The following is a 47,558-nucleotide window of genomic DNA, read 5'->3' as shown; positions in this document are numbered from 1 at the left end:
CACCCGGTTACATTCCGAACCCGGAAGTTAAGCCTGCCAGCGCCGATGGTACTGCACCGGGGACGGTGTGGGAGAGTAGGACACCGCCGGACAATCTTTTGAATACGGAAGGGCCATCCTTGTTGGGTGGCCCTTCCGCATTTCCCGGGGAGTTTCTCCTCGGGGTCCTGCTGGTGGGGTGTGGTGGGTGGTGTGTTGCCCCGGCCGGGTGTGGCCGGGGTTTTCGCATGTTCAGGGGCCGACGCCACAGGGGTGCGTGGTTCCGGGAGTGTGTGGACCCCGGGAGTGCGTGAATCCGAGAAGCGCGTGGACGGGCGGCGGGGTGCGTTCCGGGGCGTGCGTGAGGGTGTCCGCGGGGAGTGGTGACGGCGTTCCCGGGGTGCGACTGCACGCCACGCGGGGACTGGCGGAGGCCGGCGCCATAGCTGGCTGACGGGGGGCGGGGGGCCGCCCAGGGGTGGGGCGGGAGCTGGCACAGGGGAGGAACGGAGCGGGCGGGAGGGAGGACCGCAGCGAAGGCCCAGCGGAGCGGGCTTCGCGAGGACCGGACCTTCCGACCGGCGCAGTGACGTCCCAACCCAAACCACGTCCCACCCCAAACGACATCCCCGTTCCACCTCAAACGCCGTTCCACCTCAAACGCCGTCCCAACCCAAGTGACGTCTCAACCCGACCGACGCCCCAACTCACCCGACCAAAACACCCCATCACGAGACCCACAGGCTGTCTCCAGCGGCGCCGGCGAGATGCCGGAACCGACGGTCGAGGGCACGCCCGAGGTCGACAGGCAGAGGGCGACCTTCCTACGCCCGGAGCCCTTGTCCCGCCGCCCCCCATCGGGACAGCTGAGGACTCTGTCGGCCTTTCTACCTCCACGCAGACGCCGTGAGCCGACGCGCCGTGCCGAGCCCTGAAATTCAGGGGCGGGGGCCATCGACCGGCCGACTGTACGCACGAGAGAATCGGCGGGTGCTCCTGGAGAGATCACGGCTGTGGGTTCGCCGCTCCCGGCCTGAGGGTGCGTGGGTGACTGTCGCCTACCGTTCTAGGCCGCGGTGTCCGTACGGTGGCCGACGACGCCCTGTACCGTCTGCTGGCGGAGAACTGGCATCGGCCACCAGCATGTTGCGTCGCCGGTGTCTCTCATCAGCCGCGAGGTCGGAGATGCGGTTCGGCGTCACCGGCTCCACAACCCTCGTCGGCATCTTCGTGCTCCCCTCGTGGAGCCTGAGCAGGATGCGGGCCGGTTCCGCTTCGAAAACCGTGGGACGGACGAAATGGTGCTCGATATCGGTTCCGCGGGAGGCGCTGCGAGGAAAGAGTTTCCCCTGGCCGGTCCCCCAATTGCGGTCGCTGCCGTTCGCGGACTGGCGCGTGGAGAGCGATGATCAATGTCGTCCCGCCACTGTCGAAAATGTTTTCGAAACGCGAATTCGGGACTGTCTCACGCGCAATCTGATCTTCATTGGCGCCGCCCTGATTCGCGCCTCTCCGGGGCGGCGTACCGGGCTCTACCAGCAAGATCGTATTTCGGGAACCACGCATCGGCGGCGTCCGTTGTGATCTACTGAAGGCGTGCCGTCGTTCGAGGTGACTGTGAGAAATGTTTGCGAAGGGTTCCATGGGGTAGACGGGTTCGCGAGTTACCCTGGAAGGGCTGACGGAATTGACGATGAAGACACACATGCCCGGCCTCCACATTATCCAGCCAACAACACTTAAACGGCCGGGCGTGTCGGCGGGGGTTTGCTGAATCGTCGATTACGGTCCCGCATGTCGGGACGAGCCCGGAAAAGGACAAGCCGGAAAAGGACGAACCGATGGGGGCTGTGCGCAAGGTGGCGAGCTACCTTGGCCTGGGTGGGGCAGAGCAGTACGACGACGAGACCTATGCCGAGGACGAGTACGAGGACGACTGGATGCCGGCGGCCGAGCGGGCCGCCAAGCGCTGGCAGCCCAACACCGACCCGGCCCGTATTGTCATGGTCCGCCCGCAGAAGTATGACGACGCCCTGACGATCGGCCGGCACTTCCGCGAGGGCCATACGGTGGTCATGGACGTGGCGAGCATGTCGACGGCGGAGGCCACGCGGATGGTGGACTTCGCCGCGGGCTTGGCCTACGGCTGTGAGGGACGTATCGAGCGGATCGCGGACAAGGTCTTTTTGATCACTCCGGCGACGGTGGAGGTCTCCACCGCCTGAACAGGCCGGTGCGAGTTCGAGTCCTGTGCCCGCCGCCCACTCGGTCGGCGGGCACGGTCGTCCGCGGAGCCGGCGCAGGCAATCGGCTGGCCCGCCAGGCAGTCAGCCGGCCCGCTAGGCAGTCAGCCGGCCCGCTAGGCAATCGGCTGGCCCGCTAGGCAATCGGCTGGCCCGCTAGGCAATCGGCTGGCCCCAGCGCCAGGCGTCGCCCTCCCGCGCGGTCTGCGGCCAGCCAGGCGTCGGCCTCCCACGAGATCCGCGCCCAGCACACGAGATCCGGGGCCAAGCCAGGCGCCGACCGTCCGTCCTGCGCGGTCTGCAGACGCACCGGCTCAGGCGTCCCTACGCCGCCCGTGGGCCCCGGCGCAGGAGTGTGGACACCTCGGCCAGGTCGCGGGCGGCTGCGGAGGCGCGCTCCTCCGACTCCCTGGCGTACTCGTGCAGGGCCCAGACGGCCTTGTCGGCGAGGTCGGCGAGCTTGCCCGCCCGTGTCTGGACGTACCGCACGTCGGAGTGCTCCCGGACGCGGTGCCGCCACAGCAGGTGCCCGCCCACGGCGGCGACCAACAGGCCGACGAGGGCGAGTGGCGGTGAGATCACGAACCCGGCGACGAGGACGACGACGGCGAGGACCAGGAGGACGTATCCGGGCCAGGGCCGGGTGCGCCTCGGCACGCACTCGGTGACGAGCCGCTGTTCGGCCGCCGCCATCGACTCCTGGTCGGGGCCCTCGGGCCTGAGTTTGATCGGATAGCCGAGGATCGGCACGTCCAGGGTGTCGGGCGGGGGCTCGTTCACCGTCTCGACGAGGGATTCCGCCGCCGCCCTGATCGCCGGCGCCGCCACATGCAGGGCGAGCGCGGCCATGTGGGGATCGGCGTCGGGACCCAGGTCCTGCAGCAGATGCCCGGTGAGCGAGCTCAGCGGCCCTTCCTGGCCACCGTGGCCTGCCAGGGAGCGGAGCACGGCCAGCGGCTCGTCCTCGGCCCAAACCGTGCCGCGTACGACCTTGGTGACCTCGCCGGCCTGCCGTGTGGAGGTGATCTCGGTGCAGCGTTCGAGCAGACGGCGCAGGGTCGCCGACGCCTGAAGTGACCGCTCGATCTCGGTGACCTTCGCCAGTTCCGGGAACGCCTCCAGAGAGGCGGGCACAGACGTCTCCGGCAGACCGGGCACGAGGGCCTTCAGCCATCGGTCGTCGGTGGCCGGCACGTCCACCGCGTCGAGCTTGCGCAGTACGAAGATCTTGCCGACCGGCCCGTACGCCCCACGGGCGGCGGCGAGCCACAGCGCCCGCTGGCCGGGAGTCACGGGACGGTCCTCGGACAGGTCGCCGAAGGCGGTGCCCAGCCAGGAGGCGTGGATCCGGTCGCCGTGGCCGCAGACGGCGAGGGCCAGACAGAGGAACAAGGCGGTGCGCCGCTCGTCCAACTCGTTGGCCAGGGCCAGCGGCTCCAGGGCGTCCTTGCCGGACATGATGAGGACGAGGGCCTTGACGGCGGGCCCCAGCCAGTAGCCCGGCACGTCGGTGATCCCCGGCGGCAGGTCGGGCGCGGTTCCGTCCGCCGCCAGGCTGACGATCAGCGCCTCGGCGTAGCGGTGCAGCTCCGTGGCCTCGGCCAGGTTTCCAGGGTCCGGACTCGTGGTCAGGTCCATGCTCACGCGGAACGCTCCCCGAGGGGTCGGCTGGCACTCCCTTGACCGCGCCAGACTAGACGCTTGGTGCGACAGTCATGGACGAGGCGCGCCGTGGACAGGCCTGACCCGCGGAAACAGGAAGGCCGGGCCGCCCTGCATCGGGGAGCGGCGGCAGGGGCGGCCAGCCGTGCTCGCGCGGGGAGGCCATCCCCGGCCTGGCAGACGCCATCCCCGGCTTCGCAGACGCCATCCCCGGCCTCGGAGACGGCGCCTGCGGTTTCGGAGGCGCCGGGAAGACCTTCCCCCGTGTCCGCCGAAGCGGAATCCGGCACCCCGCTCACATCCGCTCGGGGACTTCGATGCCGAGCAGGTCGAGCCCGCGCAGCAGCACACGCAGGGTGAGCGCCGACAGAGCCAGACGCGACTGCCGTACGGACTCCTCCTCGGCCTTGAGGACCGGGCAGCTCTCGTAGAACGAGGTGAACGCCTGGGCCAGGTCGAACAGGTAGTTGCACAGCCGGTGCGGCTCGGACAGCTGGGCGACGGCGGCGACGACCGAGCCGAAGCCGAGCAGCTGCAGCGCGAGCGCCCTCTCGGCCGGATGGCCCAGCGTGATCGGGCCGGTGACCGACTCCGGCTCGATCCCGCCGTTGCGGAAGATCGACCGGATGCGGGCGGTGGCGTACTGGAGGTACGGCCCGGTGTTGCCGGTGAGGGCGAGCATGCGGTCGAAGTCGAACACGTACTCGCTGTCGTGGCTGACCGACAGGTCCGCGTACTTGACGGCGCCCATGCCGACCTGGCGCGCGATCTGCCGGCGGGCCTCCGGGTCGTACCCGCGGTCGGCGATGACGGCCTCGGCCCGGACGACCCCCTCGTCCAGCAGCTCGGTGAGCTTGATCGAGGCGCCGCTGCGGGTCTTGAACATCTTGCCGTCGCTGCCGAGCACGCTGCCGATCTGGACGTGCTCCGCCTTGACGTCGTCGTGCAGCCAGCCGGCCATTCGCGCCGCGGCGAAGACCATCTGGAAGTGGAGCGACTGGGTGGCGCCCACGACGTACAGGATGCGGTCGGCCTTCAGGTCGCGCACGCGGTAGCGGATCGCGGCGAGGTCGGTCGTGGCGTAGCCGTATCCGCCGTCGCTCTTGCGCACGATGAGCGGCAGCGGCTGGTCGTCCCGGCCCTTGAAGCCGGGCGGGAACACGCACAGCGCGCCCTCGCTGATCTCGGCCACGCCCGTGCGTTCCAGCTCGTCGCAGACGTCGGGGAGCATGGGGTTGTACATGCTCTCGCCGGCGATGTCGTCGTCGGTCAGCGTGACACCGAGCGTCCGGTAGACCTTGGTGAAGTAGCGGTTGCTGTAGTCGATGAACTCGCGCCACAGACGCAGGGTCTCCGGGTCGCCGCCCTGCAGCAGCGGCACCCTGCGGCGGGACCGCTGCTGGAACTCGGGGTCGTTGTCGAACTTGTGCCGCGCCGCCTGGTAGAAGGCGTTGCCGTCGCCGGCCGCCAGCATGCCGAGCGCCTCCTCCTCGCCGATGTCGAGGAGGTGCTCGATGAGCATGCCGAACTGCGTGCCCCAGTCACCGAGGTGGTTCTGCCGGATCACCTGGTTGCCCAGGTGCTCGTGGGTGCGCGCGAGGGTGTCGCCGACGATCGTGGTGCGCAGGTGGCCGACGTGCATCTCCTTGGCGGCGTTCGGCGCGGAGTAGTCGACGATCACGGTCTGCGGGGCCGGCTGCGGCACGCCGAGGCGCTCGTCGCGCAGCCGCTGCGCGGCCTGCTCGGCGATCCAGCCGTCGCGCAGCGTCAGGTTGAGGAACCCGGGCCCGCTGACCTCCACGCTCACGTCGGCCGTGTCGAGGTGGTCGGCGATGGCCTGGGCGACCTCCCGCGGGGCACGTCGGAGCCGCTTGGCCAGGCTGAGTGCGACGTTCGCCTGGTAGTCGGCGAACTGGGAGGGCCTGATCAGCGGGTCTTCGGTGGCGTGCTCCGGACCGAAGGCGGAACCCAGCGCCTGCTGGACCCGCTCGGTGAGCACGAGCTGCGGGTCGGTCATGCACCAAGCTTATCGGCGTGCGCCTTCGGCCCGCCGTTCCATATTCGGTGGTCACCAGCGGCGGTGCGACTTGTTGGTGGAGGCGATCCGCTCACCGATCCTGGCCACGATGCCCTGGGCCGACAGGCGGGCCGCGAGCTCGCAGGCGGCGGCCACGCCGCGCGCCCGCGACGAGCCGTGTGCGATCACCACGGTGCCGTTGAGGCCGAGCAGTACGGCCCCGCCGTGCGCCTCGGGATCGAGTCGGCCGGCCAGCTCCCGGAGCCGGGCGCGCTGCAGCATCCCGCCGAGCCTGGCCACCCGGCTCCCCGCGATCGTCTCCCTGAACTGCTCGAAGGCGTAGCGTACGGTGCCCTCGACGGTCTTGAGCGCCACGTTGCCGGTGAACCCGTCGGTGACGACCACGTCGACCTTCCGTATGAGCAGGTCGTGCCCCTCGACGTTGCCGGTGAAGTCGATGCCGGGTGTGGCGGCGAGCAGTTCGTGAGCCCGTTTGGCGAGCTTGTTGCCCTTCTCCACCTCGGCGCCGATCGTGAGCAGACCGACGCGGGGACGCCGCATGCCGAGCGCCGTCTCGGCGTACGCCACGCCGAGGTGGGCGAACTGCACCAGCATCTCCGGCTTGGCGTCGGCCGTGGCGCCCGCGTCGAGCAGCACGGTCGGCTGGGGCAGGGTCGGCAGGCCGACCGCGATCGCGGGGCGTACGACTCCCTGCTGGGCCCGCAGCCGCAGCCGGCCGGTGGCGACGACGCCCGCCGTCGATCCCGCGGACACGACCGCGCAGGCGTCGCCGCGCCGTACGAGATGGCAGGCGATGGCGATGCTGGAACGGGGCCTTCTCAGGCTCGCCAGCGCGCCCTCGTCCATCGCCAGCGCCTCCTCGGCGCGCACGATGGGGATCTCGGTGACCGCGTCGTGCCGGGCCAGCTCCTGGTAGAGCAGGCGGGGATGACCGACGAGCACGACGGGCACGCCGCGCTCCCGCACGGCCTGTACGGCTCCCGCGACGATCTCCTCGGGCGCGTTGTCGCCGCCCATGGCGTCGAGGGCCACGGGCAGCGCACGGCCGGCGGGCTGCATGGCCGCATCGTAGGCCGTCAGCGAGGGGTCCCGCGGTAGACCACGATCTTGCCGAAGCGCGCGTTGCCGGTCACGCGGATCAGCGGGCCGTCGCCGTCGCCGTCCCCGCCGGTCACCGAGCGTTTCGAGAAGACCGCGCTGCCCTCGTCGACCACCCTGGCGTTGGCCGGCACGGTGACGATGAGCTTGCCGCAGAAGGAGTTCAGCTCCAGCGTCACCTCACGGCCGGGCAGGACCGCGTCGCTGAGATCCACGATCAGCGCGCCGAAGACCGAGCTGAGCTCGGTGTGCCGCCCGGCGACCCAGCGCCCGCGCCGTATGATCTTGCTGAACACGGCGGAGACCCGGTGCCGCTCCGTGGAGAGCGTGGCCGGCGCGTGAGGCGCCTCGGGCAGGTCCTTGATCAGGGGCGCGAGGTCGCCGATGGTCACAGCGCTGTAGGCGGCGTCGAGCCTGTCGGCGTGTTCGACGCTCGTCAGGCGGCCGGTGGCCAGCGCCTCGCCGAGGACGGCCGCGATCCGGTCGCGGTCGGCGTCCGAAGCGCGCTGTGCGGGATCGTCGCCCGCGTACGGTGTGAGGGAGGTCACCTCGCCAGCGTAGCTCTTATCGAGATATGTCGCGATAGGGCGGGTTCATGGCCGGCCCCGCTCCGGCCGTGTCGCGACGTCCGTCGGCGCGTCGCTAAAAGTGAGCGGAAAGATCTGCCGCGACGCCTGGGCCCGTGTTTACCGTCACTTTCTCCAGAGGCGGGATTGGGGTGACCGCGAAGTGGTCGTCCGGTGCTCGATATACCGACTTTCCCGGCGGGCTGCCCGACGGGCATCCCCTGGTCAGCAGGGCTTTCCACCGTGATCGGCAGTGATAGAAATGCCGACGTCTTTGTCGGCGTGCTCGCCGACGCACGGGGGTTCTTGGGTTCGTCATTCCCACTCTCGTGAAAAGGAATATGAACCGGGGGCAAGTCAATGAAACGAGTGGTTAGGACAGCCGTCGTCGCCGTCACGATCGGCATCGCCGGCATGCTGGCCGCGCCCGCGCAGGCCGACGTGTGCGCTCAGAAGTGCACCGAGCACCGGGTCGCGACGCTGGCGAGGCTTCTGGCCGATCTGCAGGGCACGGCCGTCGCCGGGGCGACGGGCGGCGTCGTCGCGCAGGCCGACGCGGCCGCCGAGGTGGCGGTGAACCTGACCGCTGACATCAGGGCCCACCTCGTCGCGGTCGCGAATCTCGCCGGCACCGTGACGGCCAGTCTGTCCGCCGAGGCCAACGCGCAGATCAGCGCGGCCGCCGACATCGCGGCCGACATCGTGGCCGACGCCGCCGTCACCGTCAACGCCAACGTCGTCGCCAGGCTGGAGGCCCACCTGTCGGCCGCCCTGGTCGCGGTCGCGGACGTCAACGCGGCTCTCGTCGCCAAGGCGAACGTCGCCGCGGGCGTCGTCGCCCAGGTCGGCAAGCCGGTCGTCGCCGTCTCCGGCCAGACCGCCGCCGCCGTGGACGCCTCGGCTGCGGCCGTCGCCACCGCGGGCGCCGCGGTCCGCGCCGGGCTCAACGTCACCGCCAGGCTCAACGCGCTGCTCAGCCTCAAGGGCGCCGTCGCGGCGACCGGCGGCAGCGCGGGCGGCCTGCTGGCGCTGGTGCCGTGCGAGACTCCGGCCGACCGCGCCATGAGCAGCACCCAGACGACGGCCGCCGAGGCCGCCGCCCGGGCCGACGCCAACGCCCACGCGGTCACCAGGACCGTCCGGAACACCACGGACGCTCCGGCGCAGGGAGCCGCCGCGACGACGGGGGCGGCGGCCGAGCTCGCCACCTCCGCGTCGGCCACGGCGGACGCCGCCGCGTCGAGCGCGGTCTCGTCCGCCCCGGGCACGGTGGCGGACGTCGCGCCGCCGACCGCGCGCCAGGGTGGATACGGCAGGTGACCCACGCCTAAGGGGGCCTCCGTCGCCGTCGAGCCGGCATGCCGGGCGGCACCGGAGGTCTCCCGCGTACGACAGGACCATCGGAAAGACGTCGATGACGAAAGCGGCCGGCGCCCCCGAGGGGCGCCGGCCGTCCGGCGTCGCGCCAGGGTGCACCCCGCAGAGCGTACGCGCCGGTGCGGCGGGCGCCCGGGCGCACGTGGCAGGCTCAGCCGACCCTCTTAGTTCGGGGAGTTCGGCGAGTCGAAACAGGCGCGCAGGTGGGTGCGCCTGGCGATCTGGGCCTGCAGGCGGGCCATCTGCCAGTGCAGCTCGATGAGCTGCTCGGCGATCAGCCCGACGGGAAGCTCCGAGGGATCTTCGGCGGCCAGATTGTCGATCGCCGTCGCCAGGTCGCTCATCCGCTCCTCCCCTATGTCGAATTTCCGTTCGAATCATAGTGGAACGAGCGGCCCTCGCGCATCAGGTTTCGTACACAGGTGCGATATAGCCGCGGGCGAGGGTGTTGGCGGTGATGTTGAAGCCCACCACGGCCGGCGGCGTGTCGGTGTCCACGCCGAGGGACTCCACGCCCAGGGCGTGCACGGCGAACAGGTAGCGGTGCGGATGGCCGGGTGGCGGCGCCGCTCCGCCGTACTCCTTGGTGCTGAAGTCGTTGCGCGCGTGCTTGGCGCCCTCCGGCAGCCCCTTGAAGTCGGGGCCGTTGCCCGCGCCGGCCGGCAGTTCGGCGGCGGTGGCCGGGATGTCGTACAGCACCCAGTGCCAGAATCCGCTGCCCGTGGGCGCGTCCGGGTCGAAGCAGGTGACGGCGTAGCTCTTGGTGCCCTCGGGGGCGCCCGACCAGCGCAGGTGCGGGGAGACGTTCTGCCCGCTCATGCCCCAGCCGTTGAACACGTGGGCCTCGGGGAGCCGCTCGCCGTCGCGCACGTCGTCGCTCTGAACGGTCAGCGCGGGCACCTCGGGCAGATGGTCGTACGGTATCGGTGGCGGCGTCGGCACGGTCGCCCCTCCGTTTCTCTCAGGCCTTGTTGTACGCCTCCAGGACCTCCTGGGGGTCGCCTTCCATTCTGATCTTTCCCTTGTGCAGCCAGATCACCCGGTTGCACGTCTCCTCGATCACGTCGAGGTTGTGGGCGACCAGGAAGACCGTGCCGGCGGACTCGCGCATCTGCTTGATGCGCTGCTGGCTCTTCTTCTTGAACTCGCGGTCACCGGTGGCGAGGGCCTCGTCGATGAGCAGCACGTCGTGCGTCTTGGCGGAGGAGATGGCGAAGCGCAGCCGGGCGCCCATGCCGGACGAGTACGTCGACATGGGGAACTGGACGAAGTCTCCGATGCCGGAGAAGTCCACGATCTCGTCGTACTTCTCGCGCACCTCGTTCGGCGACATGCCCATCGCGTAGCAGCCGAGGATGATGTTGCGCTCGCCCGTCAGCTCCTTCATGAGGGCCGCGTTGACGCCGAGGAGTGACGGCTGGCCGTTGGTGTAGACGGCGCCCTTGTGCGGGGGGAGGAGGCCGGCGATCGCGCGCAGCAGCGTCGACTTGCCCGAGCCGTTGCGGCCGATGATGCCGATGGCGTCGCCGTGGTGGGCGACGAAGCTCACGCCCTTGACGGCGTGGACCTCCTTCATCTGCGGCCGGCCCTGCCGCCGCAGGATGCGCATCAGCGCGCTGGCCGCGTTGCCCTTCTCGGCGTCGCCGGCCGAGCCGTACACCTTGTAGACGATGTGGAGGTCGTCGACGATGACGGTCGGGGTTCCGACTGTGGAATCGTTGGAGTTCTGCGTCTCGGGGTGCTGCGTCTTCGAGTCTTGGGGCGCCACCTGCGACAGCTCCTTGGTCAGCTCAGCCACGGCCGTACCTCTCCTCGGCCCGCCAGAAGTACCAGAAGCCGACGATCAGTGCGAACACTGCCCAGAATAGACAGGTAACCCACGCCCAGCGCTCGGGGAACCGCTGGTAGATCAGCAGGTCGCGCATGAACTCGATGTAGGCGGCGGCGGGGTTGAACTCCAGCGCCCAGCGGAGGAAGTCCGGCAGGTCCTTGGTGCGGTCGTCGATCTCGTAGAAGACGCCGGAGGCGTACAGCCAGGTGCGGGTGATGAACGGCAGCAGCTGGTTCATGTCCCGCATGAACGCGCCGAGGCGGGCCATGAACATGCCCATGCCGATGTTGAAGACGAGCTGCATGAGCAGCGTGACGGGGATCAGCAGCCAGAGCCAGCTCACCGGCTCTCCGGTGACGAGCACCAGGAGGACGAGCACGGCCATGGAGTAGCCGAGCTGCTGGAGCTCCTGGATCGTGTACGCCAGCGGGAGGGCGGCCCTCGGGAAGTGGAGTGCCCGGATGAGGGACAGGTTCGACGAGATGGACTTCGCCCCGCTGATCACCGTGCGCTGGGTGAAGGTGAATACCATGACCCCGGTGATGAGGAACGCCGGGTAGTTCTCGATCGACTTGCTCTGCCCGAGGATGACGCCGAACATCAGCCAGTACACCGCGGCGTTGAGCAGCGGGGTCAGCACCTGCCAGAGCTGCCCGAGCATCGACTCGGAATACTTGGAGACGTTGCGCGAGGTGGCGTACGTGAGGATGAAGTGCCGCCGGTCCCACAGTTGGCGCAGGTAGGCGGGCATGCTGGGGCGTGCGATGGCGCGTCGTAGTCCGTGACGCTCGGCGAGCGCGGCCAGCGACTCCGGGGCTCGGCCGCCACCCTGGGCCTCCGCGAGCGCGGATTCCGGCTGGCTCATGGCATGGACTCTATTGGATGGAGGTCGGTGGGACGGCTGTCGCACCGAACGTGGCTGCGACTGGTCAAAGGTAGCCCAGGACATCCTGATCCGGGGACCGGGGCGCGGGTGTCGCCCTCACCCTCGGTCAAAGGACTCGCCGCCTGTCGGTATATGTACTCTAAAGGGGAGTTTGATGCCGTGCTGGGCATTTAAGGTTGGGCTCACAGGAATGTGTGTGACGCCCGACTGACGCACGTGTGACCGAACTGCAACGTGCCGGAGACTCCTCTGGTGCGTCCGGTAAGGGATGCTCCGGACGACTGGCAGGACGTCAGCTGGTTTGACGATGCCCGGCAAACCGGGTGCTAACCAGCGCGAACGCCCATCCTTAGAGGGAGGACCAATCCACTATGCGCGTGACTAAGGGCGCGAAGATCGCCACCGGCACCGCGCTGCTTGCGCTCGGCGTCGCCGCGTGCGGCGGGGGCGGCGGTTCCAGTAGCGGCGGCGGGGACAACCCCCGGGCCGCCACGGGGACCGTCTACATCCGTGGTTGTGAGCCGCAGACCGGCTTCGTCCCCGGAAACATCAACGAGACCTGCGGTGGCACGATCAATGAGTTCGTGTACAGCCGCCTCGTCAAGTACAACTCGGACACGGCCGCTCCCGAGCTCGACCAGGCGGAGTCGATCGAGACCACCGACAACAAGGTGTGGACGATCAAGCTCAAGCCCGGTCTGAAGTGGACCGACGGTACGCCGGTCACCGCGAAGAACTACGTCGACGCCTGGAACTACACCGCCTACTCGCCGAACGCCCAGCTCGGCAGCTTCTGGTTCGGTGACATCGTGGGCTTCGACAAGGTCAACACGCAGGACCCCGACGGCCCCGACGGGCCGAAGGAGGCCCCGAAGCCGGAGACCGACAAGCTGGAGGGTCTGGAGGTCGTCGACGACCTCACCTTCAAGGTCACGCTGACCGCGCCCGTCGCCGTGTTCCGCACCAAGCTCGGCTACACGAGCTTCGCGGCGCTTCCCGACGCCTTCTTCAAGGACCCGAAGGGCTTCGCGCAGAAGCCGGTCACCAACGGTCCCTTCAAGTTCGTGCAGTGGGACCACAACTCGCAGATCATCGTCGAGGCGAACCCCGACTACCCCGGGCCGGAGAAGCCCAAGGTCAAGAAGATCGTCTACAAGATGTACAAGGACGACAACGCGGCGTACGCGGACCTGGTCTCCAACAACCTCGACTTCACCGAGCTGATCCCGCCGTCGGCCCTCGCCGGCGACAAGTGGAAGACCGACCTCGGCGACCGCGCGATCGACGGCCAGCAGGGCGTCATCCAGACGATCACCTTCCCGCTGTACGACAAGGAGTTCGGCGGCAACGCGGACTTCCGCAAGGCCGTGTCGTACGCGATCGACCGGAAGACGATCACCGACAAGATCTTCAACAAGGGCCGCGTGCCCATCAACGGCTGGGTCTCCCCGATCGTCGAGGGCTTCAAGGACGGCGCCTGCGGCGACCTGTGCACCTACAACCCCGCCAAGGCCAAGGAGTACCTCGCCAAGGCCAAGTCCGAGGGCTACACCCCGCCGGCCGAGTTCCCGATCTGGTCCAACGCCGACGGCACTCACAAGGAGTGGATCGAGGCCACGGTCAACAGCATCAACCAGGCCTTCGGTCCCGACGCCGGCGTGAAGTTCGTGCACAAGGACATGCCCACCTTCGCCGAGCTGCGTGACACCATCACCCAGCACAAGATCAAGGGCGCGTTCCGCACCGGCTGGCAGATGGACTACCCGCACATCGAGAACTTCCTGAACCCGCTGTACAAGACCGGCGCCTCCTCCAACGACGGTCTCTACAGCAACAAGGAGCTCGACAAGAAGCTCCACGAGGCCGACACCGCCACCGACCCCGCGCAGGCCAACGCCCTCTACCAGGAGGCCGAGGCTATGCTGCAGCAGGACATGCCCGCGATTCCGCTGTGGTCGTACGGACTGCAGGCCGGTACCTCCAAGTGGGTGACCGGCGTGAAGGTCACCCCCTTCGGCGTGCTCGACCCGCTGTCGATCGCGATCAAGGAAGCGTAGGGACAGCTCGTAGGTGAACCCCCCGAGGCCGGTTCCCCACCGGGGCCGGCCTCGTGGGCTGTCCATTCGCGATCTCCCGTGTTGACCCACGGGGGGCGCATGTACGACCTTTAGCGTCAGATCGGAGGTGCGCATGGGCCGATACGCGATCCGGCGCCTGCTGCAACTCGTGCCTGTCGTGCTGGGCACGACCTTCATCATCAACTACATGGTCTGGCAGCTCCCGGGTGATCCGTTCGCCGGGAGATGCGGCCAGCGGCCCTGTCCGGACAGCTATGTCACGGCCATGCGCGAGCAGTTCGGGCTGGACCAGCCCATCCTGGTGCAGTACTGGAGCTTCCTGAAGAACCTGCTCACCGGCAACCTGGGCACCGACTTCAACGGCGTCTCGGTGGCGAGCCAGCTCGGCGACGCCTGGCCGATCACCATCAGGCTCGCGCTGATGGCGGTGCTCTTCGAGGCGATCATCGGAATCGGCGCCGGCGTGCTGTCGGGCCTCAAGCGCGGCGGCTTCACCGACAACGTGGTGACGCTCTCCACGCTGTTCCTCCTCTCGCTGCCGATCTTCGTCACCGCCTACCTGCTCCAGTGGGTGCTCGGCGTGCAGTTGCACGTGATCGAGCCGACCGTGACGGACGCGGCGACGGTTCCCGAGCTGATCGTCCCCGCGCTCGTGCTGGCCAGCCTCAACATGGCGTTCACCGCGCGGCTCACCCGTACGAGCATCGTGGAGAACCTGCGCGCCGACTACGTGCGCACGGCCGTGGCCAAGGGGCTGACCAACCGGCGGGTGGTCGGGATCCATCTGCTGCGCAACTCGCTCATCCCGGTGCTGACGTTCCTCGGCACCGAGGTCGGCTCGCTGATGTCCGGCGCCATCATCACCGAGGGCATCTTCAACATCCACGGCATCGGCGGCCTGCTGTGGCGGGCCATCAACGGCCAGGACTACACGATCGTGGTCCCCGTGGCCACGCTGCTCGTGCTCGTGTACCTGATCTCCAACCTGCTCGTCGACCTCCTCTACGGCGTGCTCGACCCGAGGATCCGCTATGAGTGACCCGACCGCGACGCAAGATCTGATCAAGGGCGCGGACGAGCCGACGGCGAGCCCGGTCGCGGTCCGGGACAGCCAGCGCAGCCTCTGGCGCGACACGTGGGACATCCTGAAGCGGCGCAAGATCTTCTGGGTCTCGCTCGTGATGCTGATCGTGTTCCTCGTGATGGCGGCCTTCCCGTCGCTGTTCACGCACAAGGACCCGGAGTACGCCACGCTCGCCAAGAGCATGGAGCTGCCGAGCTCGGACGCCTGGTTCGGCTACGACCTGCAGGGCCGGGACGTGTGGGCCAGGACCATCTACGGCGCCCGCACCTCGATCATCGTGGGCGTGCTGGCCACGCTGGCCACCGTCCTGCTCGGTGGCCTGACGGGCGTGGTGGCCGCCTACTTCGGGCGCTGGCTGGACGCGATCATCTCCCGTGTCGGTGAGATGTTCCTCGGCCTGCCGTACGTGCTGGGCGCGATCATCATCCTCGGCACCATCGCGCCGGCCCAGTCGAACCCCGGCAAGGCGACGATCATGGCGGTCGTGATCATCGTACTGGCCCTGCTCGGCTGGCCGATCCTGATGCGCATCGCCCGCTCGGCCGTCATCCAGGCCAAGCACCAGGACTACGTGCAGGCCGCCAGGGCGCTCGGAGCCGGACCGGTGCGGATCATCTTCAGGCACCTGCTGCCGAACTCGCTGGCGCCGATCCTCGTGTACGCGACGATCACGATCGGCAGCTTCATCGGCGCCGAGGCCACGCTGTCGCTGCTCGGCATCGGCCTGCGCTCGCCGGTCATCTCCTGGGGCATCGCGATCGCCGACCACAAGGACTACCTCAGGACCGGGCCGCACGCCATGTTCTTCCCGGCCGCGTTCCTGTCCCTGTGCGTGCTGACCTTCGTCATGCTCGGCGAAGCCGTACGCGACGCCCTCGACCCGAAGCTTCGATGAGGAGGCACAGCGAGTGACGGAAGTGCTTTCCGAGCAGGTGGGCAGAGGCTCCCACGGCGGCGCCCTGCTGGAGGTGGACGACCTCCACGTCGAGTTCCGCACCCGCGCGGGTGTGGCCAAGGCCGTCAACGGCGTGACCTACAGTGTGGACGCCGGCGAGACCCTCGCCGTGCTGGGCGAGTCGGGCTCGGGCAAGAGCGTCACCGCCCAGACCATCATGGGCATCCTCGACATGCCCCCGGGAAAGATCACCGGGGGCGAGATCCGCTTCCGGGGCGTCGACCTGCTCAAGCTCCCCGAGGACCAGCGCAGGAAGATCCGCGGAGAGGGCATCTCCATGGTCTTCCAGGACGCGCTGTCCGCGCTGAACCCGGTCTTCCCGGTCGGCTGGCAGATCGCCGAGATGTTCCGCATGCACCGCGGCACGTCGCGGGCGGAGGCCAAGAAGAAGGCCGTCGAGCTGATGGACCGGGTGCGGATCCCGGCCGCCAGGGACCGGGTCAACGACTTCCCGCACCAATTCTCCGGCGGCATGCGGCAGCGCATCATGATCGCCATGGCGATCGCGCTCGATCCGGAGATCCTGATCGCGGACGAGCCGACCACCGCGCTCGACGTGACCGTCCAGGCCCAGATCATGGGCCTGCTCGCGGAGCTGCAGCGCGACAGCAACATGGGCCTGATTCTGATCACCCACGACCTCGGCGTCGTCGCCGACGTCGCGGACAAGATCGCGGTCATGTACGGCGGGCGCATCGTCGAGAACGCCCCGGTGCACGACCTGTACAAGAACCCGGCCCACCCCTACTCGAAGGGGCTGCTGGAGTCGATCCCCCGGGTGGACCACAAGGGCCAGGAGCTCTACGCGATCAAGGGCCTGCCGCCCAACCTGCTGGAGATGCCGACGGGCTGCGCCTTCCACCCGCGGTGCCCGTACCGGCGGGACAACTGCGTGACCGACGTGCCCCCGCTGTACACGATCAGTGGCACCCGCGGCAGCGCCTGCCACTACTGGAGGGAGGTCATCGATGAAGGCGAACACTGAGTCGATCCTCGAAGTCCGTGACCTGGTCAAGCACTTCCCGCTCACTCAGGGCATCGTCGTCAAGCGGCAGATCGGCGCGATCAAGGCCGTGGACGGGGTCTCCTTCGACCTGCACCGCGGTGAGACGCTCGGGATCGTCGGCGAGTCGGGCTGTGGCAAGTCCACCCTGGCCAAGCTGCTGATGGCGCTGGAGCGGCCCACGTCGGGATCCGTGCGCGTCCGCGGCAAGGACATCGCCACGGCCAAGGGCGCCGAGCTCAAGCGGATGCGCCGCAACATCCAGATGGTGATGCAGGACCCCTACACCTCGCTGAACCCGCGGATGACCGTCGGCGACATCGTGGGGGAGCCGTTCGAGATCCATTCGGACGTCGTGCCGAAGGGCGGCCGGCGGCGCCGGGTGCAGGAACTGCTCGAGGTGGTCGGCCTCAACCCCGACCACATCAACCGCTACCCGCACCAGTTCTCCGGCGGCCAGCGTCAACGCATCGGCATCGCCCGCGGTCTGGCGCTCCAGCCTGAGATCATCATCTGCGACGAGCCGGTCTCCGCGCTCGACGTGTCGATCCAGGCCCAGGTCATGAACCTGCTGGAGCGGCTGCAGAACGAGTTCGACCTCGCCTACATCTTCATCGCGCACGACCTGTCGGTGGTCCGCCACATCTCCGACCGGGTCGCGGTGATGTACCTCGGCAAGATCGTTGAGCTGGGCAGCGACGCCGAGATCTACGACAGCCCGACGCACCCGTACACCCAGGCGCTGCTGTCGGCCGTTCCGGTGCCCGACCCCGAGGGCCGGGAGACCCGCCAGCGGATCATCCTGCAGGGCGACCCGCCATCGCCGGCCAACCCGCCCTCGGGCTGCCACTTCCGCACGCGGTGCTGGAAGGCGCAGGACATCTGCGCCGAGCAGACGCCCGCGCTGGAGGCGCGCCCGGGCAGCGACCACCCCAGCGCCTGCCACTTCGCGGAGGCCCGCGACGTGGTGAACGCCCAGTAGGACCCGCGGTCAGCGCCCGGGCGACAGCCGTACGTGCGCGCCTGGGGGCAGACCCAGGCGTTCGGCGGCGTCCCCGGCGTTGATCGCCATCGCGACCAGGCCGGCGGAGTCGGCGAACGCCACCAGGTCGCCGGGCGGCACGGCGGTGAACGTCTCCCGGAACGGCACGGCGACCTGGCGGCGCCCGAGCCACACGACGATGGTGTCGCCGAGCTTTACGCCGAGTTCGGCCAGGTCGGAGGCGGTGATCGACAACTGGACGTTGCCGTGCCTGTCCACCGACATCACCTCGCCCTCGGCCGCGCCGTCCCGCAACCGGCAGGTCGGCGCGGGCAGGGTCACCAGGCGCTGCACCGGCATCGGCGGCCCCACGTCGGCGGCCGCACGCCCGGTGCACAGGTGGGCGGCCACCGGGGCGAACAGATCCCGTCCCGGGAAGGTCGGTGAGACGCTGGCCAGGAACAGGTCCTTGTTCGTTATCTCGTAGGCCGCCTCGGCGCCTCCCGCGGCGCGGACGGCCCACGAGAGGATGCCGTTGTCCGGGCCGAGGAACACCCGTCCCCCCGCCTCCACGGCGACCGCGCGACGGTTCACGCCCACGGCGGGATCGACGACCGCGAGATGGACTCCGGCCGGTAGATAGGGCAGGGTCTGCGCGAGGATGGCCGCGCCGCGCCGTACGTCCCCGGCGGGGACGAGATGACCCACGTCGATGATCCGAGCCTGCGGAGCGATGCCCGCGATCACGCCGTGGCACGCGGCGACGAACCCGTCCTCCAGCCCGTAGTCGGTCAGAAGCGTGATTACAGAGCTCACACCACGTGACATTACGTCCGTCCCGCCCGGCCTGAACACCCCGGGTTCGTCTCGCGGGCTTGGCATTACCATGGGACGGGCTCGCGAGCCGATCGAGGAGGAGCGGATGGACACCGAACCGGCCGGCGGCGACGGGCTCGACCTCTCGGACCGTGACCGCGAGATGCTCGCGTTCGAGCGCCAGTGGTGGCGTTACGCGGGCGCAAAGGAACAGGCGATCAGGGAGGCCTTCGGCATCTCGGCGACCCGGTATTACCAGTTACTCGGGGAGCTGATCGACCGGCCCGAGGCGCTGGAGCACGACCCCATGCTCGTCAAGCGGCTGCGCCGGATGAGAGCCGGCCGGCGGCGCGACCGCTCGGCCCGCCGCTTCGGACTGAACTCCTGATTCCCGTTGGTTTCTCCCCGTGCACGCATGAGCCCCGCTCCCGGGGCATGAGGCCGTCGAGGCGTACGCACGTGACCCCCTTCGGAGTGAGGCCATGACCCTGCCCGCGCACGCAGGACTCGACGCGATCGTCGCCGATCCGGCCGGCGCCGTGATCGGGCTCGACTACGACGGCACGCTCTCTCCGATCGTGCCCGACCCCGCCGCCGCCCGTGTGCATCCCGGCGTGCCCGGGGTGCTGGCCGCCCTCGCCCCGCTGGTGCGCGCCGTCGTGATCGTCACCGGCCGCCCGCCGCGTACGGCGCTCGCCCTCGGCGAGGTCCCCGGCGGGCCGTCCCTCGCCGATGTGCCCGGCCTGGTGATCCTCGGCCACTACGGGCTGGAACGCTGGGAGGACGGCCGTCTGACGGCGCCGCCCCCGCCGCCGGGGCTCGACCTGGTCCGCGCCCGGCTGCCCGAGCTCACGGCAGGACTGGAAGGGGCGGGTCTCGACGGCGCGTGGATCGAGGACAAGGACCGGGCCGTCGCCGTGCACACCCGGCGGTGCGCCGACCCCGCGGGGGCGCTGGAGGCGCTGCGCGGGCCGGTCGCGGCGCTGGCCGAGGAGGCCGGGCTGGCGGTCGAGCCGGGCCGCATGGTGCTGGAGTTGCGGCCGGCCGGAATGGACAAGGGGCGGGCCCTGTCGGCCTTCCTCGCCGAGCGGGACGCCCGCTCGGTCATGTTCGTCGGCGACGACCTGGGGGACCTCGCCGCCTTCGACGCGGTCGAGTCGGCCGGGATCCCCGGCGTACGGGTGTGCAGCGGATCCACGGAGGTGACCGCCCTGGCGGAGCGCGCCGACGTGGTGGTGGACGGGCCCGACGGCGTCGTGGCCTTCCTCGGCGACCTCGTGGAAAGACTTGGCAAGCGGTCTGCAAGCGGCCGGGCGTAACGTCCGGGGCATGAGGAAGACGATCTCGGCCGCGGCGGCCGGCCTGGCCGTGCTGGCGGCGTCCCTGGCGGCTCCGGCGGCGGCATTCGCGAACGACACCGCGGCCACCAAGACGCTGCACCTGCGCAAGGGCCTGACCCTCAGGATCCCGTCGTCCTGGAAGGTCGACGACAGCCGCAAGGACTGGGTGCGGGTCATCACCGGCTCGTGCCCGACCAAGGGCACGGACACGTACGGCTTCCGCGACTCGGGGTGCCACAGCTTCTGGGTCATGGGGCCCGGAGCCATCAAGATCGGCCACGAGCTGTTCCAGAAGTACACGCCGGACGGCCCGTTCTACCCGGCCACCGACGTCGGGCCCTGCCCGGTCAGGAAGAACCTCTACATCCACCGGACCAAGCTCGCGGAGAAGGGGCTGCGGCAGGTCGGGCCGGGGCACAAGGCGTATTACCGCGACTGGGCGGGCACCTGCGGGACCATGACGTCGGGCAAGGTGAAGGCCCGCTTCAACCAGCGCGAATGGTATCTGCCGACGTCGAAGATCCTGGTGATCGACCAGTGGAGTACCCCGGGGCTGAGCACGATACTCACGAACGCCACGTGGAACTGATGCCGCGCTTGGTGACCTTTCGTCTATCGGGGCGCAAGTCGTCCGCAAGCGACCGCGTCTAGTGTGCCGGACATGTTCAGAAAGACGATCTCGGCCGCGGCGGCCGGCCTGGCCGTGCTGGCGGCCACCCTGACGGCTCCGGCGGCGGCGTTCGCGAGCGAAAGCGGCGGCACCAAGCAGGTCCACCTGCGCAACGGGCTGACCCTCACGATCCCCGCGTCGTGGAAGGTGGCCAAGGACGACAAGGACTGGGTGCGCGTCATCACCGGCTCGTGCCCCACCTACGGCACCGAGGACTTCGGCTTCCGCGACTGGGGGTGCCACAGCTTCTGGGTGCTGGGCCCGAAGGCGCTCAAGATCGGGCTCCGCACGTTCCAGCCGTACAAGTCGAAGTACGGCTACGACCCCGCGACCGACGTCAGCATCTGTCCCAAGAGCTACAAGCTGTACAAGGGCGAGTGGAAGCTCGCCGAGAAGGGGCTGCGGCAGGTCGGGCCCGGCCACAAGGCGGACTACCACAAGTGGGCGGCGACCTGCGTCGACAAGAAGTGGCGGGTGAAGCTGCACTACAACCAGCGCGAGTGGTATCTGCCGACGTCGAAGATCCTGGTCCTCGACCAGTGGGACCACCCGCAGCTGAGCGCGATCCTCAAGAACGCGACCTGGAACTGACCGGCCTTCCGAGTGGCCCGGACCTTCAGGAACGCGTCCTGGAAGCGGCCACTCCGCCCGCGGCCACCGCGATCAGGGCGGGCGCGAGCAGGAACGCCGTGTGCGTTCCGAAACCGTCGCCCAGCGCGCCGAGCACGAACGGCCCGCTGCCCGAGCCCATGCCCGCCCAGATCGAGGCCGTGCCCGACGCCTGGTCAGGTCGGCCTCCCGACACCTCGATCATGCGCGTGAGGCCCATGGGGAACTGGACCGAGATGCCGAGCCCGCTGAGCGCGAGCCCGGCGTAGCAGACCGGCGCCGAGGTTCCTGCCCAGAACAGCGCCCAGCCCGCCAGGGTCACCCCGAGCGAGCCCAGCAGCACCGACCCCGGCGCGAAGCGCAGGGCCAGCCGGGCGCCGCCGAACCGGCCCGCGGCCATGCCGGCCAGCATCGCGCTCAGCCCGGTCGCCGCCGCGCCGGGCGACAGCCCGGTCCGCTGGGAGAGCAACTCGGCGGCCCACAGGTTGAAGGCGAACTCGAGGGCCACGCAGCACAGCAGGACCGCTCCGGCGACGTGGAAGCGCCAGCCGTACGGGATTCTGCCGGAGGCCGCGGACGGCGACGGCGGCGGAACGGGCACCGGCGGCACCCAGACCCGGCCCATGAGCAGGGCCAGCAGGAGGGTGGAGGCCACCGGCACGAGCAGCGCGGGCCGCCAGCCGGCCGGCGACTCGGCCACCACGCTGAAGGCGTAGGTGGTGGCGATTCCGGCGATGACGGCGACCGCGTTGGCCTCGCTGATGACGGCCGCCCCCGCCGGGCCGTGGTGGTCGCTGAGCACCGCCATCATCACGTACAGCGCCGTCGAACCGCAGGCGCCGGCGAGCGTGAAACCGGCCAGCGTGAACGGGAGCGCGTGCCCGGACAAGACGAGGAGCACCCCGGCGTTCATCCCGGTCAGACCGGCCCAGGTGACGACGCGGCGCCCGAACCGCCTGGTCAGCGCGGGCAGGGCCAGCCCGCCGGCGATGCCGCCGAGTGCCATCCCGGTGCCGTGCAGCCCGGCGACGGCCTGGGACACGCCGAGCTCGGCGCGCAGGAGGGGCAGGGCGGCCGACAGGCCGTACAGGTAGGTGGCGAAGGTGGCGAGCTGGAGATAGATCAACCAGGTGGGGCCGTCCCTGGTGACCTTTATGTTGCGGTCCAAAACCAGGCAAGGGTAGCGCAGCGGATCACCCGGCACGAGAGCCGGTCGCCCGGCGCGCCACCGGTCCGGTTCAGCGCAGCGCGGCGAGCTGGTCCTCGAACCAGCGCTGGGGCGGCAGGGCGGTGGCGGCCTCCCGCAGCCGCAGGCCGCGCGCGAGCCGTTCCTGCTCCGGCAGCGTCAGCGCCTCGTGCAGCGCCGCCGCCGTGCCGGACACGTCGTAGGGGTTGACGAGCAGGGAGTCGGCCCCCAGCTCGGCCGCCGCGCCCGCCTCGCGGGACAGCACCAGCGCGCACCGGGGCGACAGGATCGGGCCCTCCTTGGCCACCAGGTTCATGCCGTCCCTGATCGGGTTGACGAGCAGGACGTCGGCCAGCCGGTAGGCGGCCAGCGAGCGCGGGTAGTCGTCGTTCACGTTGAGGATCAGCGGGTCCCAGTCCTCGGTCGCGTACTCGTCCTCGATCTCCTTGGCGCAGCGCTGCACGGCCGCCGTGTACTCGCGGTATTCCGGCAGGTCGTGCCGCGAGGGGTAGGCGAACGCGAGGTGGACGACCCGGCCGTGCCACTCCGGATGGGCGGCCAGGAACTCCTGGTAGGCCCGCAGGCCGCGCACGATATTCTTGGACAGCTCGGTGCGGTCGATGCGCACGATCAGCTTGCGGTCGCCCACGAGGTCCCTGATCACGGTCATGTGCGACTCGACGTCCGGCTCGGCCGCCCGGGCGAGCAGCGCCTCGCCGTTCACCCCCAGCGGGTGGACGCCGATCCTGGTGGTCCGCCCGTCGTACGTCACCGTGCGGGCGGCGTGGTCGGCCCTGGCCCCGAGCAGCGTCTCGCAGCAGTCCATGAAGGCGCGGGCCCAGCGCGCGGTGAGGAATCCGGCGTGGTCGGCGCCGAGGATGCCGGTCAGCACCTCGGCCACGACGTCCTCGGGCAGCAGCGCGAAGTATTCGGGCGGCGCCCAGGGCGTGTGCGAGAAGTGGGCGATGCGCAGGTCGGGCCGCTCGACCCGGAGCATCGCCGGGGTCAGCGTCAGGTGGTAGTCCTGCACCATGACGCGCGCCCGGTGGGCCGCCTCCTCGGCGAGGGCCAGCGCGAAGGCGCCGTTGTACGTGCGGTACGACTCCCACTCGCGATGGAACCGCGTGCCGAACTCGGGGGAGAAGGGCATGTTGTAAAGCAGGTGGTTGACGAACCAGAGGGTCGAGTTGGCCACGGCGTTGTAGGCCCGGTGGAAGACCGCGGGCGGGATGTCCAGCATGCGGATCGGCCCCGTCTCGAAGCCCCGGTCGAGCCGCCCGCCGGGCGCCTGACGCACCGCGCCCCGGTCGCCGTCCGACAGCGCCGCGCAGACCCACAGGACGTCGGTGTCCCTGACCACCTCGGACAGGCCGGAGACGAGCCCGCCCCCGCCCCTGCGCATGGTCAGGCCGCCGTCGTCCGACAGCGTGAAGGACACCGGGCCCCGGTTGGACGCGATAAGAACGGTGCTGCTCATCTTGGGGTTCCCTCGATCAGAGCGGGCGCGCATGCCGGAAGATTAATAAAAGCCGACCTCCGTCAATAGGATGTCAACCGATCGCGGGAGGGCTGAATACGGCATGGCACTGGACGACACGACCGAGGACCTGGCCCGATCGGCTGCCCAGGGGGACCATCGCGCGCTCGGTGAACTGCTGCGGCGCATCGAGCCCGACGTGCTGCGGCACTGCGAGCGCCTTCTACCGTATCGGCAGGACGCCGAGGAGGCCGCGCAGGACACGCTGCTCGCCGTGGCGCGCAACATCGCGAGGTTCGAGGGGCGGGCCAAGTTCAGCACCTGGCTGCACATCGTGACCGTGAACTGCGCCAGGACCACCTACCGCTCGCTCAAGCGGCGCTCGTCGGAGCAGGCGGAGGAACTGCCCGAGCAGCGGCCCGATCCGCGGCGGGTGAGCGTCATCGCCGGCTCGCGGCTCGACCTGCTCGACGCGATGGAGGCGCTGGAGGCCGAGCGGCCCGACCTCGCCCAGGCGCTCGTGCTGCGCGACATCTGCCAGCTCGACTACTCGGAGGTCGCCGACCAGCTGAAGATCCCCCTCGGGACGGTCAAGTCCCGTATCCACCAGGCGCGCAAGTACGTGCAGAGCGCCCTCGGTGAGGCGTACGGCTGATACGAAACGTCTCGCTATGTGAGACGTCGGAACGGACACCGGGGACGCCGGGGTACAGTGCTAGGGACCTTCCCCGGAAGGTCTTACAACTGAACATGCTCATCCAGAGGGGTGGAGGGACCGGCCCTGCGAAGCCCCGGCAACCTCCCCGGTGTCGAACTCGTGCCCACGAGGCCCGGCCGGGACAGGTGCCAATTCCGGCTCGCGGCCAAGGTGGTCGCGAGCGAAGATGAGGGAAAGGCCTCGCTTCATGGCGCACACCAGCACTGCCGCGAACACCGTCGAGTTCGGCCCCGCCACCGGTCTTTCGTGTCGCGAATGCGGCGCTCTTTATGACCTCGGTCCGATTTTCGCCTGTACGGAGTGTTTCGGCCCACTTGAGGTGGCGTACGACTTCGGCGAGGTTCGCCGGGAGGACATCGAGTCGGGCCCGGCGAACATCTGGCGATACCGCTCCCTGCTCCCCGTTCCCGCCGGAGTGGCGGCCAAGCCCAACCTCCAGCCCGGCTGGACCAAGCTCGTGAAGGCCGACAGGCTGGCGGCCGAGCTGGGCCTGCGGTCGCTTCACGTCAAGGACGACTCCGGCAACCCGACCCACTCCTTCAAGGACCGGGTCGTCGCGATCGCGCTGGAGGCCGCGCGCAACTTCGGCTTCCACACCCTGTCGTGCTCCTCGACCGGCAACCTCGCCGGCGCGGTGAGCGCGGCCGCCGCCCGGGCCGGGCTGGACTCCTGCGTGTTCATCCCCGCCGACCTGGAGCCGGCCAAGGTCACCATGGCCGCCGTGTACGGTGGCCGCCTGGTCGCCATCGACGGCAACTACGACGAGGTCAACCGCTTCTGCTCCGAGCTCATCGGTGACGAGCTGGGCGAGAAGTGGGGCTTCGTCAACGTCAACCTCCGGCCCTTCTACGCCGAGGGCTCCAAGACGCTGGCGTACGAGATCGCCGAGCAGCTCGGCTGGCGGCTGCCCGACCAGATCGTCATCCCGGTGGCCTCCGGCTCCCAGCTCACCAAGATCGACAAGGGTTTCCGTGAGCTGATCAAGCTGGGGCTGGTCGAGGAGCGGCCCTACCGGATCTTCGGGGCGCAGGCCGAGGGCTGCTCGCCGGTCTCCCGGGCCTTCAAGGCCGGGCAGGACGTCGTGCAGCCGGTGCGGCCCGACACCATCGCCAAGTCCCTGGCGATCGGCAACCCGGCGGACGGGCCGTACGTGCTCGACATCGCGCGGCGGACGGGCGGCGCGGTGGAGGACGTGAACGACCGGGAAGTGGTCGAGGCCATCCGCCTGCTGGCCAGGACCGAGGGCGTCTTCGCCGAGACCGCGGGCGGTGTCACGGTCGGCGTGCTGCGCAAGCTGGTGCGCGAGGGCCGCCTCGACCCCGACGCCGAGACCGTGGTGCTGAACACCGGCGACGGGCTGAAGACGCTCGACGCGGTGGCCGAGCACGCCCGTCCCGCCGCAGTCATCCGTCCCTCTCTCGACGCGTTCCGTACGGCATTTGCCAACTGAAAGCGTTTCAAAAGGCCCATCGGTAGTAACGAAAGCGAGCGAACAATGAGCGTTTCCGTGCGGATTCCGACGATTCTCCGGACGTACACCAACGGAGCCGCGGAGGTGAGCGGGGAGGGGGGAACGCTCCGGGAGGTCCTGCAGAAGCTGGACGCGGACTACCCCGGCATCGGCGGGCGCATCCTGGACGAGACGGGTAAGATCCGGCGTTTTGTCAACGTCTACGTCGGGGAAGAGGATGTCCGATTCGCCGACGGTCTGGACACCGCCACGCCGGACGGGGTGCAGATTTCGGTCATCCCCGCCGTCGCCGGAGGCTGAGCCGCCGCGCCGGGGCCGAGCACCTGACATGCACTTCTATCGATGAAGAAGTCATGCGATGCCATGGCAAATGGTGCAGCTCTCAACTATTCAACAGCAAAGTGAATATTCTTCGATCCCGCTTTGAGCGAACGCCAAGTAGTAGTTTGCGGATTGACTCTGTTGTCCTACGCCTTGACACGGGTATGGTCGAGGACGATCGACAAAACCGGGGGCTTCTTGGGTGTGGTCCCCAGCCCAGCAAGAGGAGTCGGAAGTGGCGCAGGGCACCGTCAAATGGTTTAACGCGGACAAGGGCTACGGCTTCATCGCGGTAGACGGTGGTAAGGACGTGTTCGTCCATTACTCGGCAATCCTGATGGACGGCTACAAGGCCCTCGAGCAGGGTCAGCGGGTTGAGTTCGACATCACGCAGGGTCAGAAGGGCCCGCAGGCGGAAGCCGTACGGGCCGTCTGATCCCGTCATCGACCTTGGAAGGCCCGGCACGCGGACACCGCGTGCCGGGCCTTCCGCTTCGCTCGTCGGGGCGCTCTTATCCGCGGGGTCGCGCCGGAGGCGCGCCGGGAGCACAGCCCTCGTCACGTGCTCGCTCGTTCCTCGGTCCAGACACCGGCGCGCCCCTCCGGCTCGCTCGGTGTCTCCCGCTTCGCACTGGTCTGGACATACCGTCCAAGCTGGTCAGCACGGCTTCCGCTTGCACTCTCATGGGTAGAGTGCTAAATACTTGTTTGGCACTCTGAGGTCGAGAGTGACAACAACCGGGATCGGGGCGATGGGGCCCGCGCAGGGATAGCGGGTCCGCGCCGTCGCGGGCGTCGGCTCGGTCCGTTGAAGACACCCTGCTACTGGGAGGTCTAGCCTAATGGCAGCCAAGATGATCGCGTTTGACGAGGACGCCCGGCGCGGTCTCGAGCGCGGTATGAACCAGCTCGCCGACGCCGTGAAGGTGACCCTCGGCCCCAAGGGCCGCAACGTCGTGCTGGAGAAGAAGTGGGGCGCCCCCACGATCACCAACGACGGTGTCTCCATCGCCAAGGAGATCGAGCTCGAGGACCCGTGGGAGAAGATCGGCGCCGAGCTCGTCAAGGAAGTCGCGAAGAAGACCGACGACGTCGCCGGTGACGGCACCACGACGGCTACCGTGCTCGCCCAGGCGCTGGTCCGCGAGGGTCTGCGCAACGTGGCCGCCGGTGCCAACCCGATGGCGCTGAAGAAGGGCATCGAGGCCGCCGTCGAGCGTGTCAGCGAGGAGCTGTCGAAGCTCGCCAAGGACGTGGAGACCAAGGAGCAGATCGCCTCCACCGCCTCCATCTCCGCCGCCGACACCGAGATCGGCGCTCTCATCGCCGAGGCGATGGACAAGGTGGGCAAGGAAGGCGTCATCACCGTCGAGGAGAGCAACACCTTCGGCCTGGAGCTGGAGCTCACCGAGGGCATGCGCTTCGACAAGGGCTACGTGTCCGGCTACTTCGTGACCGACCCCGAGCGCATGGAGGCGGTCTTCGAGGACCCGTACATCCTGATCGTCAACTCCAAGGTCTCGGCGAACAAGGACCTGCTCCCGCTGCTCGACAAGGTCGTGCAGTCCGGCAAGCCGCTGGTCATCATCGCCGAGGACGTCGAGGGCGAGGCCCTGGCCACCCTGGTCGTCAACAAGATCCGCGGCCTGTTCAAGTCCGTGGCCGTCAAGGCTCCGGGCTTCGGCGACCGCCGCAAGGCCATGCTGGGCGACATCGCCATCCTGACCGGTGGCCAGGTCATCTCCGAGGAGGTCGGTCTCAAGCTCGAGAACGCCACCCTCGACCTGCTCGGCCGTGCCCGCAAGGTCGTTGTCACCAAGGACGAGACCACGATCGTCGACGGCGCCGGTGACGCCGAGCAGATCGCCGGCCGGGTCAACGAGATCCGCGCCGAGATCGAGCGCACCGACTCCGACTACGACCGCGAGAAGCTCCAGGAGCGCCTCGCCAAGCTGGCCGGCGGCGTCGCCGTCATCAAGGCCGGCGCGGCCACCGAGGTCGAGCTCAAGGAGCGCAAGCACCGCATCGAGGACGCCGTCCGCAACGCGAAGGCCGCGGTCGAGGAGGGCATCGTCCCCGGCGGTGGCGTGGCCCTGCTGCAGGCCGGCGCCAACGCGTTCGACAAGCTCGAGGTCAACGGCGACGAGGCCACCGGTGCCGCGATCGTCCGCAAGGCCCTCGAGGAGCCGCTGAAGCAGATCGCCGTCAACGCCGGCCTCGAGGGCGGCGTCGTGGTGGAGAAGGTCCGCAACCTCCCGGCTGGTGAGGGCCTCAACGCCGCGACCGGCGAGTACGTCAACATGTTCGAGTCCGGCATCATCGACCCGGCCAAGGTCACCCGCTCGGCGCTGCAGAACGCGGCGTCCATCGCGGCGCTGTTCCTGACGACCGAGGCCGTCATCGCCGAGAAGCCCGAGAAGGAGAAGGCCCCCGCCATGCCCGGCGGCGGCGACATGGACTTCTGATCCATCTGCCTGCTTCGTCTCAACGGAAGGGCGGTTCCCCCTCGGGGAGCCGCCCTTTCCCGTTGTGCGCCTCAGGTGAGGCGCCTGACCCAGCGGGCGCAGTCGGTCTGCATCGCGTATCCCGCCGCCGTCCAGGCGTGGTGCGCCAGAGCGTTGTCGTGCAGGACCATCGCGTCCGCGCGGAACGCGCCGAACTTCCTGAACCGCTCCTCGGCAGCCCGGATCAGCCGCGATCCGATGCCCATGCGCCGGTGGGCCGGGTCCACGGCGAGCCGGTAGAGGTGGGCGCGCCAGCCGTCCCACCCGGCGATGAGCGTGCCGGCCATGCGGCCGTCGATCTCGGCGATGAGCAGCGCCTCGGGATCGCGTTCGATCAGAGCCACGACCTTGCCGGCGTCGTCGTGCCTGTCGGTGTTCTCCGCGGCCTCGAGCCAGAACCGCAGCACGGCTGGGACGTCGTCGAGCGCTCCGTGGCGGATGCGTACATCGGGCGGGTTCATCGCAGTTCCTCGGGAAGGTCGTGGCTGTGCAGGACGGTCAGTGACGTTACCGCCCGGGTGAGGACCACATAGAGCCGAGCGAGGCCGCGCTCCTCGGCCTCCGCGATCGCGGCCGGCTCGGCGACGATCACGTGGTCGTACTCCAGGCCCTTGGCGAGCGTCGCCGGCACCAGCAGCACCCGGTCGTCGCCCGTCGAGTCGGGACCGAGCACCGTGTGCGGCACCGCGGCGGCCTCCAGGGCCGCCGAGAGCGCGGGAAGGCCGGAGTCCGCCGCGATGACGCCGATGGAGCCCTCCTGCGCGAGGGCCTGCCGTACGGCCTCGGGGAGGGCGGCGGCGACGTCGGTCTCGCGGCGTACGGACAGGGAGCCGGCGCCGGGACGCAGCGAGCGCGGCGGGGCGAGCTCCGGCGCGACGGAGGGCAGCAGCCGCGCGGCGAAGTCGAGGACCTCCCGGGGCACGCGGAAGCCGAGCGTGAGCTCGGTGACCTCGCCCGCGGGCTGGCCGAGGTGGTCGAGCACGGTCTTCCACGAACGCGCCGACCATGGCGTGGTGCCCTGCGCGAGGTCGCCGAGCACGGTCGCCGAACCGTTGCGGCAGCGGCGTCCGAGCGCGCGCAACTGCATCGCCGACAGATCCTGCGCCTCGTCCACCACGAGGTGCCCCTGCGACGGCGTCCGCTCGATCAGGTCGCCGAGTTCGTCCAGCAGCGCCGCGTCGGCGGACGTCCACTTGGCCGACCGGTGCGACTTGTACGGCTTGCGCCACACGATGAGCTGTTGCTCCTCCGGTGAGAGGTCCGACCGGGCCGCCTTGGCCAGGAACTCGGGGTCCGACAGCAACCGGAACAGCACCTGCTCGGGGGTGAGCTTCGGCCAGACGGCGTCCAGCACGGCCTTGACCGGCTTCGATCGTGCCACCGCGTCCTGCACCCGGTCGTCGGGCGACTCGCCGCGCCGTTCCATCTGCACGAGCACGGCGTGGGCGAGCCGCTGGGCCAGGGTGGCGCGGCCCGGGCCGTACCTCGTCGTGCCGCGCAGCGAGGCGACGATCTCACGCACCTCGTGATCGGCCACCCGGTAGCGGTTGATGCCCTTGGTGAACAGCACCCCTTCGGCCGGCTTGGTGACGTGCAGCCACAGCGCCCGCTTGACGACCTCGGCCATGCGGGCGTCGCCCTTCACGGCCGCCACCGCGGGGTCCTCGGGATGGGCGTGGTCGCCCAGGACACCGGCCACCGTCGTCTGGTCGACCTTCACCTCGCCGAGCGCGGGCAGCACCGAGGAGATGTAGGAGAGGAAGGCCCGGTTGGGCCCGACGATCGTCACGCCCGAGCGCGACAGCTTCTCCCGGTGGGTGAACAGCAGGTAGGCCGCGCGGTGCAGGCCCACGGCCGTCTTGCCGGTGCCCGGCGCGCCCTGCACGCAGACGGTCACACCGAGGTCGGCACGGACGATCTCGTCCTGGTCGGGCTGGATGGTCGCCACGATGTCGCGCATCGGGCCGGTGCGGGGCCGCTCGATCTCCTCGGTCAGCAGCCTGCTCTGCCCGAGCGCCCTGCCGTCGAGCGGTTCGTCCTCGTACGCGGTGAGGTCGCCGCCCTGGTAGCCGAACCTGCGGCGCAGCGCGACCCCCATGGGGTCGGCGGGACTGGCCTGGTAGAAGGCGCGCGAGATCGGGGCGCGCCAGTCGATCACGAGGGGCCGGCTGCTCTCGTCGTGGACGTGCCTGCGGCCGACGTAGACCGTGCCCGGCAGGTCGTCGCCGGCCGCGCGGTCCAACCGGCCGAAGAACAGCGGCGCGTCGGGGTGGTCGGCCAGTGCGGCCACTCGCTGGTCCAGCAGGCCCTGCAGGACCTGCTGGGACACCCAGTCGCCGGCGGCGTCCGCCGACAGCGACTGCGCGTGCTCTCGCATCGCTCGCAGCGCGGCGCGGGAGGCCGCGAGATGGGCGCGCTCGGCTTCGAGCACATTTCCGGGCATGCGGAAGCTCCTCCGGGCATGACGGGGACAGGACTGGTGGAAGCGGGAAGCACAAGAGCTTAGCGATGGGTACCGCAATGCCGAAACGGTATTTCTCTCGCGTGTCGCCGTTTCCCGGGGCGGGTATCTGTACCCGGGTGACGCGCACCATGGTTCCTCCGGAGATCCAGGCGGCGGCGAGCCTGTTGCTCGCCACGCTGTGGGGGTTCGCGGTCTTCGGCGACTGGAGCAGGCAGGCCTTCTGCATGACGAGCCCGGCGCCGTCGCCGGACTGCGCGGACCGGATCGCCTCAGTGGTCGCGCTGTCCGTGATGGTCGCGGTGGTGGCGGCGTGCGCCACCGGGGTCGCCTGGCTCGCCAGGCGCGAGTCCCTGTACGGCGTCGCCGCGGGAGCCTGGATCGTCGCGCTCGCGGTGCTGTTCGTCGGCGGCCTGGCCGCCCAATGACCGCGTCTCGGTGATCGCACGGAAAGCTTGCCGGCGGAGTGGGTGGAGCGCTCCATCCTCAGGCCGCCGGAGAAACGGCATGCAGTAGTGGGGTGATTTGTCCTGATATGTCGCGTTGTGTGAGCCGTGCGTGCTCACCGGCGGGCGAGGAACGGGCAGCGAGAAACCAGGAGTAAGACGAAAAATGCGCATATTGCGTGATTCGCCTTGTCTGCTGGGTATTGCCGCCATCACGACTGCATCATGGGAGGGTAAGGCGCGAGGGGGGTGATGTGGTGACAAGGCCCAAGGGCATCTCCTGGACCTAGCACTGTCCACACACGTTGACCGGGCTCGGGGAGCGGAGCGGGCTTCGCGAGGGCCGGAGGTTTCTTCCGGCGCAGTGACCAACACCGGCCACGGTGTCGTGGACGCCCTGCTGAGTGCCGGCCGTGTGGGTGGCCGGCACCCCTCACTCGGGGGCCTGGATCTTGCCGATGCCGAGTGTGGTGACGGCGGGCAGCAGGCCCGACTCGAACACGGCCCCGAGCAACGGCCGGTTGAGCTCGGCCAGCCGCTCGGCCCCTGCCTCGCCGAGCGCCCGCCACGGGCCCGCCGCCAGCTCGTCGGTCATGCGCTCGACCTGGTCGCGCAGCGCCCGCCCCGCCGGGGTGGCCGTCCCCTCGTCGTCGATCAGCCCGCGTCCGGCGAGCCGGTCGCGCGCGGCGGCCCATTCCTCGTCGCTCCAGCCGCGGCCGGCGAAGTTCTCGGCCGGGGCCGCCCCGACGGCGGCGAAGGAGACCAGGGCCTCGCAGGCGTCCAGGCCGGCGGCGTGCAGGGCCGTAAGGTGCCCGTCGCCGCGGTGCTCGCGCAGCACCGTGTACGCCTGCCACAGCGCCACGTGCGGTTCCTCCGCCCAGGGGAGGTCGAGATTGGCCGCGGCGAGCGGCCGGTGGGCGACGTCCACGCTCTCGGCCGCCCTGATCGCCAGCTCGGCCGCCTCCTTGACGCCGTCGTCGATCCGGTCGCCGAGGAGCCCGCGCAACGTCCGGTCCATCGCCCGCAGCCGCGCGTCGAGCACCTGTGCGGGCGTCGCGGTCTCCCAGACGCCCGGCACGTACTCGGCGATCATGTTCGGGCTGAAGCTGTAGTAGGTGGCGGCGACCAGCGCGGGTCCCGCCGCGCCCAGCGGCGCCGTCCGCCAGGCGAAGTAGCTCGGCCAGCGCGTCGTGACGTCGTAACCGAGCGCGGCGGCCTCCTCGAAGGCCTGTGGGCTGTAGTAGAGGGTGGCGTGGACCGGCTCGATCTGATGCCACATGGTGCGGGCCAGGCGTACGGACATGCCTCAAACCTCACTGTCTAGTTAGGCTACGACAGTGACAGTAGAGCCGTGGCGCATCACTGGTCAACCAGAAATAGACAGTTATGTCGGGAGCAGGGTGGAACTCTCCGTGCTCCTGGTGAACGCCCTCGCCGCCGAGTCGGTGCACGGCCGCCCTGTCACACCGCCGCGGACGGGCGGCGAACGGCTCGCCGCGATCCACGCCGGCCTCGCCGCCGCCGGTCGCCCTCCGAGCGGGCTCACGGCGGCCGACGCCGACCGGCTCGCGGAGGTGGCCGCCGAACTGCGCCCGCTGTACGGCGCGCGGGACCGCCTGCCCGAGGCAGCCGAGCGGCTCAACGACCTCCTGGTGCGGCACGGCGCCGTGCCCACCCTGTACGGCGACCCGGGAAAGCCGCTTCAGCTGGCCTTCCACCGGCCCGGCGCGACGCTCGTGGACGCCTGGGCCGCCGACATGGGCACCGCGCTGGCCATGGTCATCGGTGTGGGCCAGGGGGCGCGGCTCGGCGCCTGCCAGGCCGCGGCGTGCTCCCTGGTCTTCTTCGACACCACGCGCAACGCCTCGCGCCGCTTCTGCGATCTGTCGTGTCAGAACCGGGCCAAGGCCAGCGCCTACCGCGCCCGGCGCCGTACGTGACCGGAGGAGGTCAGCGCGCCGGGTCCTCCTCGCCCACGTCGTCGGCGTCGATGATGTGGTAGGCGTACCCCTGCTCGGCGAGGAACCGCTGCCGGTGCGCGGCGAACTCCTGGTCGACGGTGTCGCGGCTGACCACCGAGTAGAACCGGGCGCCGCCGCCGTCCGCCTTGGGGCGCAGCACCCGGCCGAGCCGCTGGGCCTCCTCCTGGCGCGAGCCGAACGTGCCGGAGACCTGGATCGCCACGGCCGCCTCGGGCAGGTCGATGGAGAAGTTGGCGACCTTCGAGACCACCAGCACCCGGATCTCCTTGTCGCGGAACGCCTGGAACAGGCGCTCGCGCTCCTTGACCTTGGTCTCGCCCTTGATGACCGGCGCGTTCAGGTGCTCGCCCAGCTCGTCGAGCTGGTCGATGTACTGCCCGATGACCAGCACCTGCTCGTCCGCGTGCCGCCGCACCAGCGCCTCGGTCACCCTCGTCTTGGCGGGCGTGGTCGAGCAGAACCGGTAGCGCTCGTCGCTCTCGGCCATGGCGTAGGCCAGCCGCTCGTCGTCGCTCAGCGTCACCCGCACCTCGACGCACTCGGCGGGGGCGATGTAGCCCTGGTTCTCCATCTCCTTCCAGGGCGCGTCGTACCGCTTCGGCCCGATGAGCGAGAAGACGTCGCCCTCCCGGCCGTCCTCGCGTACGAGCGTGGCGGTGAGGCCGATGCGCCGGCGGGCCTGCAGGTCGGCGGTCATCCGGAAGATCGGCGCGGGCAGCAGGTGGACCTCGTCGTAGACGACGAGCCCCCAGTCGCGGGCGTCGAACAGCTCAAGGTGCCGGTAGGTGCCCTGCCGCCGGGTCGTCATGACCTGGTAGGTGGCGATCGTGACCGGGCGGATCTCCTTCTTGGTGCCCGTGTACTCGCCGATCTCGTCCTCGGTCAGCGAGGTGCGCCTGATCAGCTCCTGCTTCCACTGGTGGGCCGAGACCGTGTTGGTGACCAGGATCAGCGTGGTCGCCCGGGCGTGCGCCATCGCCGCCGCACCCACGATCGTCTTGCCCGCGCCGCACGGCAGCACCACGACGCCGGAGCCGCCGTGCCAGAACGCGTCGGCCGCCTCCTTCTGGTAGGGCCGCAGCGACCAGCCGTCCTCGCGGAGGTCGATGGGGTGGTGCTCGCCGTCGACGTACCCGGCCAGGTCCTCGGCCGGCCAGCCGAGCTTGAGCAGCGTCTGCTTGATGTTGCCGCGCTCCGAGGGGTGCACGGCCACGATGTCGGCGCCGAAGCGCTCCCCGACCAGCGGCTGGATCTTCTTGGAGCGCAGCACCTCCTCCAGCACGGCGCGGTCGGTGCTGGTGAGCACCAGGCCGTGGATGGGGTGCTTCTCCAGCCGCAGCCTGCCGTACCGCGCCATGGTCTCGGCGACGTCCACGAGCAGCGCGTGCGGCACGGGATAGCGGCTGAAGCCGATCAGCGCGTCGACCACCTGCTCGGCGTCGTGCCCGGCGGCCCGGGCGTTCCACAGCGCGAGCGGGGTGACCCGGTAGGTGTGGACGTGCTCGGGCGCGCGTTCGAGTTCGGCGAACGGCGCGATGGCCTTGCGACACTCGTCCGCCCTCGGGTGGTCGACCTCCAGCAGCAGCGTCTTGTCGGACTGGACGATCAGCGGCCCGTCACTCAATGCCTGCCCCCCTCATGCCGGCTCCCCTCGTACGGCTACCGCATATCAAACACGAGGCCGGGCCGAATCAGTCCCAGTCGCGGGAATCAGTCCAGGTAGCCGTTGATCCCGGCCCAGATGAACCCGCCGATCCCGAGCACGAACAGGACGACGTTGATGCCGATGGCGATCCACGTCCACTTCAGCAGATTGCGAGCCTGGTCCGGCGCGGTGTCCACCTTGCTGAGCGCGATCCCGGACAGGATCGCCCCGGCGATGCCGCCGAGGGAGATGTAGCAGCTCAACGCCAGCACGAGGCTGATGACGAGGGCCACGATCGCGTGCGTGCGCGGGCCCTCCTGCCTCGGCGGGTAACCGCCGGGCGGGTAGTAGCCGTACTGCTGCTGGTAGGGGTTCGGCCCCGGTTGACCGTACTGGCCCGGCTGGCCGTACTGCCCCGGCTGCCCGTATTGCCCGTACTGCTGGTTGGGGTCGGGGCCCGGCGGCGGGCCATACGGCCCGTACTGTTGCTGGCCGTAGGGGTTGGAGCCGGACGGCGGCCCATAGGGGTTGGACGGGGTCTGCCAATCCTGGGGTCCCTGCCCCGGCTGTTCTGGAGTCGTCACCCTGAAATCCTTTACTACGGGGGACCTCAAGGTTTACCACGGATGTGTCATCGGCCGATCTCGGCGATGCCGGTGATGCGGTGCAGGGCGAAGCGGTGGACGGTCGCCCGGGTCTCGTCGTACGCGGTGAGGTAGCCGCCCTCCATCCGGGCCGGTTCGAGGATGCGGCTGGTGGCGTGTCCCTGCGAGTCGAGGTAGCCGATCCACACCCGCGACCCCTGCCGGATGGCCTCCTGGAGCGCGCTGATCGTGGCGGTCGCGGGGGAGCGGGGCACCTGGCCCTCCGGCGCCTCGACGGGCCGCCGCCGGTCGTCCCCCGCCCGCATCGCCCGCACGGCCGCGGCGACCACCTCGGGATCGGGCGCGGTGCTCGCGGTCACCCGGGCGGTGAGCTGCCCCTCGGTCCGCCGGGCGTCGGCCCGCGCGACGACCACGTCGCCCTCCAGCGACTCGGCCACCGGCGCGTACCCCATCGCCCGCAGCGAGTCGACCAGCGCGGCCCGGGACGTCTTGGAAGCCAGCACGGTCGGCGCGAGCCGCCGGAACCGCAGCAGGTGGGCCCGCTTGTCGGCGAGCACCTCGTCGAGCAGGGCCGGGTCGTCACACCGGACGTAGGCCGACGCCGAGCCGACCCGGATCCGCCCGTGGCGGCGGGCGACATCGGTGACCAGATACCTCAGCGGCTGCGGAACCGGGGTCGCCGAGTGGCGTTCCAGTACGGCGAGCAGGTCGTCGGCCGAGTGCCCCGCGTCGAGCGCCCGGCGGACCGACTGCTCGGAGAAGCGGTACACCGTCGCCCCGCCCTTGCTCTCCACGTCGGCCATGAGGGCGAGCCTGCGGCCGAGGTCGGTGGTCAGCGGGCCCGGCGCCACGGCCGTGAGGTCGGCCTGCAGCAGCACGTGGTCGACCGCCTCGGGCAGCAGCGGGCCGAGCAGCCCGGCCGCCGTGCCGTCGCCCCGGGCCACGGCCCGGCCGTGCGAGGACGGCACGCCGAGCCCGGTCACGCCGATGTGCTCGGCCTCGCGCAGGGCGAAGCGTACGAGCCGGTCGCGCAGCGCGGGGCGGCGGCGGGGCTGCTCCCAGGCGAGCCGGGCCAGCACGGACTCGGGCGTCGGCGCGAGGCCGGGCGGGGCCGACTCCAGCACGGCGAGCGTGCGCGCCCGCGTCTGGGCCGCCCCCGGCCTGCGCAAATCGGGGTGGAGGGCGTTCAGCGGGCGGTCGCGGTCGTCCCGCTCGCCGATCAGTCCGGGGGCGCGTTCCATCGCGGCCCACGCGTCGGCGAGCACCGCCCACCGGTCCTCGGTGGCCTTGATCCGCCAGCCGTCGTAGCCGCCCGTCGGCAGCCATTCCCCCTCGCCCGCCGCGACCAGCCCGGCCGCGTGCGCGACCTCGACGACCAGCCCCGCCGCCCACTCCGGCAGGTCGAGGAGCTGGGCCGTCCGCCGGAGGTCGCGTACGGCGAGGCCGCCCGCGCGCAGCACGCCAGGCGGGTCCACGCTCCACACCTCGCACAGCTCCTCAACCGTGCGCACGAACGTGAACGCCTGCCCGGCGGCCGTGCGGTCGGCCAGGTCCTGGTCGCGTACGGGCCCCTCCAGGGCGGGCGGGCCGGGCGACAGGTCGCGGTGCACGCGGCCGTCGCGCAGCACGAGGGCGACCTCACGGGGGAGCGCGACGGTCTCCTCCCCGGTCGCGCCGAGCAGCCCGCGGGCCAGCAGTTGCTCGATGGGCGACTGGGCGCGCGCGGCGTCCACCTCGCGGCGGGCGTTCGGCAGCCGTCCGCTGGCCGGGCCCCAGACGAGTTCGTCGAGGGCCGCCCTCGCCTGCGGGGAGACCTCGCCGACGAGCCGGGTGACCGTCGCGGTGTCGGCCAGCAGCGTCGCGAGCCGCTCCCTGGCAGGCCGTCCGCCGTCCGGCTGTTCACCGTCAGTCCGGCCGCCGCCCTCGTACGCCGGGTCGATGTCGCGCAGGAGCACGTCGAGCCGTTCCGGCGGATGGTGGCGGAACACCTCGGCGACCGGCGGCCCCAGTGCGGCCGGGGGTTCGAGCGCCTCGGCCACGCCCGGCGCGGGCAGCAGTGCGTCCTCGGTCCCGTAGACCAGAGCGCGCGTGGCCAGCAGGTCGAGCGCGACGTCGAGGGCGGCCCCGACCGCCTGGCCGTCCCGATCATCGGGAACGGCGCGGCGGAGCAGGGACAGCAGCGTCTCACGATCGGCGGGGCCGGGCCGCAGGGCCAGCGTCTCCAGCACGGCGAGCGAGAACCGGTCGAGCCGGTCGAGCGCCCGGCCGATGGCCGAGGGGCTGCAGGCGCGGGCGGCCAGACCGTCGATGTGCGCGGGGACGGGCGTCACGAGTTCGGGCCGCGCCGCCACGAGCGCCCGCAGTCGCTCGTCGGAACGGCCGCGAAGCCACTCGCTGAAGTCCGTGCCCGTCATTCTCTCCATGGTAGGGCGGGGCGTTCATCCGGCCGCCGGAGCGCCCGTACGGCAGGGGTTTCGCGCGTTCGCGCGGCGCCGCGGCGGAAGATCCACACGAATCTGGTCGTGGGACGCTTCAATCGCCTCCGGGTGGGTCCACGGGGCCTGTCTGTGGGCATAACCTACATCCATCACCTTCACGACAGTCTGAACGAGGTCACCCCTGTGCCGAGTGGCAAGGTCAAGTGGTACGACGCCGACAAGGGTTTCGGCTTCCTCACCCGCGACGACGGCGGTGAGGTCTTCGTGCATTCCTCCGCCCTGCCCAAGGGGGTGGAGGCGCTCAAGCCCGGGCAGAAGGTCGAGTTCGGTGTCGCCGAGAGCCGCCGCGGTCAGCAGGCGCTCTCGGTGCGGGTGATCGACCAGCCCCCGACGCTGGCCAAGACCGTCAAGGGCAAGGCGAAGCGGAAGAAGCCCGACGAGATGGTCGTGATCGTCGAGGATCTGATCAAGCTGCTCGACGACATCTCGAACTCCTACCAGCGGGGCAAGCACCCGGACGCCGCGCACGCCAAGAAGATCGCGACCGTGCTGCGCGCCGTGGCCGACGACCTCGACGCCTGATCGCGCGCGTCCCCGCCGCCCGGCCAGACAGGCTCGGGCGGCGGGGTGCGGCAGGGATTCGGCAGAGTGCATGATTCGGCAGAGTGCAGCAGGGTGTAGCAGGCTGCGGCGGGCCTCGGACGTTCAGGTGACCGCGGCGGCGCGGGCGGCGAGCCTGCGGCGGCGGAGCACGACGAGGCGGCCGAAGGAGAGCGCGAGGGCGGCGGACATCACGCCGAGCCCGGCCGGACCGGCCACGAACAGCGACATCACCAGGCCGAGCAGGCCGCCGAGTACCCAGGCGATCTGGAGCAGCGTCTCGGCGACCCCGAACGCCGAGGAGCGCACCTCCTCGCCGATCTCGCGCTGCACGATGGCGTCGAACGCGAGCTTGCCGAGGCCCTGGGCGAACGCGCCCACGAGGGCCACGGCGGCGGCGGTCCACACGGTGAAGAAGAACGCCGCGGCGACGGTGGCGACCGTGGCCAGCGCGAGCGTGGCCATGACGGTCAGGTGCGGCGACCGGGAGCGGGACCAGGAGCCGGCGGCGGCCCCGGCCAGGCCGCCCGCGCCAGCGGCGGCGGCCAGCAGCGCCAGCGCGACCTTCGGGTCCACGCCGCGCAGGTGGCCGTCCTGCACGAGGAACAGCAGGAAGAACACGAGGAAGCCCGACTGGACCCGGATCGCGGCGTTGGCGCCCATGGCCTCGCCCACCACCGGACCCAGGTTGAGCACGGTGCGCCATCGGGGGCGCGGCTCGGTGTCCTCCAGGTCGGGCGCGTCCACGTGCCGCGGCAGCCGTACGGCGAACACCCCGGACAGCAGGAACAGCGGCACGGCGCCGCGCAGCACCCAGTCGGCTCCGGCGGCGGCCGACAGGCCGGTGGCCACGCCGGCGCCGACGCCTGCCGACACCAGCGCGAACAACGCGACCCTGGCGTTGGCCGTCACCAGCGGGATGTCGGCGGGCAGCACGCTCGGCATGATCGCCGCCCGGGACACGTTGTAGGCCTTCGACAGGACCAGCACGGCGAGGGCCGAAGGAAACAGTGTGACGGCGTCGGAGGTGTGGACGGCGCCGGCCATCCCCCAGCACAGCAGGCCCCGCGCGAGCAGGGTGCCCGCCATGATGTAGCGGCGGCCCGAGCGGAGCCGGTCGAGCACCGGCCCGACGAAGGGCGCCACCACCGCGAACGGCAGCATGGTGATCAGCAGGTACGCCGCGACCTGGCCGCGGGCCTGGCCGACCGGGAGCCCGAACAGCAGCGCCCCGGCGAGGGCCACGGTGACCAGCGCGTCCCCGGCCGAATGCGCGGCCGTCAACTCGATGAGGCGGCCGAGGCCCGTGCGTCCCGCTCCCTGGGCGTGCGTGAGCCGGCGCGTCGCCCGCGCCGGTGCTCTCACAACACGCGTAACTTTCGCCCAAATCTTCACCATAGGCACCGAGGGTCCTTCCACGATTTGCCCATCGAGCCGGTGCGGTCCGCTCGCGGCGTGGGTGAAAATGGAGTGTGAGTCGTACCCGAATCCGTAGCACTCCAGTCGACCAGGCCTGTGCGGCGGCGGTCGACCTCGCCCGCCGGGCCGCGGAGGAGATCGCGCGTCCCGGGGAGGTGGGAGAGCACCTGGGCTTCGACAACGAGGGCGACCGGGTCGTCACCCATTACTTCGAGTGCCTCGACCGCGCCTACCGCGGCTGGCGCTGGGCGGTCACCGTCACCCGCGCTTCCCGTGCCCGCGTCGTCACCGTGAGCGAGACCGTGCTGCTGCCCGGCTCGGGCGCGCTGCTCGCTCCTGCCTGGGTGCCGTGGAACGAGCGGCTGCGCCCGGGTGATCTCGGCGTGGGCGACCTGCTGCCGGCCGAGGCCGACGACGACCGGCTCGTGCCCGGGTTCGCCTCCGCCGACGAGGACATCGACAAGCAGGCGATCTTCGAGCTGGGCCTGGGACGCGCCCGCGTCCTGTCGGTGCTCGGCCGCGACCTCGCCGCGCGGCGCTGGCGCGCCGGTGAGGCCGGACCGCACACCCCGATCGCGCACGCCGCCCCGGCGCAGTGCTCCACCTGCGGCTTCTACTGGCCGCTCGCCGGAGCGCTGGGCCTCGGCTTCGGCGTCTGCACCAACGAGTACGCGCCGGACGACGGCCGCGTGGTGTCCGCCGACCACGGTTGCGGGGCGCACTCCGAGGCGACCACCGTGCCCTCGATGGTCATGGACCCGGCGCCCCCGATCCTGGACGACATGGGATACGACATCATCGAGTCGGGCTCCGTGGACGAGGCCGGCTCCGAACCCCTGGGCCACGCCTGATCATGTTTGACACCGCGCGCCTGCGTGACACCGTTCTCGCGGCCTGGACGGCCTCGCCTGCCCGCTTCCGCGAGGACGCCAACGCCGAGGAGGACTTCGCCCTCGGCGGCTACCGCGACCGGCTGGTCGTGGAGCTCGCCCAGAACGCCGCCGACGCCGCGCTGCGGGCCGGCGTGCCGGGACGCCTGCGGCTGACGCTCGCCGACGGCGTGCTGCTGGCCGCCAACGTCGGCGCGCCGCTCGACCAGACCGGCGTCGAGGGTCTGTCCACCCTCCGCGTCTCGGGCAAGAAGGACGAGGCGGGGGCGGCCGGCCGGTTCGGCGTCGGCTTCGCCGCCGTGGTGTCGGTCACCGACGCGCCCTCGATCGCCTCCAGAGCGACTGGAGGAGTGCGCTGGTCCCGGGAGGAGACCGCCGCGCTCGTCGCCGCCCGGCCGGAGCTCGCCGCCGAGCTGGAGGGCCGCGAGGGACACGTCCCGCTGCTGCGGCTGCCGTTCTCCGACGACTCCCTCGACGTCCCCGAGGGATTCGACACTCTCGTCCGGCTCCCGCTGCGCGACCAGGTCGCCGAGCAGGCCGTACGGCGGATGCTCGAGGAGGCGGGGCCCGCGCTGCCGCTGTCGATGCCGGCGCTGGAGACGGTCGAGATCGAGGTGGACGGGCGGACCCGCACGATCTCGGCCGAGGGCTGGCACGTGGTCGCCGAGTCCGGCACCTTCACTCCCGAGCAGGTGGCCGAGCTGTTCGCCGACCGGCCGACCGAGGAGCGGGCCCGGCCCTACTGGGAGGTCCGCTGGGCCGTCCCCGGCGACCGCCGCGGCGACGTCCGCGGGGTTGTGCACAGGGTGGTGCACGCGCCGACGCCGAGCGACGAGCCGCTCGACCTGCCCGCCCTGCTGATCGCGTCGTTCCCGATGACCACCGACCGGCGGCACGTCGCCCCCGGGCCGCTCACCGACTTCCTGGTCGCCAGGGCCGCCGAGGCGTACGTACGGCTGCTGGGGGAGCTTCCGGCGACCCCGGACCTGCTCGACCTCGTGCCCGGCCTGATGGGCAAGGGCGCGCTGGACGCGGCGATCAGGCGGGAGATCGTCAAGGCGCTGCCGGACACGCCGCTGCTGCCGACGATCTCCGAAGGCGTCGTCGCGGGCAATCAGGCGCGTGCGGTCGAGGGGTCGGCCGAGTTCCTGGCGAAGATCGCCGGAATCGTCCCCGGGCTGCTGCCGGCGGGCTGGGCCTCCCGGCATCCGGCCCTGACCACGCTCGGCGTACGCCGGGTCGACCTGGCCGACGTCGTCGACATGCTGTCCGGCGAGGCCGTGGAGGACAAGGACCCGGCGTGGTGGCGGTCGCTGTACGAGGTGCTGCCCGCCGACGACCTGGAGGCGGTCGGCGCGATCGCGGTGCCGCTGGCCGACGGCCGCCTCGTGCGCGGCCCGCGCGGCACGCTCGTGCTGTCGCAGGAGTCAGGCACCTTCGACCCTGCCTCTTCGCTCGCTTCGCTCGACCCTGCCCTGCTGGCGCCGCTCGGGCTGCGGATCGTCCACCCGGACGCCGCCCACCCGCTGCTGCTGCGGCTGGGCGCGGCCGAGGCGACCCCGCGTACGGTGCTGGAGGACCCGCTCACCCACGCGGCCGTGTCGGAGTCGCTGAACAGCGCCGATCCGGAGCCGGTGGCCCAGGCCGTGCTGGCCCTGGTCGACGCGGCGGGCCTGACCGCGGGGGAGGCCCCGTGGCTGGCCGACCTGGCGCTGCGCGGCGCCGACGGCGAGCTGTACGCGGCGGGTGAGCTGTTGCTGGCCGAGGGCTCGCTGGCCGGCCTGATCGACCCCGAGGTGCCGTTCGGCGTCGCCGCCGCAGACCTGGTGGAGAAGTTCGGCCCGCACGTGCTGGCGGCGGCCGGGGTGCTCGACGGCTTCGCCGTGGTCAACGACTCCGACGTGCTGCTCGACCCCGCCGAGTGCGACCACGACCTCGACCTCGAGGACGAGTGGCTGGAGGCCGTGCTCGACCTGCTGCCCGATCTCGACGTGCCGCCGGTGGTCCGGGAGTTCACCGCCGTACGCGACCTGGAGTACGTCGCCGACTGGCCGAACGCGCTCGCGCTGCTGTCGCGGCCCCCGCTGCGCGCCGCCCTGCGGCCCATGCGGGTGCTCGCGGCGGGGGAGACCGTCGAGGTGCCGTCGTACACGGCCTGGTGGCTGTCGCGGCATCCGGTGCTCGGCGGGCGCAGGCCGACGGAGCTGCGGCTCCCGACGGGCGACCCGCTGCTGTTCGGCCTGTACGGCGAGGCGCCGGCGGGTATCGACGAGGACGCGTTGAAGATGATCGGCGTCCGGTCCACCCTCGCCGACCTGCTCGACTCGCACGGCGGCCCGGAGGAGCTGCTCGACCTGCTGGCCGACTCGTCGCTCGAGGTCGACCGGGCCCAGCTGCGGTCCCTGTGGATCGCGCTGGCGGCCGTCGATCCCGCCCGGGTGAGTCCGCCCGAGGCCGTACGGGCCGTGCTGAAGGGCACGGTCACGGTCGCGGACGTCGGGGACGGCCCGGTCGTGGTGGAGGCGCCCGACCTGCTCGCCCTGGTCGAGGACCGGCCGCTCGTGCTCGCGCCGTTCGACCTCGCCGAGGCGCTGTCGGAGGTGCTCGACCTGCCGCTCGCCGGTGAGGTGGTCACCGGGGCGGTCACCTCGGCCGGAACCGAAAGGCCCGTGCCGCCCGAGGTGCGCTCGCTGCTGCCCGGCGCCCCCGCGACGTACGTCGAGCACGACGAGTTGCTCGTGGACGGCAGTCCGGTGCCGTGGCGGTTCTTCGAGGGCGCGGTGCACGCGACCGGCGTCGACGGTCTGGCGAGGGGCCTCGCCTGGGCGGCCGGCCAGTGGGGCGACCGCCTCGCCGTGGCCGCGCTCCTGCGCGATCCCGCCCGGGTCCCCCTGCTGCTCGCCGAGGCCGACCTCGACCCCACGGCCTCGATCTAGGCGGGGTGCCCGGGGACGTCGAAGGAGGCTCGGCCGGGCGAGGTGAAGTACGCGGCGCTCTCCGCGTTCGCGGGGTAGTACGACTCGATCGCGACCTCGTCCAGGGTGACGTCCATCGGGGTGCCGAACGTGGTGGTGGTCGAGAACAGCCGCAGTTCCCGTCCGCCGAAGCGGAAGATCATCGGAACGGCGATCTCGGCCTCGATCGGGTGCCGCGCGTCCTCGCGGCCCGCACCGGGTGCCAGCAGCTCCTCGTAGAGCGCGGTGAGCTCGGCGCTGGGAGCGACGACGAGCTGACGCCCGATCCGGATACGCAGCAGCGCACGTACCTCGGCCAGGTTGACGATGTGCGGAGCGAGTCCGCGCGGGTCCAGCCCGAGCCGCACCATGTTGATCGGCGGCCGCAGCAGATCGGGCGCGACGTGTGCGAGGAACGGGTCGAGGGCGCTGTTGGTCATCACGATGTTCCACCGGCGGTCGAGGACCAGCGCGGGGTACGGCTCGTGCGCCCGGAGGACCCTCCCGATCGCACCCCGGGCAGCCGACAGCGCGTCCCCGTCGAGCGGCCGCTCCGCGTAGCGGGGTGCGAAGCCGGCGGCGAGCAACAGCCGGTTGCGCTCCCGCAACGGCACGTCGAGCTGTTCGGCGAGCCGCAGGATCATGTCGGCGCTCGGGTGGGACTTGCCGGTTTCCACCAGGCTGACGTGGCGAGCCGAGACGTCGGCGGCGATCGCGAGATCCAGCTGGCTGAGTCGCCGGTGATGCCGCCACCGCCGCAACAGTTCCCCGACCGTGTGCATGGCCGCCGATGCTACTCCCGGGCGAGCCGTACGCCGATGAAATGCCACTTCATCGACAATCCACGCCAACGGCGGAAACACTGCTGACCATGCCAACCAAGGACATGACCACAGACAACAGGAGCATCGTGCGACAGGCACTGGCGGCACTGATCGCGACCGGTGACGTTGACGCGCTCGCGTCGTCGCTGAGCGACGACTTCGTCCACCACCGGCCGGACGCGACGAGGACCAAGGCGGATTGGCTCGCCGCGGTCCGCGCCGCGCTCGTCCCGCTCGCCGGCATGCAGGTGGAGATCCGGCACGTGCTGGCCGACGGTGATCTCGTCGTGATGCACTCGCGGCGCAGGCTGCCCGCTGCCGGGCCGGAGATCGCGGTCGTCGACATCTGGCGGCTCGACGACGGGCTGATCGCCGAGGCGTGGGAGATCATCGAGCCGGTGGCCGAGGCGGCCGCCCACCTGACGTGGTGGGAGCGCCCCTCAGGGGCGGCGGGGTTCTGACTCGCCGACGTCGGCGGCGGGAACGGAGTCGCGCAGCCGGGCGTCGCGGCGGCGGATGTACAGGACCCCGAACAGGCCGAGGCCGATCCCCGCGACGCAGACCCAGACCGGCCGCGGGTCGGCCGGTCTGACCACCAGCAACACGACGGCCAGGGCGATCACCCACAGGGCCGTCCCGACCAGGATCGTGAGGGTGTCCCTCGTCCTGAGAGGCATGGGGTCCGGCCGGCGCTCGCTCACGCCAGCCAGCTTAGAAGGTCGCGGCAGCGAGCCGGTATCTTCATGACAAACCGGTCACGAAAGGACAACGCTGCTCCCCTGGCTCTTTCCGCGGATGGTAAGGGCCTGCGACTCTGCGCGCGTGAATGCGAACCCCATGAACACCCCTAATTTCCTCGATCGATACTTCTCCATCTCAGCCCGTGGATCCTCCGTCGGACAGGAGGTCCGCGGCGGCTTCGCCACCTTCTTCACGATGGCCTACATCGTGGTGCTCAACCCGCTCATCATCGGCACCGTCGCCGACAAGACGGGCCAGTTCCTCGGCGACGGGAACAACCGCAACATCGCGCTGGTCGCCGCGGCCACCGCGTTCGCCGCCGGCATTCTCACGATCATCATGGGCGTCTTCGGCCGGGTGCCGTTCGCCCTGGCCACCGGCCTCGGACTGAACGCCTTCCTCGCCTTCGGCATCGCCAGCCAGATGTCGTGGGAGGACGCGATGGGCCTGGTGGTGCTCGAGGGCATCGTCATCGCGATCCTCGTGGTGACGGGCTTCCGCGTGGCGGTGTTCCACGCGATCCCGGCACAGCTCAAGACCGCGATCAGCGTCGGCATCGGCCTGTTCATCGCGCTGATCGGGTTCGTCGACGCCGGGTTCGTCCGGCGCATGCCGGACGCGAGCAACACCACGGTCCCGGTCAAGCTCGGCGCGCTGGGCAACGGCTCGCTGACCGGGTGGCCCACGCTCGTCTTCGTCGTCGGCCTGCTCGTGACGGCCTTCCTCGTCGCCCGCAGGGTCAAGGGCGCCATCCTGCTCGGGATCGTCGGCACCACAGTACTCGCCATGATCGTCGAGGCGATCGGCAAGATCGGGCCGCAGACCCCCGACGGGAGCAACCCCAACGGGTGGTCGCTCAACGTGCCCGCGTGGCCGAAGAACTTCATCGAGCTGCCCGACCTGTCGCTGCTCGGCCAGTTCAGCCTGTTCGGCAGCTTCGCCAAGATCGGCGGCCTGGCGGCCGTGATGTTCGTCTTCACGCTCATGCTCGCCGACTTCTTCGACACGATGGGCACGATCGTCGGCGTGGGCCGCCAGGCGAACCTGGTCCAGGAGGACGGGACCGTCGAGCGCACCAAGGAGATCCTGCTGGTCGACTCGCTCGCGGCGGCGGCCGGCGGCGCGGCCAGCGTCTCGTCCAACACCACCTACATCGAGTCGGCGGCCGGCGTCGGCGAGGGCGCGCGTACCGGTCTGGCGAGCGTCGTCACCGGCGTGCTGTTCCTGCTGGCCATGTTCTTCGCCCCGCTGACGGAGATCGTGCCGTTCGAGGCCGCGACCCCGGCCCTCGTGGTCGTCGGATTCCTGATGATGACCCAGGTCAAGGAGATCGACTTCAGCGACTTCGAGACCGCGATCCCCGCGTTCCTGACCATCGTGCTCATGCCGTTCACGTACTCGATCACCGCCGGGATCGGCGCGGGCTTCGTGAGCTACATCGCCATCAAGGTCTTCCGCGGCAGGGCACGCGAGCTCCACCCGCTGATGTGGCTGGTGGGCGCGCTGTTCGTCGTGTACTTCGCGTTGGAGCCCCTCAAGAGCCTGCTCGGCCTGTCCTGAGCCGCCGTCTGTCGCCGTCGTGGGGGGGGGGGGGGGGGGGGGGGGGGGGGGCCCCCCCGGGGGGGGAGGGGGGGGGGGGGGCGGGGGCGGCGAGACCCC

44 protein-coding genes, 1 rRNA gene and 1 riboswitch are annotated in these 47,558 nt (G+C 70.6%); of the genes, 25 read left to right on the top strand and 20 right to left on the bottom strand.

Annotated features, from left to right (window positions below):
* The 3 genes from rrf to IL992_RS31405 form a co-directional block, all read left to right on the top strand.
* Positions 1–92, top strand: a 5S ribosomal RNA gene (gene rrf / locus IL992_RS31415); the annotation flags it as partial.
* A 1,072-nt stretch (positions 93–1,164) separates the two neighbouring features.
* Positions 1,165–1,563 carry a hypothetical protein gene (locus tag IL992_RS31410; protein ID WP_193206957.1) on the top strand — a complete coding sequence of 133 codons (399 nt, stop codon included), beginning with the start codon at positions 1,165–1,167 and terminating at the stop codon, positions 1,561–1,563.
* A gap of 257 nt (positions 1,564–1,820) precedes the next feature.
* Positions 1,821–2,204, top strand: a complete 384-nt coding sequence (locus tag IL992_RS31405; RefSeq protein ID WP_079319278.1) for a cell division protein SepF — start codon at positions 1,821–1,823, stop codon at positions 2,202–2,204.
* A 342-nt stretch (positions 2,205–2,546) separates the two neighbouring features.
* On the opposite strand, the gene IL992_RS31400 is transcribed toward IL992_RS31405, so the two are convergent.
* The 4 genes from IL992_RS31400 to IL992_RS31385 form a co-directional block, all read right to left on the bottom strand.
* Positions 2,547–3,860, bottom strand: coding sequence for a hypothetical protein (locus tag IL992_RS31400; RefSeq protein ID WP_193206974.1), 1,314 nt, complete (start codon positions 3,858–3,860; stop codon positions 2,547–2,549).
* 319 nt (positions 3,861–4,179) lie between these two features.
* Positions 4,180–5,901 (bottom strand): arginine--tRNA ligase, encoded by a 1,722-nt coding sequence (gene argS, locus IL992_RS31395; protein ID WP_193206956.1) that lies wholly within the window; start codon positions 5,899–5,901, stop codon positions 4,180–4,182.
* A gap of 51 nt (positions 5,902–5,952) precedes the next feature.
* Complete coding sequence (gene plsX, locus IL992_RS31390; protein WP_193206955.1) at positions 5,953–6,981, bottom strand: phosphate acyltransferase PlsX; 1,029 nt, start codon at positions 6,979–6,981, stop codon at positions 5,953–5,955.
* A 17-nt stretch (positions 6,982–6,998) separates the two neighbouring features.
* Positions 6,999–7,568, bottom strand: coding sequence for a DUF1707 SHOCT-like domain-containing protein (locus tag IL992_RS31385; protein WP_193206954.1), 570 nt, complete (start codon positions 7,566–7,568; stop codon positions 6,999–7,001).
* Between the two features lie 387 nt (positions 7,569–7,955).
* Here IL992_RS31385 and IL992_RS31380 point away from each other — a divergent pair, with 387 nt between their 5' ends.
* Entirely contained in the window at positions 7,956–8,906 is a 951-nt protein-coding gene (locus IL992_RS31380) for a hypothetical protein (protein ID WP_193206953.1), read from the top strand.
* Positions 8,907–9,127: 221 nt separating this feature from the next.
* Here the strand turns inward: IL992_RS31380 and IL992_RS31375 are convergent, their stop codons facing one another.
* The 4 genes from IL992_RS31375 to IL992_RS31360 all read right to left on the bottom strand — a co-directional run bounded on the left by IL992_RS31375 (position 9,128) and on the right by IL992_RS31360 (position 11,659).
* A complete protein-coding gene (locus IL992_RS31375) occupies positions 9,128–9,307 on the bottom strand; it encodes a hypothetical protein (RefSeq protein WP_079319283.1) in 180 nt (59 codons plus the stop codon).
* Positions 9,308–9,368: 61 nt separating this feature from the next.
* Positions 9,369–9,905 (bottom strand): YbhB/YbcL family Raf kinase inhibitor-like protein, encoded by a 537-nt coding sequence (locus IL992_RS31370; RefSeq protein WP_193206952.1) that lies wholly within the window; start codon positions 9,903–9,905, stop codon positions 9,369–9,371.
* Between the two features lie 19 nt (positions 9,906–9,924).
* On the bottom strand, positions 9,925–10,653 hold the full coding sequence (locus IL992_RS31365; RefSeq protein ID WP_319018956.1) for an ABC transporter ATP-binding protein: 729 nt from the start codon (positions 10,651–10,653) through the stop codon (positions 9,925–9,927).
* Positions 10,654–10,753: 100 nt separating this feature from the next.
* The gene (locus IL992_RS31360; RefSeq protein ID WP_193206950.1) at positions 10,754–11,659 is read right to left on the bottom strand and encodes an ABC transporter permease; all 906 of its coding nucleotides are present in this window, start codon (positions 11,657–11,659) and stop codon (positions 10,754–10,756) included.
* 392 nt (positions 11,660–12,051) lie between these two features.
* On the opposite strand from IL992_RS31360, the gene IL992_RS31355 reads away from it, so the two are divergent.
* The 5 genes from IL992_RS31355 (at position 12,052) to IL992_RS31335 (ending at position 17,782) form a co-directional block, all read left to right on the top strand.
* Positions 12,052–13,737 carry a peptide ABC transporter substrate-binding protein gene (locus IL992_RS31355; protein WP_193206949.1) on the top strand — a complete coding sequence of 562 codons (1,686 nt, stop codon included), beginning with the start codon at positions 12,052–12,054 and terminating at the stop codon, positions 13,735–13,737.
* Between the two features lie 133 nt (positions 13,738–13,870).
* Positions 13,871–14,797 carry an ABC transporter permease gene (locus IL992_RS31350; RefSeq protein ID WP_193206948.1) on the top strand — a complete coding sequence of 309 codons (927 nt, stop codon included), beginning with the start codon at positions 13,871–13,873 and terminating at the stop codon, positions 14,795–14,797.
* Positions 14,790–15,737, top strand: a complete 948-nt coding sequence (locus IL992_RS31345) for an ABC transporter permease (RefSeq protein WP_193206947.1) — start codon at positions 14,790–14,792, stop codon at positions 15,735–15,737. The genes IL992_RS31350 and IL992_RS31345 overlap by 8 nt, the downstream gene beginning before the upstream one ends.
* Before the next feature lie 13 nt (positions 15,738–15,750).
* Positions 15,751–16,782 (top strand): ABC transporter ATP-binding protein, encoded by a 1,032-nt coding sequence (locus tag IL992_RS31340; RefSeq protein WP_193206946.1) that lies wholly within the window; start codon positions 15,751–15,753, stop codon positions 16,780–16,782.
* Positions 16,766–17,782 carry an ABC transporter ATP-binding protein gene (locus tag IL992_RS31335; protein ID WP_193206945.1) on the top strand — a complete coding sequence of 339 codons (1,017 nt, stop codon included), beginning with the start codon at positions 16,766–16,768 and terminating at the stop codon, positions 17,780–17,782. The genes IL992_RS31340 and IL992_RS31335 overlap by 17 nt, the downstream gene beginning before the upstream one ends.
* Before the next feature lie 9 nt (positions 17,783–17,791).
* On the opposite strand, the gene IL992_RS31330 is transcribed toward IL992_RS31335, so the two are convergent.
* Positions 17,792–18,598: an SAM hydrolase/SAM-dependent halogenase family protein gene (locus tag IL992_RS31330; protein WP_319018954.1), complete on the bottom strand. Its 807-nt coding sequence runs from the start codon at positions 18,596–18,598 to the stop codon at positions 17,792–17,794.
* Between the two features lie 106 nt (positions 18,599–18,704).
* Between IL992_RS31330 and IL992_RS31325 the strand changes: the two genes are divergently transcribed.
* The 4 genes from IL992_RS31325 to IL992_RS31310 all read left to right on the top strand — a co-directional run bounded on the left by IL992_RS31325 (position 18,705) and on the right by IL992_RS31310 (position 21,199).
* On the top strand, positions 18,705–18,986 hold the full coding sequence (locus IL992_RS31325; RefSeq protein WP_079319307.1) for a DUF3263 domain-containing protein: 282 nt from the start codon (positions 18,705–18,707) through the stop codon (positions 18,984–18,986).
* 94 nt (positions 18,987–19,080) lie between these two features.
* Complete coding sequence (gene otsB / locus IL992_RS31320) at positions 19,081–19,917, top strand: trehalose-phosphatase (RefSeq protein ID WP_193206943.1); 837 nt, start codon at positions 19,081–19,083, stop codon at positions 19,915–19,917.
* A gap of 10 nt (positions 19,918–19,927) precedes the next feature.
* On the top strand, positions 19,928–20,527 hold the full coding sequence (locus IL992_RS31315; RefSeq protein ID WP_193206942.1) for a hypothetical protein: 600 nt from the start codon (positions 19,928–19,930) through the stop codon (positions 20,525–20,527).
* 72 nt (positions 20,528–20,599) lie between these two features.
* On the top strand, positions 20,600–21,199 hold the full coding sequence (locus tag IL992_RS31310; RefSeq protein WP_193206941.1) for a hypothetical protein: 600 nt from the start codon (positions 20,600–20,602) through the stop codon (positions 21,197–21,199).
* Positions 21,200–21,224: 25 nt separating this feature from the next.
* Here IL992_RS31310 and IL992_RS31305 read toward each other — a convergent pair whose 3' ends face one another.
* Both IL992_RS31305 and IL992_RS31300 read right to left on the bottom strand, forming a co-directional pair.
* The gene (locus tag IL992_RS31305; protein WP_193206940.1) at positions 21,225–22,385 is read right to left on the bottom strand and encodes an MFS transporter; all 1,161 of its coding nucleotides are present in this window, start codon (positions 22,383–22,385) and stop codon (positions 21,225–21,227) included.
* 70 nt (positions 22,386–22,455) lie between these two features.
* Entirely contained in the window at positions 22,456–23,880 is a 1,425-nt protein-coding gene (locus IL992_RS31300; protein WP_193206939.1) for an alpha,alpha-trehalose-phosphate synthase (UDP-forming), read from the bottom strand.
* Positions 23,881–23,983: 103 nt separating this feature from the next.
* Here IL992_RS31300 and IL992_RS31295 point away from each other — a divergent pair, with 103 nt between their 5' ends.
* The 5 genes from IL992_RS31295 (at position 23,984) to groL (ending at position 28,855) form a co-directional block, all read left to right on the top strand.
* Entirely contained in the window at positions 23,984–24,535 is a 552-nt protein-coding gene (locus tag IL992_RS31295) for an RNA polymerase sigma factor (protein WP_193206938.1), read from the top strand.
* A gap of 96 nt (positions 24,536–24,631) precedes the next feature.
* Positions 24,632–24,771, top strand: a riboswitch (SAM riboswitch).
* Between the two features lie 14 nt (positions 24,772–24,785).
* Positions 24,786–26,048: a threonine synthase gene (gene thrC, locus IL992_RS31290; protein ID WP_193206937.1), complete on the top strand. Its 1,263-nt coding sequence runs from the start codon at positions 24,786–24,788 to the stop codon at positions 26,046–26,048.
* 45 nt (positions 26,049–26,093) lie between these two features.
* Positions 26,094–26,369 (top strand): MoaD/ThiS family protein, encoded by a 276-nt coding sequence (locus tag IL992_RS31285; RefSeq protein WP_030509193.1) that lies wholly within the window; start codon positions 26,094–26,096, stop codon positions 26,367–26,369.
* Positions 26,370–26,625: 256 nt separating this feature from the next.
* Positions 26,626–26,826 carry a cold-shock protein gene (locus IL992_RS31280; RefSeq protein ID WP_079319298.1) on the top strand — a complete coding sequence of 67 codons (201 nt, stop codon included), beginning with the start codon at positions 26,626–26,628 and terminating at the stop codon, positions 26,824–26,826.
* Positions 26,827–27,232: 406 nt separating this feature from the next.
* On the top strand, positions 27,233–28,855 hold the full coding sequence (gene groL, locus IL992_RS31275; RefSeq protein WP_079319299.1) for a chaperonin GroEL: 1,623 nt from the start codon (positions 27,233–27,235) through the stop codon (positions 28,853–28,855).
* A gap of 71 nt (positions 28,856–28,926) precedes the next feature.
* Here the strand turns inward: groL and IL992_RS31270 are convergent, their stop codons facing one another.
* Together IL992_RS31270 and IL992_RS31265 are read right to left on the bottom strand one after the other, a co-directional pair.
* On the bottom strand, positions 28,927–29,355 hold the full coding sequence (locus tag IL992_RS31270; protein ID WP_193206936.1) for a GNAT family N-acetyltransferase: 429 nt from the start codon (positions 29,353–29,355) through the stop codon (positions 28,927–28,929).
* Entirely contained in the window at positions 29,352–31,337 is a 1,986-nt protein-coding gene (locus IL992_RS31265; RefSeq protein WP_193206935.1) for a HelD family protein, read from the bottom strand. The genes IL992_RS31270 and IL992_RS31265 overlap by 4 nt, the downstream gene beginning before the upstream one ends.
* A gap of 137 nt (positions 31,338–31,474) precedes the next feature.
* Here IL992_RS31265 and IL992_RS31260 point away from each other — a divergent pair, with 137 nt between their 5' ends.
* On the top strand, positions 31,475–31,783 hold the full coding sequence (locus IL992_RS31260) for a hypothetical protein (protein ID WP_193206934.1): 309 nt from the start codon (positions 31,475–31,477) through the stop codon (positions 31,781–31,783).
* A 451-nt stretch (positions 31,784–32,234) separates the two neighbouring features.
* Here the strand turns inward: IL992_RS31260 and IL992_RS31255 are convergent, their stop codons facing one another.
* Positions 32,235–33,104 carry an SCO6745 family protein gene (locus IL992_RS31255; protein WP_193206933.1) on the bottom strand — a complete coding sequence of 290 codons (870 nt, stop codon included), beginning with the start codon at positions 33,102–33,104 and terminating at the stop codon, positions 32,235–32,237.
* 97 nt (positions 33,105–33,201) lie between these two features.
* Between IL992_RS31255 and IL992_RS31250 the strand changes: the two genes are divergently transcribed.
* Positions 33,202–33,741, top strand: coding sequence for a CGNR zinc finger domain-containing protein (locus tag IL992_RS31250; RefSeq protein WP_193206932.1), 540 nt, complete (start codon positions 33,202–33,204; stop codon positions 33,739–33,741).
* A gap of 10 nt (positions 33,742–33,751) precedes the next feature.
* Here the strand turns inward: IL992_RS31250 and IL992_RS31245 are convergent, their stop codons facing one another.
* The 3 genes from IL992_RS31245 to IL992_RS31235 form a co-directional block, all read right to left on the bottom strand.
* Positions 33,752–35,407, bottom strand: a complete 1,656-nt coding sequence (locus IL992_RS31245; RefSeq protein WP_193206931.1) for a DNA repair helicase XPB — start codon at positions 35,405–35,407, stop codon at positions 33,752–33,754.
* Positions 35,408–35,493: 86 nt separating this feature from the next.
* Complete coding sequence (locus IL992_RS31240) at positions 35,494–36,012, bottom strand: MgtC/SapB family protein (protein WP_193206930.1); 519 nt, start codon at positions 36,010–36,012, stop codon at positions 35,494–35,496.
* Between the two features lie 47 nt (positions 36,013–36,059).
* A complete protein-coding gene (locus tag IL992_RS31235) occupies positions 36,060–38,447 on the bottom strand; it encodes a helicase-associated domain-containing protein (RefSeq protein ID WP_193206929.1) in 2,388 nt (795 codons plus the stop codon).
* A 207-nt stretch (positions 38,448–38,654) separates the two neighbouring features.
* On the opposite strand from IL992_RS31235, the gene IL992_RS31230 reads away from it, so the two are divergent.
* Complete coding sequence (locus IL992_RS31230; protein WP_142563567.1) at positions 38,655–39,053, top strand: cold-shock protein; 399 nt, start codon at positions 38,655–38,657, stop codon at positions 39,051–39,053.
* A 123-nt stretch (positions 39,054–39,176) separates the two neighbouring features.
* Here the strand turns inward: IL992_RS31230 and IL992_RS31225 are convergent, their stop codons facing one another.
* Positions 39,177–40,436, bottom strand: coding sequence for an MFS transporter (locus tag IL992_RS31225; protein ID WP_319018952.1), 1,260 nt, complete (start codon positions 40,434–40,436; stop codon positions 39,177–39,179).
* A 107-nt stretch (positions 40,437–40,543) separates the two neighbouring features.
* Between IL992_RS31225 and IL992_RS31220 the strand changes: the two genes are divergently transcribed.
* Positions 40,544–41,341 (top strand): DUF3027 domain-containing protein, encoded by a 798-nt coding sequence (locus IL992_RS31220; RefSeq protein ID WP_193206927.1) that lies wholly within the window; start codon positions 40,544–40,546, stop codon positions 41,339–41,341.
* Between the two features lie 2 nt (positions 41,342–41,343).
* Positions 41,344–44,316, top strand: a complete 2,973-nt coding sequence (locus IL992_RS31215) for a sacsin N-terminal ATP-binding-like domain-containing protein (protein WP_193206926.1) — start codon at positions 41,344–41,346, stop codon at positions 44,314–44,316.
* Here the strand turns inward: IL992_RS31215 and IL992_RS31210 are convergent.
* Entirely contained in the window at positions 44,313–45,116 is an 804-nt protein-coding gene (locus tag IL992_RS31210) for a helix-turn-helix transcriptional regulator (protein WP_193206925.1), read from the bottom strand. The genes IL992_RS31215 and IL992_RS31210 overlap by 4 nt on opposite strands.
* Before the next feature lie 128 nt (positions 45,117–45,244).
* Between IL992_RS31210 and IL992_RS31205 the strand changes: the two genes are divergently transcribed.
* The gene (locus IL992_RS31205) at positions 45,245–45,619 is read left to right on the top strand and encodes a nuclear transport factor 2 family protein (protein WP_319018951.1); all 375 of its coding nucleotides are present in this window, start codon (positions 45,245–45,247) and stop codon (positions 45,617–45,619) included.
* Here the strand turns inward: IL992_RS31205 and IL992_RS31200 are convergent.
* Positions 45,599–45,859 carry a DUF2530 domain-containing protein gene (locus IL992_RS31200; protein ID WP_204050657.1) on the bottom strand — a complete coding sequence of 87 codons (261 nt, stop codon included), beginning with the start codon at positions 45,857–45,859 and terminating at the stop codon, positions 45,599–45,601. The genes IL992_RS31205 and IL992_RS31200 overlap by 21 nt on opposite strands.
* Positions 45,860–45,995: 136 nt before the next feature.
* On the opposite strand from IL992_RS31200, the gene IL992_RS31195 reads away from it, so the two are divergent.
* On the top strand, positions 45,996–47,459 hold the full coding sequence (locus IL992_RS31195) for an NCS2 family permease (RefSeq protein WP_226874089.1): 1,464 nt from the start codon (positions 45,996–45,998) through the stop codon (positions 47,457–47,459).
* Positions 47,460–47,558 lie beyond the last annotated feature (99 nt).

It is taken from the genome of Microbispora sitophila (assembly GCF_014892245.1).
Classification (GTDB): domain Bacteria; phylum Actinomycetota; class Actinomycetes; order Streptosporangiales; family Streptosporangiaceae; genus Microbispora; species Microbispora siamensis.
Note: the sequence above shows the minus strand (reverse complement) of the source record. Positions and strands in the feature narration are given on the sequence as shown.

Coding starts and splice junctions, on each gene's coding strand:
- IL992_RS31360 (WP_193206950.1), bottom strand. CDS start 11,659: ATGAGCCAGCCGGAATCCGCGCTCGCGGAGGCCCAGGGTGGCGGCCGA.
- IL992_RS31235 (WP_193206929.1), bottom strand. CDS start 38,447: ATGACGGGCACGGACTTCAGCGAGTGGCTTCGCGGCCGTTCCGACGAG.
- IL992_RS31195 (WP_226874089.1), top strand. CDS start 45,996: ATGAACACCCCTAATTTCCTCGATCGATACTTCTCCATCTCAGCCCGT.
- IL992_RS31345 (WP_193206947.1), top strand. CDS start 14,790: ATGAGTGACCCGACCGCGACGCAAGATCTGATCAAGGGCGCGGACGAG.
- IL992_RS31400 (WP_193206974.1), bottom strand. CDS start 3,860: ATGGACCTGACCACGAGTCCGGACCCTGGAAACCTGGCCGAGGCCACG.
- IL992_RS31355 (WP_193206949.1), top strand. CDS start 12,052: ATGCGCGTGACTAAGGGCGCGAAGATCGCCACCGGCACCGCGCTGCTT.
- IL992_RS31295 (WP_193206938.1), top strand. CDS start 23,984: ATGGCACTGGACGACACGACCGAGGACCTGGCCCGATCGGCTGCCCAG.
- IL992_RS31215 (WP_193206926.1), top strand. CDS start 41,344: ATGTTTGACACCGCGCGCCTGCGTGACACCGTTCTCGCGGCCTGGACG.
- IL992_RS31405 (WP_079319278.1), top strand. CDS start 1,821: ATGGGGGCTGTGCGCAAGGTGGCGAGCTACCTTGGCCTGGGTGGGGCA.
- IL992_RS31315 (WP_193206942.1), top strand. CDS start 19,928: ATGAGGAAGACGATCTCGGCCGCGGCGGCCGGCCTGGCCGTGCTGGCG.
- argS (WP_193206956.1), bottom strand. CDS start 5,901: ATGACCGACCCGCAGCTCGTGCTCACCGAGCGGGTCCAGCAGGCGCTG.
- IL992_RS31210 (WP_193206925.1), bottom strand. CDS start 45,116: ATGCACACGGTCGGGGAACTGTTGCGGCGGTGGCGGCATCACCGGCGA.
- thrC (WP_193206937.1), top strand. CDS start 24,786: ATGGCGCACACCAGCACTGCCGCGAACACCGTCGAGTTCGGCCCCGCC.
- IL992_RS31410 (WP_193206957.1), top strand. CDS start 1,165: ATGCGGTTCGGCGTCACCGGCTCCACAACCCTCGTCGGCATCTTCGTG.
- IL992_RS31350 (WP_193206948.1), top strand. CDS start 13,871: ATGGGCCGATACGCGATCCGGCGCCTGCTGCAACTCGTGCCTGTCGTG.
- IL992_RS31300 (WP_193206939.1), bottom strand. CDS start 23,880: ATGAGCAGCACCGTTCTTATCGCGTCCAACCGGGGCCCGGTGTCCTTC.
- IL992_RS31270 (WP_193206936.1), bottom strand. CDS start 29,355: ATGAACCCGCCCGATGTACGCATCCGCCACGGAGCGCTCGACGACGTC.
- IL992_RS31255 (WP_193206933.1), bottom strand. CDS start 33,104: ATGTCCGTACGCCTGGCCCGCACCATGTGGCATCAGATCGAGCCGGTC.
- groL (WP_079319299.1), top strand. CDS start 27,233: ATGGCAGCCAAGATGATCGCGTTTGACGAGGACGCCCGGCGCGGTCTC.
- IL992_RS31265 (WP_193206935.1), bottom strand. CDS start 31,337: ATGCCCGGAAATGTGCTCGAAGCCGAGCGCGCCCATCTCGCGGCCTCC.
- plsX (WP_193206955.1), bottom strand. CDS start 6,981: ATGCAGCCCGCCGGCCGTGCGCTGCCCGTGGCCCTCGACGCCATGGGC.
- IL992_RS31325 (WP_079319307.1), top strand. CDS start 18,705: ATGGACACCGAACCGGCCGGCGGCGACGGGCTCGACCTCTCGGACCGT.
- IL992_RS31375 (WP_079319283.1), bottom strand. CDS start 9,307: ATGAGCGACCTGGCGACGGCGATCGACAATCTGGCCGCCGAAGATCCC.
- otsB (WP_193206943.1), top strand. CDS start 19,081: ATGACCCTGCCCGCGCACGCAGGACTCGACGCGATCGTCGCCGATCCG.
- IL992_RS31335 (WP_193206945.1), top strand. CDS start 16,766: ATGAAGGCGAACACTGAGTCGATCCTCGAAGTCCGTGACCTGGTCAAG.
- IL992_RS31310 (WP_193206941.1), top strand. CDS start 20,600: ATGTTCAGAAAGACGATCTCGGCCGCGGCGGCCGGCCTGGCCGTGCTG.
- IL992_RS31285 (WP_030509193.1), top strand. CDS start 26,094: ATGAGCGTTTCCGTGCGGATTCCGACGATTCTCCGGACGTACACCAAC.